Origin of the sequence: Acinetobacter sp. DSM 11652, assembly GCF_900109815.1 — a bacterium.
Taxonomy (GTDB): Bacteria; Pseudomonadota; Gammaproteobacteria; order Pseudomonadales; family Moraxellaceae; genus Acinetobacter.
This window is the reverse complement of record NZ_FOBK01000016.1, coordinates 1-56,777: the sequence shown is the minus strand read 5'-3', so window position 1 is coordinate 56,777 and position 56,777 is coordinate 1. Positions and strand designations below refer to the sequence as shown.

The window sequence follows — 56,777 nt, the reverse complement described above, 5'->3', positions numbered from 1 at the left end:
CAATCTTGGCTCATCAATTACTGACAAAAAATTTGCTCAAATAAACTTCGAGAAATTTCTACCATCAATCAATGATAATATATATCGATCAATCAACCAGTAAAAATCCACACAAGTTGTTCTTCATAATCTCTTAATGATCTTCTTAATGCTTCGTCAGCATCAAGCTAGGTCGGCTATATTACCCTTTCTTTTCAGAAAGTCAACTAGAAATGTTAATTTATTTTCTAACTTATTCTCAAAACTTAGATCCAACCTATTCAGCTAAATCCTTGTTTTTCAACAAGTTTTAATCAACATCACCGCCGATGGATGTGCATTCTACAGCATTTCATATCCAATGCAACCTCTTTTTTAAATATTTTAGTATTTTTTTAAATTATGAGTATTGAGTGGGTATTTAATAATCAAATTCACATCATTCAGTATGATATTGATAAAAAATCGAACACTTTAACTTTATTAAAATTAGATTAGAATAGTCTCTATTATTTAACTGACTAGAACTATGTTACTAAATGGCTATATTTAAAATCAAAAAAGCCGTATTGATCTCCCTACTGCTTTTGATGTGCAGCTTTAGCCATGCCAATTCCAACCAGAACATTTATCAAATGACTCTATCTATTTTGAGCTATGCCAAAATTTCATCTCCACAACCAGATTTATGTCTAATTGATAACACTGTGGCATTAGCAGAGTTTAATCAAATAATTCTAAAGCAAAATTCAAAGATCAAAGCACAAAATATTCATGATTACGAATTAAACAAGACCAATTGTGATGTTATATTTTTTTCTAAATCTTCTCCAACAGTCGAACAAAAGCTCATCGGAGAATCACTAAAGAAATCAATTCTCTCATTTTCAACAAATAATGAAGATTGCGAGGTTGGAAGTGTTTTCTGTCTCTATAGCAATAAAGCAGGTATTACAAAATTTAAAGTCAATTTAGACAGTCTTGCAAAAACCAAAATCCACGTTGATCCTCGTGTATTACTTCTTGCACAGAACATGGAGTAATTCAGATGATTGATAAATTTTTTGGATTAACTTCACTCCAATCACTATTTAGAAGATCACAGTTTTTAATTTTTGCGATTACTTTTTTGATCTGCACTTTAATTTTTGCAACGATTTCAATTTTTACGGTGAAATCATACGCCAATCAAAACTTAACCTTAGTGAGTCGCACAATTGCGGAACGCATTCAACCTGCTCTTGTTTTCCAAGATAAATACACTTTAGACAATATTTTACACGAGTACACACAACAACACTCAATTCGCCTTATCCAAGTATTGGATAGCAATAAAGTTAAAATCACTGAAAGCAGCAAACTGATAGATCGCCATTCAGAACTTCAAACTTGGTTTGATGGATTATTTTTTTCTAAGCCGATTCAAATTGAAGTTACCCACAATGGACAATTGGTCGGTGAGCTTCATCTATTCGGCAGTTCTCAAGATATCATTTTATTCATTATCAAGATTTGCTTAGCCTTGATTTTAGGTATGCTTTTTATGATTTTCGCCTTATGGTGGTCGGTTAATGCAACCTATCGTCATATTATGAATTCTATATCACCAATTATTCATACAGCACAATTAGTGAGTCAACAAAAAGCATATAATCTCCGCTTTCCAAAAAATGATATTCAAGAATTTCATCATCTAAACTCAGTATTTAATCAACTATTAGAAGAAATTCAATCTTGGCACAATCAGTTACAGTCTGAAAATACTCAGCTTAATTATCAAGTACAACATGATGAATTAACACAATTACCAAACCGACATTACTTTTATAAAGTTTTGTGTAGCCTTTTCGATCAGCCTGATAAACGTGAAAATACTGTTTTGATTTTTATAGATAACAATAAATTTAAGTCTATTAACGATCAATATGGTCATTTAGTAGGGGATGAAGTGTTGAAAGAGATGGCTAAACGATTAAAACAAAACACTCGTCAAAATGATTTTGTCGCAAGATTAAGCGGTGATGAATTTGCAATTATCCTAAGTCCTGTCAGTCAGGTGGATCACTTAATTTCGATCGCCGAAAATCTTATAAAATGTTCTGATGAGCCCTTAAAATATAACGGACAATCAATTCATTTTAGTTTTAGTCTTGGTATTGCTTTGGCTAAAGAAGCTCATAACCCAGAGGACTTAATTTCTCAAGCAGACCAAGCGATGTACAAAGCGAAGAATCTAAAACATCATTGGCACATATTTCAACAATAGAGTTTTTACTGAGGATTAATACCTATGCTCAATCGTAGTTTCAAACTTTTTATCATGAGCATTCTTTGTATAGGATTAAGTGCATGCTTGGGTATGGGATCTTTAAGCTATAAACAAGTAAAAATGTTAAAACAACAAGGTTTCGTACTCACAGAGGAAGGTTGGAGTTTGGGACTACCCGAACGACTTCTTTTCGATTTCGATCAGGCTGAAATCTCTAAAAAAAATCGTGAACAGATTCAACATCTCGCAGCACAACTACAAAAGTACAATTTAAAGAAAGTCCGTATCGTCGGTCATACCGATCTTATTGGCAATCCAGATTATAATTTTAAACTTTCTGAAAGCCGTGCCCGAAGCGTAAGCACTATTTTTATTGAGGAGGGTTTTAACCCAGCTCATATCCAAACCATTGGTCGCGGTTCAACCCAACCTATTAATACTGCAAATACTGACGCTGCCCATGCAGAAAATAGACGCGTTGCTGTTATTATCGTGCCTTAAACACTCAACAAAAAAAGATCCTGATAGGATCTTTTTTTAACAGCAAAAATCAGACATAAAAAAACCGCTTAACGCGGTATCTTTTATCTGACCATTTATATTGAAATAAATGGTCGGAGCAGTAGGATTCGAACCTACGACCCCCTGGTCCCAAACCAGGTGCACTACCAGGCTGTGCTATACTCCGATTACATCGGTTTGTGTTGGGGTGAATGACGGGATTCGAACCCGCGACAACCGGAATCACAATCCGGGGCTCTACCAACTGAGCTACATCCACCATCACAAAATTTGGTTCTATAAAATCAAGCGACCAATGGCGCGCCTGACAGGATTCGAACCTGTGACCATCCGCTTAGAAGGCGGATGCTCTATCCAACTGAGCTACAGGCGCATTACCCATGATTGCGAGATCATTGGAAAACCTTTGCCTTGAAGAATTGGTCGGAGCAGTAGGATTCGAACCTACGACCCCCTGGTCCCAAACCAGGTGCACTACCAGGCTGTGCTATACTCCGATTCATCTCAGCTTTTGTACCGTTCAACTTATCGTTTGATGTATCGTTCGGTACGGTGTGCATTCTAGGCGTGACGCTGGATAACGTCAACACCTATCTTCAAAAAAAATCAAAAAAACACTTCAAATGTATATTTATCAAGCATTTTGACTAATATTAACGCTTTAATGACGCACTAAAGTTTAACATTCGATCTAATGGTAATTTAGCGCGCTCTGCTAAAGCGGGATCAACATGCACTTCCTGATCACCATGTCGTAAAACATGCAAAATGCCATCCAATTCATTCATTGCCATCCATGGACAGTGTGCACAAGAACGACAAGTCGCTCCCTCACCTGCCGTAGGAGCCTCAATCAAAGTTTTATTCGGCACCATTTGCTGCATCTTATAAAAAATACCGCGATCGGTCGCAACAATCATTGTTTCATGCGGTAGTTCTTTTGCAGCCTTAATCAATTGCGAAGTACTTCCTACTGCATCAGCAACATCAATAACTGATTCTGGTGATTCAGGATGGACTAAAACTGCAGCATCAGGATAGATGGCTTTCATCTGAGCGATGCCACGTGCTCTAAATTCTTCATGTACGATACAAGAACCATCCCAGAGCAACATATCCGCTCCAGTTTTCTTTTGAATGTAACGTCCTAAATGCTGATCAGGTGCCCAAATAATTTTTTCACCTAAACTATCTAAATGCTCAACAATTTCGACAGCACAACTTGATGTCACCACCCAATCTGCACGTGCTTTTACCGCAGCTGAGGTATTTGCATAAACCACAACAGTATGATCAGGATGAGCATCACAGAATTTGCTAAACTCATCTACAGGACAACCTAGATCGAGTGAACAAGTTGCCTCTAAAGTAGGCATTAAAATGGTTTTGTTAGGTGATAAAATTTTAGAAGTTTCACCCATAAACTTCACACCAGCCACAACGAGTGTTGTCGCATCATGATCACGTCCAAAACGTGCCATTTCAAGTGAATCTGAAACACAACCACCAGTAAGCTCCGCAAGCTCCTGTACGACTGGATCACAATAATAATGAGCAACCAATACCGCATTACGCTTTTCCAATTCAGCTTGGATCTCAGCAAATTTTTGCTGCTTTAACTCTGGTGTTAAATCTTGATTGTTAGATTCACCAATCAGGTCTAAATGAGCTTGAACAATTGCTTTCGCATCATTTGCAATTAAATTGGTTGCATCATTCATTATTTGCATCTCTATCCATAGCGCTTATCAATATAAGCAATTACACACCGATTGGATTTGACCAATCATTAAAATTTGATAAATAAAAAGCCTCAACAGGGAGGCTTTTTATTTAAGAACGATAATCTGCATTGATCTTGACATAATCATATGACAAATCACAGGTGTAAACCGTATCTTTGGCAGAACCACGACCCAAATCAACGCGAATTGTAATTTCTGATTGATTCATTACTTTAGCACCAGCCTCTTCTGTGTAATCTGCCGCTGCACCACCATCTTTACAGATCTGGACATCATCTAACCATACTTGGATTTTGTCGACATTTAAATCTGGGACACCAGCATAACCAATTGCAGCCAAGATACGTCCCCAGTTAGGGTCAGAAGCAAAGAACGCTGTTTTTACCAAAGGTGAATGTGCAATGCTGTAAGCGATGTCACAACACTCTTGAGTATTTGCACCACCTTCAACTGAAACAGTTATAAATTTGGTAGCACCTTCACCATCTCGAACGATCAACTGAGCCAAGCGCTTCATGACACGTGTAAGTACATCTAAAACAACAGAGTAACGAGCATCTTCTTCAGATGTAATTTCAGCACCACCTGCTTGACCAGTTGCTGCAAAAATACAAGAGTCATTAGTAGATGTATCACCATCAATCGTGATGCGATTAAATGATTGTTCAACCGTGGTTTTTAATAGTTTTTGAACCAATTCACGAGCAATAGGCGCGTCTGTCGCTACGAAGGACAACATTGTTGCCATATTAGGACGGATCATTCCTGCACCTTTTGAAATCCCCGTCATTGTATAAACAACCCCGTCAATTTCAAATTGTTCAGAAGCGCCCTTAGGCAAAGTATCCGTCGTCATAATACCTGAAGCTGCCTGAGGCCATACATCATCTTCAAGACTCTCAAATGCTGGTTTTAACCCAGCAATCAAACGCTCCATGGGTAATTGTTCACCAATTACGCCTGTTGAGAATGGCAAAACCTCGTTCTCATTTACACCAGCAATTTTGGCAAATTCAGCACAAGTGTCCTTTGCATTTTTCATACCTTTAGGACCAGTACCTGCATTCGCATTGCCTGTATTAATTACAAGGTAACGTGGATTTGTTTGAGACAAATGCAGTTTTGAAATATGTACTGGCGCTGCGCAAAAAGCATTTTGGGTAAATACACCTGCAACTTGAGTGCCTTGTGCGAACTCAAATACAACCAAGTCACGTCGATTTGGGTAACGTACATACGCTTCTGCTGAGCCAATTCTTACACCCTTTACCACATGCATTTGTGGCATTGATACGTCACCCACCGCCATTTTTGATTGTCCGAATTAAAAAAAATGATGGCTAAGCTTATTAGAAATTAGAAAAAAAATCGAGTGAATAAGGCATGAGGGTTGATTGAAATGAATGATTTGAAATAAATCTCGATCCCTAAAAACAATAAAGCCAGTCAAAGACTGGCTTTAGTACGAAATTCTAAAATTAATTAGATACAGTTTGTTCTAATAAAGCTTGTTTTGCTTTTTCTTGACTTGAACTTGAAAGAGCTGGATTTGATGCAACAATACGATTTGCTGTAGCTGGTGTTGCAGGTGCTATTGCAGCTGTTTGAAGAATAATTGGTCGACCAGCCGTATTACCAAGTGTATAACGAATACCAGTGCGTGGACTTATCACCGTTGTGGAGTCATTTTTAACTTCAGTTTGTGCTTGAGTAACACCCGCAGCTGCTTGAACTTTCGCTAGAGGTACAGTTTTTGTATCAGTATTGGCAAATGCAAAAGCTGGTAAAGCAAAAACTGCAAATAAAGCCGGTTTTAGTATTTTTTTCATTGTCGCTTCCATATATTCAATCATGCAAAATTAAATAGCATTAACTGAGAAAATTGGCAATGCTTATTCACATGAACTGACCAAGCACTATAATAAAATAAAAAAAGCAGAACCTAAGTTCTGCTTCATGAAATTTAGATTTTACCGTGACACTGCTTGTATTTTAAACCAGAACCACATGGACAAGGTGCATTACGGCTTTGAGGTGGCGTAATCTCAACTTCATTCTGATCCAATTCTTGAGTATTAACTGTTTGCTCACCTGTTAAACCATCAACTTCAGCATGAGAAAGTGAAAGTTGCATCGCTTCAGCTTGAGCTTGCTGCTGTGCTTCCATTTCTGCCAGCTCTTCAGGCGTTGGTAATCGCACCAATGAAAGATCTGTCACAACATCAGACTTAATGACAGCTAACATATTTACAAACAGATTAAATGCTTCTTTCTTATATTCCTGCTCAGGATTCTTTTGCGCATAACCGCGTAAATGAATACCTTGACGTAAATAATCCATCGCTGCTAAATGATCTTTCCAGTGGCGATCTAAAGAACTTAACATAAAGTTTCGTTCTAACACTGCTGCAGATTCAGCCCCCATTTGTTCACGACGCGCACGATAGCGTTGTAAAACCTCATCAGTAATACGACGTGCTAATGCTTCTTCATCTAATCGACGATCTTGATCCAACCATTGCTGCACAGGAAGATCAATATTAAAGTCTGAGCGTAATGCAGATTCAAGACCTGGGACATCCCACTGATCATGAATTGATTCAGGTGGGATATACGTTTCAATCACCCCTTTCATCACTTCTTCATGCATTGACTCGATGTATTCTTGCAATGTACTTTCTGCCAGAATTTCATCACGCTGTGAGTATATAATTTTACGTTGTTCATTATTTACATCATCATACTTCAACAGGTTCTTACGAATATCGAAGTTACGTGCTTCAACCTTACGTTGGGCGTTTTCAATCGAACGAGACACCATTTTATGTTCAATGGCTTCATTTTCTTGCAGACCCATTGCACGCATCATTGCGACGACACGATCACCTGCAAAGATACGCATCAAATCATCTTCTAACGATAAGAAGAAACGCGAAACACCTGGATCACCTTGACGACCTGAACGACCACGTAATTGGTTATCAATACGACGAGATTCATGACGTTCAGAACCAATAATGTGTAAACCACCAGAATTCAGCACCAGTTGGTTATTTTGTTCCCATTCTGCTTTTAAACGTGCTTCATCTTCAGGAGTTGGATTTTCAATTTTCGCCAGTTTCGCTTTCCAGTTACCACCGAGCAAGATATCCGTACCACGCCCTGCCATGTTGGTCGCAATAGTCACGGCACGTGGAGAGCCAGCTTGTGCAATAATATCCGCTTCACGCTCATGCTGTTTGGCATTCAGCACTTCGTGTGCGATACCCGCTTCTTTCAGTTTATCCGATAAGATTTCAGAAGCTTCAATTGTTGCCGTACCAATCAAAATCGGTGCAACACCAGCTTCATGAATTTTCTTAATTTCTTCAATAATCGCATTGTATTTACCATTACGATTCAAATAAATTAAGTCATTCAGATCTTTACGAATCATTGGACGATGGGTTGGAATCAACACCACATCTAAGCCATAAATTTCTTTCATTTCAGCAGCTTCAGTATCTGCTGTACCTGTCATACCTGAAAGTTTACGGTATAAACGGAAATAGTTTTGGAATGTGGTCGTTGCAAGCGTTTGGTTTTCAGGTTGAATCTCTAAACCTTCTTTTGCTTCTACCGCTTGATGCAAACCTTCAGACCAACGACGACCAGGCATCGTACGACCTGTATTTTCATCGACAATAATCACTTCACCGTCATGGACGATATAATGCACGTTACGATGATACAAGTAATGTGCACGAATAGAAGCTGTGACATGATGAACAAGATTTAAGTTGGCTGCAGAATATAGACTTTCACCCTCTGCCAATAAACCCATCGCAATAAGTTCACTTTCAATGGCTTCAAAACCAGCTTCTGTAATTTCGACTGAACGTTGTTTTTCATCGATCCAGAAGTGTCCACCATCTGCAACTTTTTCTTCTTTTTGAGCATGTAACTTTGGCGGAATCGCATTCATTGCCGCGTAAAGTTGTGAGGAATCTTCGCTTTGACCCGAAATAATAAGTGGAGTACGTGCTTCGTCAATTAAGATTGAGTCAACCTCATCGATAATCGCATAGGCAAGACCACGTTGTTTTTTCTCGGCTAATGAGAACACCATATTGTCACGAAGATAGTCGAAACCAAATTCGTTGTTTGTACCGTAGGTAATGTCTGCTCGATAAGCTTCTGCTTTTTCGACAGGATTCTGCATGGAGTAAATCACCCCAACAGATAATCCCAAAAATTCATAAAGTGGACGGTTTAACTCAGCATCACGTTGCGCCAGATAATCATTGACAGTAATAACGTGAACACCTTGTTCACTAATTGCATTTAAATATACAGCCAAAGTACCCATTAGGGTTTTACCTTCACCTGTACGCATTTCTGCAATTTTACCTTCATGTAGGGTAATACCACCAATCAACTGTACGTCATAATGACGCATACCCATAATACGCTTACCAGCTTCACGACATACCGCGAAAGCTTCTGGTAACAAGCGATCAAGACTTTCGCCGTTTTTATAACGTTGTTTGAATTCTTCTGTTTTTGCAGATAAGTCTGCATCACTTAACACAGATATCGTCGGCTCGAGCGCATTGATCTTCTCGACAATTTTACGCATACGCTTCAATTCGCGCTCGTTTTTAGTACCGAAGATTCCTCCGATCAGACTTGCCAACATATAGACTCTCTAAAACTTACTTATCAAAATGATTTTTCTCAAACGTTATTATGGTGCTAGAAATTTGAAGTACAAGGGTTTTAAACAAATGCAATCAAAAAATTTCTGGATTATTTTCCATGACGCATGAGCAACGGCGAGTTAATGTAGCAAATTTGATCAGAAATATATATCGTTCAAATTCAAATTTATGAACGTTTATTCGCCTCCAGAGAGTGAAACAAATCTGTTTTTTTCATAACCAAATAAAAAAACACTATTTTTAATTATAAATAGTTTCCGCCATATTAATTTCAGCACATTAAGGTTTTGATAAGAATAGAGGTATATATGGCATTACGTTTAGGTGACACCACTCCAGACTTTGAACAGCAATCAAGTGAAGGAGTAATTAATTTTTATGATTTTCTAGGAGATCATTGGGGAGTTTTATTTTCACACCCTGCCGACTACACTCCCGTATGTACGACGGAATTAGGTTTTACAGCAAAACTAAAAGACGAGTTTGAAAAACGTAATGTTAAAGCGATTGCTCTCTCTGTAGATGATGTTGAATCACATCATGGTTGGATTAAAGATATCAATGAAACTCAATCTACCACGGTAAATTTCCCAATCATTGCTGATCAGGATCGTAAAGTTTCGACTTTATATGATTTCATCCATCCCAATGCCAGCGAGACCCTAACCGTCCGATCTCTTGTGATCATTGATCCAAATAAAAAAGTACGCTTGATTATTACGTATCCAGCGTCAACTGGTCGCAATTTCCATGAAATTTTACGTGTTATAGATTCATTACAGTTAACAGATAACTATAAAGTGGCAACCCCTGCAAACTGGCAGCATGGTGAAGATGTTGTGATTGTTCCCTCCATTAAAGACGAAAATGAGATTCAACAACGCTTCCCTAAAGGATACAAAGCCGTGACACCTTATTTACGTCTAACACCTCAACCTGATCTTGATTAACTTTGACGAGCCATTAAGTTTCAGCGTTCAGCCTATCCTCAGATAGGCTTTTTTTGATTATGGCTTATATTCTTTAACATATTGATTTAAAAAAGGATTCAAATTATAGTTTGAATCCTTTTTTCTAAAACAAAGCAAGAAACTATTGACGCTTATCCAGTGGTACCCAATCAATCACCCATGCTGATTTCATATTTAAACTTGCATCACTGTTAATTTTCTTACGTAACGCATCTGCCGAATCACGATCTTTAGATGGACCAACCATAATTCGAATACCTTTCGACGTTGGACTCTTCGTTACCTTATATCCTTTGGCACGAAGCTTAGCCGCAAGCGCATCTGCATTCGCCTCATTCGCAGCCAATGCCACTTGAACCATCCATTGACGATCTCCATTTTCCAGCAGATCACGAGCTTTTTCTGCCTCAGCTTTTTTCTTCGCTTCTTCAGCAGCTTTGCGTTTTTTCTCTTCTGCAGCTTTTTTATCAGCTTCAGCTTTCTTCTTCGCCTCTTCTGCTTTACGTTTTTCCTCAGCAGCTTTTTGCTCTGCTGCTTTCTTTTCAGCTGCACGTTTTTCTGCTTCGGCTTTACGCTTTTGTTCTTCTGAGGATTTCGCCTGTTGTTCTTTTTGCTCAGCTAAACGCTTCTGTTCAGCTATGCGTTTTTCTTCAGCCAAACGCTTTTGCTTTTCAGCTTCATCCTCAACCAATTCAGGAGGAATATTGTCTGAACTTTGCTGAGCAGCGTTTCGACGAGCATTCATTGCAGCATATTCTTCAGCAGCGCGACGTGCGGCTTCAGCTTCGGCCTCTTGTTGCATTCTTAAATATTCAGCAGCACGAGCCTCTTGCTCTGCCACAGCTTTCTCACGAGCACGTCGTTGCTCTTCAAGTAAACGCTTTTCAGTTTCCACATCAACTGTGAGAGGTTGAAGTTGTACTGCTTCAAGTTCATTCTTTTTTTGTTGAACAGCTTCAACCGGTTGTTCAACATTATTTTGGTGGATCTCTTCTTTGCCTTTTAGAAGTAATGCTGCCAATAAAACACCACCACCCAATAAAACAACACCACCCATCCAGCGTTGTTTGTTATTCATTGACATTCTCTAAATACTCCCAGACCGCCTCTAAGGTATGAAACGAACCACACACCAAAATCAGCTGATTATTTTTTGTTTCTTCAAGTGCTGATTTAAATGCGACCTGTACATTTGAATACTGTTGTACTGTCTCACCTTGAAGCGCTGACTCTAATTGTTGTAATGGTGCTGCACGAGGCACATCCATCGGCGCAATTTTCCACATAAATACCGTGTTTTTCAATAAATTAACGACTGAATCTATATCTTTATCCGCTAACATCGAAAACACAGCGATAACTTCTGTGTACTGTTTATTGTATTCTAAATAATTTCGCAATTGCTTTAACAAAAATTCTACACCATGCGGATTATGTCCCGCATCGAAAATCACTGTTTTTCCTGCGATTTCCCTTATTTCAAATCGACCTGGTAAATGTGCTTGAATAATGCCCTGCTCTAGTGCAGTTTGAGAAATTTTCAATCCACTGACCAATAATGCAGCCACGGCAGTAGAAACATTATCTAGGGCCAACTGACCACATGGTAATTTTAAGGTCAGTGCTGAACTTGAAAATGTCCAAGTTTTACCATCACCATTTGCTTGATAAAAATAATCCTGATTTAGACATGACAGCGTCGCATTACATGCAATGACTTTATCCTGAATTGATGTTGGAAGTATTTGTTGCCCACCAAAAATGACTGGAATATCTGGACGAATAATACCCGCTTTCTCAAAAGCAATTTTTTCAATGGTGTCACCCAGCCAATCTGTGTGATCCAATCCAATATTGGTAATGACCGCAACATTTGGATTAACGACATTCACAACATCCAAACGTCCCCCAAGTCCAACTTCCAATACCCAAACATCACATTTCTGTTGTTTGAAGATGACAAAAGCTGCAAGGGTTGTTGCTTCAAAAAAAGATAAACTTAAATCACATTCACGTCGTGCTTGATCAACTTGAACAAATGCTTCGATCAGAAGCTCATCTGAAACTTCCTGACCTGCGAGTTTTACACGCTCATTGAAACGATAGATATGCGGAGATTGATACAAACCGACTTGATATCCTTGAGCATTCAGAATAGAAGCTAAGGTTGTGGTTGTTGAACCCTTACCATTCGTACCAGCGACAGTAATGACTTTCGCTTGTGGGTGTGTAACGCCCAATTTTTCAGCCACAGGAATGACGCGTTCAAGCCCTAAATCAATTCCTGTAACGTGAACATGGCTCCAATAATCGAGCCATGTTTGTAAATTATCTGTACTGAGTGGAGCAGTGAGGTTCAAGGCAAATTCATCAATTTCGCTACGATACGATAAACTGTATCACGTAATGCGTGACGATGAACAATTTGATCGACTACACCATGATCAAGCAAGAATTCAGCACGTTGAAACGGTTCTTCTAACTTTTCGCGTACAGTCTGTTCAATGACACGTTTACCAGCGAAACCAATCATTGCTTTAGGCTCAGCGATATGCACATCACCCAACATGGCTAAAGATGCGGTCACACCACCATATACTGGATGAGTTAATACAACAATGTACGGAATACGAGCATCTTTCATTTTTTGAATCGCAGCTGATGTACGTGCCATTTGCATTAAAGATAACATTCCTTCTTGCATACGAGCACCACCAGAGGCAGCAAAACAAATCATTGGCTGTTTGGTTTCAATCGCACGCTCTGCTGCTTGTACAAATCGATCACCAACTACAGTACCCATCGAACCGCCCATGAAATCAAATTCAAATGCACAAGCGATTAAAGATAAACCTTTGATTTGTCCTTCCATCACCACGAGTGCTTCAGTTTCGCCAGTTTTCTCTTGTGCTTCTTTCATACGCACAGGATAAGCTTTGCTATCCACAAACTTGAGTGGGTCTTTTGCAACAAACTCTTGACCTAATTCTTTTGCGGTTTGATCAAAGAACCAATTTAAGCGGTCACGTGCTTTCATTTTTAAATGCTCATCACATTGAGGACAAACATAAGCATTGAAAGACATCGCCGTACGAGTCACCAGAGCATGACATTCTGGACATTCAATCGTAGGCTCAGTAAACGTCGCTTTTAACGATTGCTGTTGATCAGGGATTTGAATACCTGGTACTGAACGATCTGTCCAAGGTGTTGCAGGTGCTAAAGTTTTCCCTGATTTAACTTCTTGATTCATACTAACTCATCGAGCGCTGCTCGAAGCTCCTTGACTTTATTGACCGCCTGTTCAACTGCTTGATCAGGAGTTGTCTGTGCAAATGGTTTAACAAAAGCACTACCAACAATGACCGCATCCGCTGCGCTTCCGATTGCTTTTGCAGAGGCTGCATCACTAATACCAAAACCTACACCAACAGGTACATCCGTCATCGACTTAATTTTTTCGATGCGTTGAGCAGCTTCATTCACATCTAAAGTCGCTGCACCTGTTACACCCTTCAAAGACACGTAATAAATAAAACCACTCGCTTGATTAGCGACATGTTGAATACGTTGATCTGTAGATGTTGGCGCCAACAAGAAGATCTGATCCATATCAAACTTTTTCAAGACAACATCGAGCGCTTGTGCTTCTTCAGGTGGTAAGTCCACCAACAGAATACCGTCCACACCACAGTCATGAGCAGTTGATACAAATTTTTCATATCCAATGACTTCTACAGGATTCAAATAACCCATCAACACCACTGGTGTATCTGTGTCCTTTTCACGGAATTGCTTGACCATTTCCAATGCATCCAATGTATTTGTACCGGCTGCCAATGCACGCTCAGCCGCAAGTGCAATCACTGGACCATCGGCCATTGGATCTGAAAATGGTAAGCCAAGTTCAATTACATCCACACCTGCTTCCACCATTTGATGTAACAAAGGAACCGTTACGTGTGGATGAGGGTCACCTGCCATGACATAAGAAACTAGAGCCTTACGCTGTTGAGATTTAAGCTGTGCAAATCGTGTGGCTAAACGTGACATAGGGATGTACTTTCCTTGAATTGTATAGAATTGAGGAGTTGGTTTTGTAAAATACAAGACGGCCCATTGTAACGCTATTTTTTACTCATTGAACAGAGTGTGATGAAAAGCACCAAACACTCTTTTCAGTTAAGTATTCCAAGTGCATATTTATCAATGTTTTGATTTTTTTAACAATGATCAAAAAGCTCGATTTTTTCTGTTTTTTCTAAATCATGAATATTTATATGAACTTATGTTTATTGATTAAAAATGTTTAAAAACAAATAGCTTAGCACTTACATTTTAACTTTTCTGAATTAGCCAAAGCTGTTCTATACTATACATGCTTACTCTTTTATTTCTTATGTTATGACCACAATCTCCCCAGGCAAAGCTTCTCCGCGAGCGCTTGCCCTTCTACCGCTTATTGTGTTTTTAGCCATTTTTTTGGGCAGCGGTATTTATCACACTCTGATTGGCACTGAGTTTGCCTTCTACCAAATTAAAGCACCCATTGCTGCTATCCCTGCCCTCATTCTTGCGGTATTACTTTATCGTGGCAAATTAAACACAGGTATAGATGAGTTTCTCCGTGGGGCAAGCCATCCTAATCTTATTTTAATGTTTATGGTCTTTATGCTGGCAGGTGCTTTTGCCAGTATTAGTAGCGCCATTGGTAGTGTGGATGCAACAGTACAATTAGGTTTATCTCTCATTCCTTCGGATTTTGTCCTGCCAATGCTCTTTGTTATTTCAGCATTTATTGCTACCGCGATGGGAACCTCGATGGGTACTATCGCTGCTTGTGCGCCGATCGCATTTGGCTTCACTCAAGTCACCGATATAAATCCTGTTGTTGCGATTGGTGCTGTGGTTGGAGGAGCCATGTTTGGTGATAACTTGTCTATGATTTCAGATACCACTATCGCTGCAACTCGTAGCCAACGTGTAGAACTAAAGGATAAATTTAAAGTCAATGTATGGATTGCAGTACCAGCAGCGCTTTTCACGATTTTGATTTATTTTGTGATGAGTCGTGATACGCAACAAATTTCTTTCAATGACTATAATTTTTGGCTGATTTTGCCTTATTTAGCCGTATTTGCTTTGGCTTTTAGCCGATTACATGTGTTGGCTGTACTTATGCTGGGCATTGTTATGTCTGGACTCGTCGGTCTGATTCAAGCCCCTGACTTTAACCTACTTAAATTAAATAATGCGATTTACGATGGCTTTTTGGGCATGTTTGAAGTCGCATTGCTTTCAATGTTACTCGGTGGTATTTCTGCCCTTATGCGAAAAGAAGGTGGCTTAGAGTGGCTAATACAACGCATTTATCAACTTACGCGTTTATTCAAAGTGGGGACGCAAAGAGCTGGTGAAATCGGAATTTGCCTTCTGGTGATCTTGTCTAATTTCTTTGTGGCGAATAATACGGTTGCCATTATTCTATCTGGCGATATGGCACGTGAAATTGCTAAAGAATATGGTGTTGACCCAAAACGCTCGGCTGCTTTGTTGGATATTTTTTCTTGTGTTGTTCAAGGCTTAATTCCGTTTGGCGCACAATTATTATTGGCGTGTTCAATTGCAAAATTATCGCCAATGGAAATGATCCAAAACGTTTATTACTGCTGGATCTTAGCGGTGATTGCTATACTCTCCATTGCTTTTAGATATCCCAAAATACAGATGAATCAATTTTAGACTGGCATAAAAATGAAGTCTTTAAAGGTAAGCTACATGCTTACCTTTTTTATTTCCATAATCTAACTTAGATTATGGTGTTGAGTTGGTCGTTGTTTAAGTTGTTTTTTAAACTGCAACAGCGTTATTCCATTATACATTTTAAATGCTCTAGCAAGCGCAGACTGATCTGAGTAACCGAGTTGCACTGCGATATCAGTTAACTCTAGCCCCTGATTTAATAGGCGCTCACATTGTGACATCCGCTCTTGCTCAAGTATGCGTTTAAATGATGTTCCGCGATCTTTTAATTGTCGTTGCAAAGTCCTCACCGACAAACATAATTCTGTCGCAATATCTTCAATCTTTGGCGCTTCGTGACGAATACGCAAATACTCAGCAATAATTAAGTGGAGTTGCCGATCAAGACTCGATTGCACGGGTTTTGATGCAATCGCCTCTTCCGCTTGTTGAACCAACAATTGCATAAGTGAAGGATCTGCTTGTTGGGGTTTTAGCTGCAACCCCTGCGTGCGAATTTGAAACTGATATTCAACATGGCTGAACTCTACCTGACAACCATAGAACTTTTGATATTCATACAATGGTGCGATAGCTTCATGCGCCATGATCACTTTATACAGTGGAAAGGTATCATGCACTAATATTTGCTTTGCCAATGAAACCATCATGGCATTCGTCAGCTCATTGATAAAATTATAGTCATCACAAATAAACGGCCAGCTTAAAATCAGTATTTCACCGTTCTGGTGAATCTGCATGGGTGTAATCTCTTCACCATCAATCACCAAGCGGCTAAATCTTAAAATATAGTTCAGTGCTTCCGCCACCGTCTCACTTCGTGTCGCCATATATCCAAGCACACCAAAATGCTCAGGTTTCACATATTGAGCCATTTCAAAAATATAATTGGCGCGATTCAAATAAACCTGCGTGAGAGAGTTAAGTTTTAAGAAAAAAGAATAAGATGATTGCATGGCAATCGGTGCTACCAAAATCTTATTCAGCGTATCAACATCCTGATTTAATGCAGTCTTTATCTCTTTATCGAGCTGTTTCACTTGAATAAATGTTTGCCATAAATGGAAATATCCATTGGGTATTTGAATATCTTTCACGATGCACTATTCCTTTAGGCAAAATTGACTTTATTCATTTTCATTTGTCGTAAAATGTATAAAAAATGGCAAGTACTGTCAAAACAATCAGACCAATGCCATACATACTTAAACGATCTAAAGCGGATGAATGAAAATAAGATGAACGCATTGGTAAAATATCAAGTTGATCCTGTCGTACGCACGAATCTCAATTTCAAGCTCTCAGAAATTCCTCGTTTTTGGTTTGGTGGAGATCCATTCAAAACCCGTATGTTTGATGCATTGAGTCTAACTTTCCCAGACGGAGAGCGCTACTTCATTGAATCAGTTCGATTATTTAGAGATAAAATCAAAGACCCTGAATTACAAAAACGCGTCGCAGATTTTATTCGACAAGAAGCACAGCATGGAATTGCGCATGACAAGATGAATCAGGTCATGAAAGATCAAGGTATGCCTGTCGATCAATTTATTAAGGTTCTTAACAAAATTTTTAAATTCGAACTGACACGTCGTTCACCTCAATATAATATTGCCATGACTGCTGCAGCCGAACACTTAACTGCATTAATGGCTGATACTTTTTATAGTCAAAAAGCAACCCTTGAAGATGCTCACCCCTATGTGCGCGCGCTTTTAGCATGGCATGCTATCGAAGAGATGGAGCATCGTGATGTGGCTTTTGATGTCATGAAACAAGTCGGTGATGTTCCAGAACTTACTCGACAATTTGCTTTGGCATTTACAACTTTCATGATGCTTGGATTTACAACTTATCGTGCCAATATCATGTTGAAGTATGACGGATTTAGTCGTTTAGACCGTTTCAAAATGACCGTCAAAGGACTTCCATGGTTTATCGGTCGAAATGGCATGTTAACGAGAATGAAAGGTCCATACCTAGATTGGTTTAAAAAAGACTTCCATCCAAGCCAACATCCTGTGATTGCCCAATATGATGTATGGGTAAAAACATTAGCCGAGACCAATGATCCAATTCAAGCTGGTGAAGCATTCTGGCAAGCAGCTCGATAGTATTTCTATTACTGGCTAAATCATTTTTATTCGGATGATTTAGCCGACATTACTTACAGTTTTAATCTCCTTCTCTCTTCTTTTGTCCTGTAGAGATAATGACCTTAATGTGATTTTTTTACATACTTGTTCTTTCTGCATAAGTGATAAAAATAAAATGAATGCAATTACCACATACCATCCAGTGATTCGTAAGCACCTTGATTTCCGACTCAACGAAGTACCACGATTTTGGTTTAACAACGATCCTTTTAAAACACGTGTATTTGATGCTTTGAGTTTGACATTTCCAGATGGAGAACGATATTTCATACAGTGTGTCCGACTATTTCAACCGCATATTAAAGATCCTGTCTTAGCCAAACGTGTGAAAGACTTTATTCAACAAGAAGCGCAACACGGTATTGCCCATGACAAAATGAATAAAATTTTAATTGAGCAAGGTATGCCAATTGAAAAATATATTCATCAAGTCAATCAACGTTTCAAACATGCGTTAAAAAGGTATCCTGATCGTTTTAATATTGCGATTACCGCTTCATGCGAACACTTAACCGCTTTAATGGCAACGACCTTTTTCAGTCATAAAAGTACGATGGCCCATGCACATCCTTTTGTCCGTGGTTTATTTGCTTGGCATAGTATTGAAGAAATGGAACATCGCGATGTAGCGTATGATGTCATGACCGAGGTAGCGCAGACTTCAAACCTTACACGTTATACCGCCTTGGTTTTAGTTACGCTTATGATGTTTGGATTTACCATGCAAAGAACACATGGACTTCTCAAACAAGATGGCTTTACTCGAATTGAAAGGTTAAAAATGTTTGCTCAAGGCTTGAAATGGTTGCTTGGAAAAGATGGCATTTTAACGGCAAAAAAACGAGAATATTTAGACTGGTTTAAACCTGATTTCCACCCAAACCAACACCCTATTATTCATCAATACCAAGTTTGGGTTGATACGCTCGCTGAAACTCAAGATCCAATTCAAGCAGGTGAAGCTTTTTGGCAAGCTGCGATATAAAAAAGAATTTAAAAAAGTCCGATCAATCGGACTTTTTTGTTGTTATGACGCCATTACCATTTAGCGTAATGTTGCTCTAATAGTCCATACTCTTGATTAAGCTCAATATGCTGACCATCATCTGAAATAATAAAACCCGTAATTTTAGATTGCCACTGACTGAACTGGCTGCCTACCATTCTAAGATTAAGATTTTCATAACGGCGCCAGCCTGTTTCAATGGTCAATTGTAATTTGTCATCCATAGATCGTATGGTCCACATCTGATCATTTTGCATTTCAAAAAGAACATCCGTCAACGCATAAAGGCGCCCATTAATCCACAAACAGTTTTCATTGCCAAAGCTTTCATTCACGCCAGAGGCAAGATTCAAACCCACACGGTTTCCTTGCGCATCCCAAAAATTAGAAGATAGCCAAAACCAAGCCGTTTCAGGTCTTAAAAAACCGCAAGTATCATCAAGCGAAGCAAAAGTTCGTGAGTTAAATTCAATTTTTTCTTTTTGTTTATTAATGAAATACCCTTCAACGGCCAATGTAGTTAGTTTCTGAGTATAGGTCCAACCATTAATACCAGTAGGACTGCACATCGACAAAGGATCTGTTCCAGCACAAAAGATTCGTGCAGACAGTTTTTCTTCACCATGTTTGATCACTTTGATATAACGAACACCATTGGCATGTTGGATATCGAGTTGGATTTTTCCATGTTGAAAATGGCTATGATTAAATAGTGGCTGTTCATCTAGAACCGTACTGTGTGCCAATACATTAATCGCATTCCACTCGACGACTTGTCCGGTGTTATGGTCATAGATATAGATGAAACCATGTCCCGCCCAAGCGATATCGACGATAGCCATCCCAATGCTGTATTGCTCATGTTGGATACTACAAAACTTAAATTTCTTATATTTAAGTTTTTTTCTCCACCCTTTGAGCACTTTGCCATATGGCGTTTTATAAATATATTTTGAAACAGAAATTGCGCTTGGCAATTCTGTAAAACGCCCATAGCGCGGTTGACCATTTACTTGAATTAAATCCATTGGGACTCAGCCTAATTTCATTCCATGACAATTATAGACTTTAGTCTAAAGTATTTCATTTACTGTGTGACAGCATAGATTAAAGAACCGATACAGACCGCCTCTTTTTTCTTATATATTCAATACTTTGACTACCAGTTCCCTTCACCCAGTGTTTGGCCGATATAATGATATTGTGCCTTGGATCTTGAAAATTTAATTGGACAAGCCAACTGTTTTTCTACCTCATTTGCATCTTTCCTTAGAGGTACATCTACTGTCCAAGCACGTTGTTGAGCCAAATCTGACGTCAGAGCTTCGTCTAGATTTAACACAGGTTCTACACATACGTCTAATTCAGAAAATGTTTTACGCCATACATCAAAACTTTTTTCCTTGATTTTATCAGCGATGGCAGTCTTGACTGCTTTTCGATCTTCAACATCAAATGAAGTTCCTTTTTCCAATAAGATAGGCAGTTCTAATACAGTTGCCAGACCTGTCATAAATTGAGGTTCTAGACTCCCAATTGAGAGATAGCGCCCGTCTTGCGTTTGATAATAGTCATAAAATGTTCCCCCGTTCAGATGTTCATTTTCAGGGTACTGATTCTGCCCACCTGCAAGTACAGCTGCCGCGGCCATATTGTTTAAGGTCACCGCACAATCCGTCATGGAGATATCAATATATTGACCTAAACCGCTTCGTTGCCTTTCAATCACGGCTGTTAAAATGCCGATCACTGCGTGTAAAGAACCGCCTGCGACATCAGCTATTTGAATCCCCATTGGTGGTGGTCCACTTTCCTGCCGACCTGAATGCCCAGCAATCCCTGAGAGCGATACATAATTAATGTCATGTCCCGCTTTATCTTTATAAGGACCTGTTTGCCCATATCCTGTTATTGAACAATAAATCAAACGTGGGTTTATTTCAGATAAAGTTTGATAGTCGAGTCCTAAACGTCGCATCACTTCAGGACGGAACTGCTCAATGACGATATCGTATTCTGAAATTTTTGATTTAATGAGTTCAATACTCTGACTATCTTTTAAATCTAGAGCAATCGACTGCTTGTTGCGATTCAAATAACTGTGCGCCGTGGCTTGACCATTTGCATAAGGTGGCAACATTCTGACCAGGTCTGGTCGATTTGGTGACTCTATATGGACCACCTCTGCCCCTAGATCTGCTAAGTACAAGGTCGCAAAGGGTCCGGGTAATAATGTGGAAAAATCTAAAACTTTCAATCCCTTTAATGCAGCTGTCATTGTTATTTTCACCAAGAATATGTTGATTTTTCACCCATAATAGAAATATAAAACAAGATTAACAATGTCATGTTCAGCCATTTACCTTGATCATTTCGGCAATTTATGATGTAAAAGAGCAATTACTCTAGTGATAATTGCCAATTAAATTATTTTTTGTGTCATTTAGGTCAAGTAGCAGTGAACATCAAAGAGACTGAAGGATTTAACATGAGTCGCGATACGATAAGTATCCATTTTGTGAATGCAGCCCTGACTGGGGTAAAACGTCTAGGGATGGATGTTGACACTTTACTTTCACATGTCGGCATTGAAGCTGAACTACTCCGCCAACCTAAAGCACGTATTTCTCCTGAGCAGTACACACGCTTTGTTAAAATGCTGTGGATGGTCACCCAAGATGAACACGTTGGTTTTGATATCCAGCCACGTCGCTTAGGGACCTTTGCGATCATGTGTCAATTGATCATACATGCCAAAACTTTAGGTGATGCGCTTGAGTTATCATCGCAGTTCTACAAGTTATTTGGTGATGAGTGGTCTGTGACTTTAGAGCGCGATAAGCATGAAGCACGCTTAGTTCCACTCATTCCAAAAACAATGGATCCTGACCATTTCATTACTGAAAGTATGCTCATGATCTGGCATGGTTTGGCATCGTGGCTCATTGAGCGTCGTATCCCGTTAGAGCGTGTACATTTTTCATATCCACGCCCACAACATGCAGATGAATATGATGCGTTATTTTTTGCGCCAGTAATCCAATTTGATTCAGCTCGTACTGAAATCACATTTGCTGCAGACTACTTAGATCTTCCAATTCGCCAAGATGAAAACACCTTGGAAGAGTTTCTAAAAGGTGCTCCAGCGAAACTGTTGGTGAAATTCAAAAATACCAATTCACTCACATCACGTATTCGTGAAGTATTGAAGAGCCAAATTGGTGAAGAAATGCCAACATTAAATGATGTTGCAGCCATGCTTTATTTATCACCACAGACGCTTCGCCGTCGCTTAGCTGCTGAAGGTAAGAGCTATCAAGGTGTGAAAGATGCTTTGCGTCGAGACGCCGCAATTCACTTACTTTTAAACCCATCTTTAACTTTAGAAGATGTGGCACAACAAGTCGGCTTTAGTGAAACCAGTACCTTCCACCGAGCATTTAAGAAGTGGACAGGGGTAACACCAGGACTGTATCGTCAATTACATGGTTATCATTAATTTATTCAAACATAAAAAAAGTCTGACATTGTTCAGGCTTTCTTTACATATGGATTTAAGTGCTTATTTATTTTGCAAAAATATTCAAGTTGAAATTAAACTATTCGGAATATTTAAAGGAATAATAAGATGACACTTACTACAATCCTGAAATCAATTTTGATTGGAATAGCAATTTATTTTTACAGTGTAAAATCGCACAGCTCTCGACCTCAAGCTGATATACAGTACACTTATAATATTGTCGGAGAAAATGCATATCAAAAAAATTTACTTAAAATAGCTGGTCAAAAAAAGCTGTATCTAAATTTCATGAATGTACTGCTCATGTTCTGTCAGAACCATTTAACCAATACGATCCAAATGCAATCAAAGTTGAAATCAACGGATTAACAGTTGGCTATTTAAGTAAATTAGAAGCAGAAAAGCTGAAAGGACAGATTATCAATAAAAAAGTACCCGCTGTAATTAACGGTGGTTGGTATGTTAATAAAGATGATGAAGGCTCTTATGGTGTAAAGCTTGCCATATCATACGCCAAAGATTTGATATAGAAAAATTATAATCTAAGCATTCGCTTTATGAATTTTTAACATTCATTAAAAAACTTCTCATTTCGCAATCTAAAACACTTAATTTTTCAGTGACCAAAAATATCAAACGACTCATCCGTTCTCGTCATTGCACAATCACATAGATCATCTACACTCAAAACACCATAACAATTTCAACCTATAAAAAAGGAACTATTATGAGCGAGGCTTATATCATTGATGCCATTCGCACACCACGCGGAAAAGGAAAAAAAGATGGTTCTTTACATGAAGTAAAACCAATCACATTACTCACAACGCTGTTAAATGAACTTCAAACTCGCCATCAACTCGATACTTCTAAAGTCGATGACATCGTACTGGGTTGTGTAACTCCAATTGGTGATCAAGGCGGTGATATCGCTAAAACTGCTGCAATTGCTGCAGGCTGGAATGATGATGTAGCAGGCGTTCAAATCAACCGTTTTTGTGCTTCAGGACTAGAAGCTGTCAATCTTGCTGCACAGAAAGTTCGTTCAGGCTGGGAAGATGTTGTCGTTGCAGGTGGTGTAGAGTCAATGTCGCGTATTCCAATGGGCTCCGATGGTGGACCATGGGCACTCGATCCAGAAACAAACCTGAAATCTACGTTTGTTCCACAAGGGATTGGTGCTGATTTAATCGCAACTTTAGATGGCTACTCTCGTGCTGATGTAGATGCTTTTGCTGCAGATTCACAAAAAAAAGCAGCAGCGGCTCAAGCGAATGGTTACTTCAATAAATCAGTTGTACCAGTAAAAGATAAAGCTGGCGTTGTCGTTTTAGATAAAGACGAGTTCATCAAACCAACAACTACCGTTGAAGGCTTAGCCAAATTAAATCCAAGCTTTGAAATGATGGGCGGTATGGGATTTGATGCAGTCGCATTACAAAAATATCCAGAAGCTCAGAAGATTAATCACGTTCACCATGCAGGAAACTCTTCAGGCATTGTAGACGGCGCTGCTGTTGTTCTACTTGCATCTGAAAAAGCGGTTCAAGAACAAGGCTTAAAACCACGTGCCAAAGTATTAGCAACTGCGCTTGTCGGAACTGATCCAACAATCATGTTAACTGGTCCAGCACCTGCGGCACGCAAAGCTTTGGAAAAAGCTGGCTTAACCATTGATGATATCGATTTATTTGAAGTGAACGAGGCGTTTGCGGCTGTAGTAATGCGCTTTATTAATGAACTCAATGTCGATCCTGCAAAAGTCAATGTAAATGGTGGTGCAATTGCAATGGGTCATCCACTCGGTGCGACAGGTGCCATGATTTTAGGTACGTTGCTCGATGAACTTGAACGTCAGGGTAAAAAACGTGGCTTGGCTACACTATGTGTAGGTGGTGGTATGGGTATCGCAACGATCATTGAATTGGTATAAGGAGAATAATAATGAGTGCAATTCAATTTGAAAAAAATGCTGATGGCATTGTTATTCTCACCTTAGACTCACCTAATCAGTCTGCCAATACCATGAATGCAGATTTCCGAGTTGCTTTGGAAGAGACGGTAACAAAACTGAAAGCCGAATCTGGCATTACAGGTATCATTTTTAAATCTGCAAAGAAGACCTTTTTTGCAGGCGGTGATTTGGATGAGTTGATTCAAGCTCAACCAGAACATGCCACTGAATTCTTTGGCATGATCCAAAAAATGAAAGCAGAATTCCGCTATATTGAAACCTTGGGTGTACCTGTTGTCGCTGCATTAAATGGAACAGCTCTCGGTGGCGGTTGGGAAATCGCATTAGGCTGTCATGCTCGTATTGCATTAAATGATCCTAAAGCGAAATTTGGTTTACCTGAAGTTACCTTAGGATTGTTACCAGGTGGCGGTGGTATCGTGCGTATGGTGCGACTGCTCGGCTTACAGAATGCTTTTCCTTTCCTGATGGAAGGCAAACAATTTGGTGTAGAAAAAGCAAAATCTCTAGGCTTAATTCAAGATACGGCTGATTCTGAACAAGAGCTCATGGATAAAGCAATTGCTTGGGTTAAAGCAAATCCAAAATCTCAACAACCATTTGATGTTAAAGGATACAAAATTCCAGGTGGTACGCCATCATCACCTCAAGTGGCTCAAGTCCTTGCGATTGCACCAGCGATGCTGCGTGATAAAACAAAAGGTTGCTATCCAGCCCCTGAAGCCATTATGTCTGCTGCCGTTGAAGGTGCTCAGGTAGATGTTGATACTGCATTAACTATTGAGTCTCGCTATTTTACGTATCTGGCAACTGGTCAAGTTGCGAAAAACATGATTGGTACTTTCTGGCATGGACTGAATGCAATCAAATCAGGTGAAAGCCGCCCTAAAGAGCCTGCAAAATGGCAAGCGACCAAAGTAGGTGTTTTAGGCGCTGGAATGATGGGGGCTGGCATTGCCTACTCGACAGCGGTTAAGGGGATTCAAGTCGTCCTTAAAGATGTATCGATTGAAAATGCGGAAAAAGGTAAGGCATATAGTCAAAAACTGTTAGATAAACGTGTTTCACAAGGTCGAATGACTGCTGAAAAGCGCGAACAAATTTTATCTCTCATTACCCCTACAGCGAATGCATCTGATCTACAAGGCTGTGATTTAATCATTGAAGCTGTATTCGAAAATCAAGAACTCAAAGCCAAAGTAACTCAAGAAGCTGAGCAATATTTGGTTGACGGCGGTGTGATGGCTTCTAATACATCCACCTTACCGATCACAGGTCTTGCAACAGCAAGTAAAGATGCGAAAAACTTTATTGGACTGCATTTCTTTAGCCCTGTTGATAAAATGCAGTTGGTTGAAATTATTAAAGGTAAAGAGACTTCAGCTGAGACACTAGCTAAAGCCTATGATTATGTTCAACAAATTGGAAAAACACCTATCGTTGTGAATGATAGTCGTGGTTTCTTCACCAGCCGCGTATTTGGTACTTTTGTCAACGAAGGTTTGCGTTTACTGGCTGAGGGAGTACATCCAGCCAAAATTGAAATGGCTGCTTTAAAAGCAGGTATGCCAGTCGGTCCATTAGCAATCCAAGATGAAGTCGCATTAACCTTGTCTGAGCATGTGACCAACGAAACGCGTAAAGCGCTTCAGGCTGAAGGCAAAGATTTACCACACTCCCCTGCTGAAGATGTTTTAAAGCAAATGATCCATGAGTTTGGGCGTAAAGGCAAAGCTGCTGGTGCTGGTTTTTATGAATATCCTGAAAGTGGTAAAAAATACCTTTGGGATGGTTTAAACCATTGGACGAAAGAGACTGATATTTCTGAGCAAGAAATGATTGATCGCTTCTTGTTTGTGCAATCTTTAGATACCTTACGTTGTCTTGAAGAGGGTGTTTTAGAGTCTGTCATTGATGGAAATATCGGTTCTATTTTTGGCATAGGATTCGCCCCTTGGACTGGCGGCGCTTTACAGTTCCTCAATCAATATGGACTCGCACAAGCGCTTGAGCGCGCGAATCAGCTTGAAGCGAAGTATGGTGAGCGTTTTAAAGCACCTCAACTCCTCAAGGACAAAGTTCAGTCTGGTCAGTCGATTTGATTGATATAAACTAAAAACCTCTCTTCGGAGAGGTTTTTCAATCTAAAGTAACTGGAAATCCCTTAAAAGTCTTAATCTCTTTGAGCGTAAACATGCTCTGCATTTCCTTGATACCAGGGAGTCTTCTAATTGTTTTCATAGCAAAATCTGCATAAGTATCGAGATCTCGAGACACAACTTGAAGCAAAAAATCTGCATCTCCGCCAATACTATAACAAGCGACTACGTTATCTAACTCTTGAACCTTTTCTTCAAATTTTTTGGCTTCAACTTCACTATGTCTATCAATTGACACTCGTATAAAGACCATTACACCCAAATTAATTTTTCTTCTATCAAGGTTAACACCATATCCTTTGATAATTTTTTCGTCTTCTAATCGTTTAACACGACGCCAACATGGTGATGGAGAAATACCGACTTGTTCCGCCAGTATTTGATTGGTCACTCGTGAATCTTGTTGAAGTAGTCTTAAAATTTTTTTGTCAAATCTATCAAAGTTCATAATGAAAATTTTAACCTTTTTTATTTTATTTATAGAAAGGATATACCTCAATCAATAGAAAAGGCAAACGAAAACGATCACTTTGTGCTTTGTATTTGATTGAAAATGTTCTTACCTTCACAAAAAAACAAGATATCCATGTTTGTAGAACAAAACTTTTGCACTTATCTTTTAGCTCTGACTATTGCTGCCGCTGTACCCGGGCCAGGTATGATCACAATTCTAATTAATACAATTAAAAATACCAAAATGCATGGCTGGTTTACTCTATTTGGATTAATCACAGGTGATTTCTTATATTTAACCTTATCTCTTATCTTTATTAAATTTCTTCACCAATTTATAGATCCTAAAATTATTCAGATCATTATCATGATTGGTGCATTTTATTTACTATACATAGCAATACAAATTTGGGCATCCAATATCCGTGAAATGAACCAAAATCATTTCAAATTTTCACCAACAAATAAAAAAATTTACAAAACCTCCTATGGACAAGGCCTACTTGTCACAATGAGCAATCCTAAAACGATGACGTTTTACATTGCACTATTACCCCCATTTCTTTCCGCTAATACCATGTTCAGCTTAGAGCAGATCTTTAGTGTATATGTCGCGACGATGTTCGTCTTAGTTTTGATTGGAGGACTGTATATTTCTTTGGCTATCATCATTATGAAATATTTATGTTCTCAAAGAAAAATGGATATCATTATGAAATTATTAGCATCAATTATGGCATTTATATCACTAAGCCTGATCTATTCGAACATTTCAGCTTTTACATAGTGATCATTAAAATATGCTTATAAATACAACAATATTTTGTTGTGAACATTTCTATATTTCTATTCTGTGTTATAAAGTAACATATTCTCAGATTCATTTTACCCAACTTGGTATAGCATTATGACTGATCATTCTTCACCAGAAAAATCTCCTTGGGGTTGGAAAGCGCTAATTATCGCGATCATTTTAAGTATTATATTTATGGTGATTTTCTATGTAGCCATTGAAAATGAACCTGACTATATGCCAAGTAAACAACGAACAGAAACCAGTGAACATCATGCATTCAAAGCATCACCTGTGATGTCTGAAGAAGCAGCAGCAAAAATCGAAGCCAACAAAGCTGCTCAAGCTAGTGCAACTGGACACAATATGACTGAAGAAGAACACGCAGCAATGGGCGAACACAGTCATACACATGATGGTGAATCAAGTTCACATAGTCATTGATTTTGTGATGAAAAAACGGAGCATTGGCTCCGTTTTTTTATTCAAGCTGCATCGTCATATAAACATGAGGAATACCACAATCTAAGTATTCCTTACCTTGGGGCTCAAACCCTAAACGTTGATAAAATGGTAATGCATGAACTTGAGCAGAAAGATTCAAGGTTGGTCGCTTTTCCCTTTGAGCAAACTCAATTATAAATTTCATGAGCTCAAACCCAACACCTTTTCCTCGATAAGCCTTTATGACTGCTACCCTTCCAATACTATGGTTTTGAAGTAGTCGAGCCGTGGCGATTGCCTCACCTTCATGGAAAACAACGAAATGAATCGATGTCTCATCTTCCATATCCCATTCGTCTTCAGGTGAAATTTGTTGTTCCAGAATAAATACTTGCTCTCGTATCTGCATCGCGTAGCACTTTAATTGCGACCATGAACCTACTTGAACATCGAAGACATTACTCATGTGTTAATTCCCAAAGGTGTGTTAGCACTTTTCACCAATATTTTGTTGCTCCCACTCTCCTTTTAGAAGCAACTCTAATGAGTGCTTTTGAATACCATACATATTTTTTAATGCAATTATTTGATCTAACACTTGCTGATCTGGTGCGTTCAAATCTTTGCGCTTGGTGGCTAAAATCATTTTATTTTTGCTGGTATGTTCCAAAGCCACAAATTCAAAAACTTTAGTCTCGTAACCATAGGCTTTTAACAATAGCGCTCGAATTGTATCTGTCAGCATTTCAGCTTGTTGCCCCTCATGAATACCAAACTGCAACATTGGTTTTAATACAGAGGGACTTTGCATTTGAGGTCTCAACTCTTTGTGGCAGCACGGCGCGCACATAATCATTTGCGCATTCAATCGAATACCGGTATGAATCGCAAAATCAGTTGCTACATCACAGGCATGCAACGCAATCATGACATCGAGTTTTTCAGGCGAGTAAGTTCGTACATCTCCTTGGAAAAAATCTAAATGCTTAAAATCTGATTTACGGGCAACATCTTGACAGAATTGAACCATTTTCTCGTTCAGTTCCACACCTGTAACATAAGGATTATAATCATTTTTTTGTAAGTAGTCATACAGTGCAAAGGTGAGATAACCTTTACCTGAGCCAAAATCGACAACGTTGAGCTGCTGATCAACTTGAATTTGGTTTAATGCGCCTGAGCAAATCTCAACAAATTTATTAATCTGTTTCCACTTACGCGCCATGCTTGGAATAATTTGTTCTTTTTGATCCGTAATACCCAACGGTTGAAGAAAATAACTTTCTTGCTCAACAAAACGGTGTTTTTGACGGTCGTGTGATTTTTCAATGATCTTGGAGACTGAAGCCTTTTTACTTTGAGTTAAGATGGCTTTTTTCTTATTTTTCTTGAGCTGTAACTCGCTGTCCAATGTAAAAAGATTGGCTTGTTTGCATTCACTGACTAATTTACTCACCAACGAATCAGCTTCATCAATTGGAAAATTTTTGGTCACATCTTGAGTTTTAAAGCGATACAGAACATTCAGCATCCATTCATCTTGTAGTCGAATCATGCGTAAAGTCATCTTTTCTAAAGCTTCGATCTCACCTTGATATTGGCTCAGAATCATACGATCAAAACGCTGAGAAGCTAATGCTTGATGAAATGCTTCAAGAAATTGTTGCTCTTGCGGGGTGGAAGATGCCGAAACGGTCATAAACAGTGCCAAAAAAAGAAATGCTATTAAATTTTAATGCGTCTTACGCGAAAAGCAAAATTCAATTACGATACAGATGTATAATTAAATGTGTAAGTGAACAATGAAAGCATCTCCTGCTTCGTATGATCCATTAGAAGAAAAAATTAATTTCATCAGTCATGCCATTGGTGCTGTCTTGGCCGTCATCGGTGCCATTTTATTGATTATAAAAGGTGCTGCTTATCCTATGGCACAATGGATCGGGCTTTGGGTCTATGGACTTAGTTTAGTTCTACTCTTTACGGCGTCTAGTCTTTATCATTTTGCGGAAACACCTGAGCGTCGGGGTTGGTTTAAAAAATTGGACCACACGGCTATTTATTATCTCATCGCAGGAACATACACGCCTTTTCTATCTATAGCTTTACCAACGCAAAAAGCTCACTATTTATTAATTGCACTTTGGGTAATTGCGGCGATTGGCACTTTATTTAAATTGGTATTTATTCACCATTTTCAAAAAATATCGCTTTTTGCCTATCTCGCAATGGGATGGTTAGCATTACTTGTGATCGATGATATGCGCACATATTTATCTGATCAAAGTTTAACCTTCCTTATTGTTGGTGGTCTTGCTTACACCATAGGCGCATTGTTTTATGCCTTAAAAAAGGTAAGATACACTCACGCTATCTGGCATATTTTTGTATTGATAGGTGCAGGATCACATTTCCTGTCTATTTATCTTTACGTGCTATAACCACTTTAACTACATCGTCTAGCAACCCTAACACCGTAGAGCAAGCTGGTATTTCGTATTTTTTTAAGAAATTACGCCTTTTTTAAAAAGATTACGCTATTAAATCTAAGTTTTTTATTTTTAGTAAGTGTAAGGTCTCTCATGGCGTCTAATACAGCATCACAACAAGCTCAGCCCGCAAACTCTAAAACTCGGGTATTAACTGCAAGCCTCGTTGGTACAACCATCGAGTTCTTCGATTTTTATATTTACGCAACAGCTGCGGTCATAATTTTCCCCTACTTGTTCTTTCCAACAAGCACAGATCCTATGACAGCAACGATTCAATCATTAGCAACTTTTGCAATCGCATTCATCGCACGTCCTATCGGCGCCGCACTATTCGGTCATTTGGGAGATCGAATCGGTCGTAAAGCAACCTTAGTGGCAGCCTTGCTAACCATGGGACTTTCTACCGTTGCGATTGGTTTACTTCCAACCTATGCGCAAATTGGCATTGTGGCACCCTTACTTTTAGCTTTGTGCCGATTAGGTCAGGGCTTAGGTTTAGGTGGCGAATGGTCAGGTGCTGTTCTACTCGCAACTGAAAATGCGCCAGAAGGCAAACGTGCTTGGTACGGTATGTTCCCTCAACTTGGTGCACCTATCGGCTTCATCCTTGCCACAGGCTCTTTCCTTACGCTTGGGGCATTCATGAGTGAAGAAGCATTCATGTCATGGGGATGGCGTATTCCATTTATTTCAAGTGCCTTATTGGTGATTGTAGGCTTGTGGATTCGCTTAAAGTTGCATGAAACGCCAGCATTCCAAAACGTGCTTGATAAACAAAAAGAAGTGAATGTTCCTTTTGTACAAGTTTTTAAAAAGCATTCAAAAATGCTTGTACTCGGAACGATTGCAGCCATTTGTACTTTCGTAGTTTTTTACTTAACCACTGTATTTGCTTTGCAATGGGGTACAAAACAATTAGGTTACTCTCGTGAAGAGTTCCTACAACTTCAGTTGGTTGCAACGCTTTGTTTTGCAGCATTTATTCCCCTTTCTGCAATTTTTGCGGAAAAGTTCGGTCGTAAAACCACTTCGATCGCGGTGTGTTTAATTTCTGCTATTTTTGGTATTTTCTTTGCGGACATGTTGGAGTCAGGAAGCACACTGATTGTGTTCTTATTCTTATGTATTGGTCTTGCGATTATGGGCTTAACCTATGGTCCAATCGGTACAGTACTTTCAGAAATCTTCCCGACATCGGTGCGTTATACTGGTTCGGCGTTAACATTTAACCTTGCTGGTATTTTTGGTGCATCTTTCGCACCTTTGATTGCAACGAAATTGGCAACTGAATATGGTTTGTCTGCAGTAGGCTATTATTTGACGGCTGCATCAATCCTTTCGCTGATTGCTTTCCTCATGATTCGCGAAACGAAACATGATGATGTGAATAATCAAATTTGATGCTTTCAGCTAATAAAAAAACCGGCTTAAGCCGGTTTTTTTATTAGCTGAGCTCAATGATATCAATCATCGGTGGTACTCTGAATCTGAATGGGACACCTACCATGCCAGTACCTACGGACACATAAACATTGGCATGTTCATGCTTATATAAACCACGTTTATGACCCAAGATAGACACTTTTTTCATGATGTAATCTGTCAACCACGGAAGCTCCACTTGTCCCCCATGAGTATGCCCTGACAACATCAACGGATGAGTTGGCAATTTTGGCACCATATCCACCGTATCCGGATTATGTGACAGAATTAACCACGGCTTATCTTGTGGTAAATCAGGCATATCCCGCATGTCAGCCTTACCTGCCCACAAATCCCCCACACCAATCAATCTAAACTCATCAAACTCAACAATCTTACCTTCAATATCCATCACCTGATTTGAAGCTAGCGCATCTTTTAATAATGCCTGAATCGGTGGACCTGGATATTGCTCATCATGATTACCATTCACAGAATAGACAGGCGCTTGAATTTCTCTTAATACTCGGAGCTCTTCTGCCAGCTTATTTTCTGGTTCATAGGTCCAATCACCTGCCACAACCACTAAATCTGGTTGAGCTTGATTAATCTTATTCACGATAATTTTCAGTTGTCTTTCATGCCCAGAAAACAATCCAATATGTAAGTCTGCAATTAATGCCACTTTAATCGGATGTTTAAAGGGTTGCGCCGAACTTAACTTGTAACTCAGGTTATTCACTACTACACGATGTGGCTCAATGAAACGTGCATAAATCAATACACTGCTCAACAAGAAAATAAACACACCTTCATGCAATGAAAATATACCTTGCCAAGTAGCAAAAATACTAAAAAACCACAACGGAACAAGTAAATAAGAAAGATAAAATGCCAAGAGATGAACAAAGGCTTTAAATGGATGTATGGTTTCAGTTCGAGATTGGCTCATCCATGCTTGCGTGACTCCCCAAATAGCGAAGAGCGAGAAAATAATATAGAACGCAGCAAGGATGTTATTTGTTGTCCACATATTCAATCTCTTTCATTAAATCAGACGAATAATCTGAGTGGTTCATTTATCTTTTAAATGGTGCTCTTTATACTTTAGCACATTGAGTTCAAAGAATAGATTATGCAAGCAAATCACATGGAAAAGAATCAATCTCAACAATTGAATCGCCAAAAGAAAACATCTTTTAAAATGCGCTTCATCATGAGTTCATGTTTGATTCTTGCTTTACCCGCATGCTCAACTTTACCCACTCAACAAGCTGTTGCACCTCAATATGCGTATGACATCGACACTCATGACACTTCATTGGCGCAAATTGTCGAACCTTTGAAAATTAAGAATCCTGAATTAACAGGTTTTCATGTTTTATATGATCCAATCGAAGCGATAGCTGCACGTTTTCAATTAATTGAGAAAGCCGAAAAAACACTCGACCTTCAATATTACATTTGGGATAACGACCGTGTAGGTGCATTGGCTCTTTATAAAATCATTCAAGCTGCTGATCGTGGTGTAAAAGTCAGATTGTTAATGGATGACAATAACGCTAAGACGATGGAAAGTATTTATCTCGCGCTGGATCAACATCAAAACATTGACGTAAAGTTATTCAATCCTTATAAATTCCGACGCCTTAGACCCGTTGATATGATTTTGGATCTGAAACGTATCAATCGACGGATGCACAACAAAACGTTTACAGCTGACAATCAAATTACCCTGATTGGCGGCCGAAATATGAGTAATCAATACTACAATGTCAGTGACCGATATCAATTTTCAGATGTTGATGTCATGCTTGTCGGTCATGCAGTAAGTGATATTACACACTCATTTGATGAGTACTGGAATCATGAATATGCCTATCCAGTTAAAAATATTGTCAATCATCAACAATATACATTGCGCTATGAAGGTTTAAAACAGCAACTGCAAGAGCACTTTGATGATGGTGCTGTACGTAGTTATGTTGAAATTACTCGTGAATCTCATGATTTTGATCGTTGGCTCAATCAAGAAATTAAGCTGGATTGGGTGAAAGCAGAAGTCATCAAAGATTCTCCTGAAAAAATCAAAGCGAAAGCTAAGAAAGAAGAACATCTCAACTTTCAACTGGTTGAACGCTTAGAGAAACCAGAAAAAAGTGTCGATATCATTTCCGCTTACTTCGTTCCTGAACGCAAGGGTGAGCAACGCTTAAGTGCGATCGCACAAGATGGCGTTAAAGTTCGCGTACTGACCAACTCTTTTAAAGCCAATGATGTTGCGCTTGTACATGCATTTTATGCGAAATATCGTCAGGATTTACTGCAAAACGGCGTAGAGTTATATGAGTTCCTCCCTGCTTTGCCAGAAGAATTCCAAAATAAAAATAATATTGAAATTTCTAAGCAGTCCAAAGTGAGCCTTAAAGGGCTGAGTCGCTCAAGCCTGCATGCAAAAATGATGGCTTTGGATGATAAGCAAGTATTTATCGGATCATTTAATTTTGATCCACGTTCAGCCAATTTAAATACTGAAATTGGCGTCATTTTAAACAGCCAGCCCCTAGCGCAAGCTGTCCATAAAACCATGGATCAGAACCTAAAAAAATATGCCTATAAATTAGTTCTAGATTCACAAAATAATATTAATTGGAAACAAGCGACACCTGAAGGTATTAAAATCTATACCAAAGAACCAAAAATGAAATGGTGGCAAAAAGCAAGCTTGAAAGTTATCTCGTGGTTGCCAATAGAAGGATTCATGTAAAAAGCAGGGATCATCATGATCCCTGCTTTGCTTCTACTGATTAAGCTTTGAGTACTTTTTGATGTAATACTTCCAATCCTTCCTGCATTCTGAGTTGCACTTCTCTCGTTAAGCTTTCAACTGTATGTCCAGTAACATCAATCGTGGGCAAAGCTGTTAAATGTGCAACGACTTGAGGCATTTCCAATACTGCTTTGAGATGCGCTGTAAATCCAATATTTCCGATAAAGGGAGCAACCTGATCTAACTCCCCCTCTTGATTGACATAACAGATTAAACAAACTTGCACTGGTTTTTGAGCCTCGATAGCTGCAGCTAAAAGTCTTCCATGCACTTTTTTGACTTTAGTTCCATCAGTCGTGGTTGCTTCTGGAAAAAATAAGACAGGAATATTTTGCTTCAAAAATTCTGTGATTTGCTCTTTAATACGGACCGAATCTCCTGAACCTCGGTTAATGAACAGTGTTCCACCACCCTTGGCAAGTTTCCCAAAAATCGGCCAATTTTCAATTTCTGCTTTTGCTAAGAAAAATACACGCGCACTCGAACCTAATACAGGAATATCTAACCAAGAGATATGATTGCTCACCCATAATGCGGGTTCACGAGGAATGTTGCCATGTACTTGTAAATCGATATTAAAAACTTTGCATAAGCGACGGCAAAAATGTTGTACATAGCGAGTATTGTTTGGATTATTCGGATTTTTATACATTTGATGCCTAAAAATTAAATAAAACCCTTCAGTGACAGCAGCAGTACCTGAGATGATTTTTTGGCTATATAGCGCTGTTTTTGAAAATAAATTGAGTTTTTTAGGCTTTAATGTTGTCATAAATTATTTCACTAAATAATAACAGGCGTTATCCACTATAGCTCCATTCTATACTGAGCTCACCAGAGATGCATTGATTATAAAAACCGTATACATAGATTTGAAAATTCAATTTCAATTCAAATACCCAATAAAATATAATTTTTAAATCGAATTTATAGATTTAAAAATTATGCAAACTACAACTCAATCACCATCAAATCAAGTCATTCCCATCTGGTCGGCACTCTTCTCATTGGCATCAATTGTCGGTGGCGTCTTTTTATTTATGCTGGCGTTTATACTTATGTTCAAAACTGCTTTAGGTTAATTTAAATCTATTTCCCTCAATTGTTCAATTTCCTCTACACTAGAGTTTTGATGTGGAGTATTAGCTGAGTGGAAGTTACTGGACAAAATCAAGCAAATGAACGTGCGGTCTTGGTGAGTGTTAATGTCCAAATATTAGAAGATCTTGATCAAGAAGAATTTCGTTTATTGGCCAAATCTGCTGGTGCAGAGATTCTTGAACATATACAAGCTCAACGTATTAAACCTGACCCTAAATTTTTTATTGGTTCGGGTAAAGCTGAAGAAATCGCCGAATTTGTTGCAGCGGTAGAAGCTGATATTGTCATTTTCGATCATTCCCTCACACCATCTCAAGAACGTAATCTCGAGCGTGTTATTCAATGTCGTGTCATCGATCGTACTCGCCTTATCTTAGATATTTTTGCACAACGCGCACGCACACATGAAGGTAAACTACAAGTTGAATTGGCTCAGTTAGACCATCTCGCTTCACGTTTAGTGGGTGGTCGCATGGGCTTAGATGGCCAAAAAGGTGGTATTGGTTTACGTGGTCCAGGTGAAACACAATTAGAAACAGATCGTCGTTTACTTCGTCTCCGCATAACCCAGCTCAAAGACAAACTTGAAAAAGTCCGCCAAACACGAATTCAAGGTCGTGCAGCGCGTCAAAAAGCGTCTATTCCAACAGTGTCTCTAGTCGGTTATACCAACGCAGGAAAATCCACCCTATTTAATATTCTTGCTGAAAGTGATGTGTATGCAGCAGATCAATTGTTCGCAACTCTTGACCCAACTTTAAGAAGATTAAATTGGGATGGCATTGGAACATTGGTCTTGGCTGACACAGTGGGATTCGTTCGCAATCTTGCACACTCGTTAGTAGAGTCATTCAAAGCAACCCTTGAAGAAACACTTGAGGCGACTTTGCTTTTACATGTTATCGATTCAAATAGTCCAGAAAAGCTTGAGCAAATTGATGCTGTTGAAAAAGTCCTAAAAGAAATTGGGGCTCAAGTGCCAATACTACGCGTATACAACAAAATTGATCAAACGGGAGAAGAACCTAAAATCATTTATGCTTCTCCCAATTTGCCTGATCGAGTCTATGTTTCAGCACACTCAAGTCAAGGTTTAGATTTACTGCGACAAGCCGTTCAAGAGTGTTTAATGGGGCAAATACAACAATTTGAACTCACACTCAGACCTGAATATGGCAAATTACGCAATCAACTGTATGAATTAAATGTGATTCAGTCTGAACATTATGATGATCTAGGTCATTTGATTTTAAATATTCAAATTGCGCCACATAAATTAGAGCAACTTATAAAACAAGCACATTTACCAATTGATCAAATTCTTGGTGATAAGGCGCAACAATTTAAAAGACCTTTAGAAGAGTTTGAAATCAAATCATAAATCAGTTAAAACGTGATAAATAATGTTAAAAGTATAATCATGATGCAGTGGATGAAAACGATAGATTGGCCAGCATGGATTGGCACCATAGTGCTTATTATTGGCTTCCGAGAAGGTTCAGTTTGGCTTATGACTCAATTGAATCATCCCGAACTGGGCAATCTTGTCGGGTTGCTTTCCTTACTACTTGTACTGTTTGCTTGGCGTAGATTTGGCACTCTTCCAACCAGAGTTGTCGATGTAAATAATAAAATCATGAAAGAAAGTGCTTTCGCATTTTTACCAATTAGTGCTGGGGCATTGGTTATGTTGGTTCATATGGGTAAAGAAATTCCTCTTTTTTTACTCGTACTCACGTTAAGTACACTTATTCCACTTTGGGTTTACGCCAAAATGGCAAAACGCTGGTTATAGGAGAGAAATATGCTCGCAATTTTAATCGGCTTTGCTATTACGTTATTCGCCTATTTAATTTCAAAACCCTGTAACCGTGTCGTACCACAGATTCCTGTAATTGTATTCGGGATGTTCTTTGTGATCGTCATCTTACTGATTATTGGTATTCCTTATGATCACTACATGAAAGATGTCAATCCGATTTTTGATCATTTATTAGGATACGTCACAGTGGCTCTCGCGATCCCACTTGCAGCGATGCGTTATGACGATTTACCACTAAAAGGCATTTTAGGAATATTAGTGTTTGCTAGTGTCAGTGCTGTCGCATTGCCTATGGGCTTAGCGTATCTACTGCATATGGCAGATTCGACCATTATGGCTTTCGCTACACGTGCAGTGACAACACCAATCGCAATTAATATTGCGACCTTACTCCATGCACCAATTAGCTTAGCCATTTTAATCGTTATTTTATCTGGCGTGATTGGCGCAGCTTTTTCACCACTCATACTACGTCATATTAATGATGAGCGTGCCTCAGGCTTAGCACTCGGTTTAGCAGCCCATGCGATTGGGACAGCTCAAGCTTGGCAACGAGGCAGTGTAGCTGGTCGTTATGCTGCATTTGGTATGGCGGTAAATGCAACGTTTACAGCCGTTTGGCTCCCTACTTTTATTCACTTTTTAAAAGCGACCTCTTGATATACCCACAACTGAAAATAAAAAAGCCACTGATGAGTGGCTTTTTTATTAGACGAAAACGACCAAAAGTAGATTCTATGCAAACATAGGATTATCTACAGCAAACATTTGCTGATCTTCAAGACGATACGCCATTAATTGATTGCCCCAGACACAACCACCGTCAACATTCTGAATATGCGCAGATATTGTTTTGCCCTGTAAGGCAGCCCAATGTCCAAAAATGACTTGATGAGTTTGAGCAGCTTTTGACTCATATTCAAACCATGGCTGATAGCCAGCTGGCATCGGCTCATCTAAAGCATCTTTAAAACTAAATTCAAGTCGACCCTCTGGATCAGTCAAACGCATACGGGTTAGATAATTCACGATACATCGTAAGCGCTCATATCCTGTTAAATCATCTGACCATAATGTAGGTTCTTTACCATACATTTCTTTCAAAAATGCATCCAGAACATCAAAATCATCATGCGCAATAACCGTTTCAACCTCTTGAGCAAACTGTTTCACTTGCTCTACTGTCCAAATATGTGGAATACCCGCATGTGTAATGACAATATTTTCATTTGGACATAAACATAAGGGTTGTTTGCGTAACCAGTCGATTAAATCATCACTGTCAATCGCATCAATCACATCACGAGTATTGTCTTTCTCTTTAATCTCTTTAATGCCCCTTGCGCCCGCTAACAAGGTCAGATCATGATTACCCAAGACTGTCGCAGCAACGCCTCGATCGACCAGTTTCTTGATAAAACGTAAAGCGCCAATCGAGTTTTCACCACGTGCGACTAAATCACCCGCAAACCATAAAAAATCCTGATCAGGATCAAATTTGATTTCCTTGAGTAACATTTTCAAAGCTTCAAAACAGCCCTGAACATCACCAATCACGTAATTATATCGAATGTTTTCACCAGCCATTTATGCATCTACCATTTGATCTGCAAGTGCAACAAATTGAGCAAGTGTTAATGTTTCTGGACGCGCCATTGGATCAACACCAGCTTTTTCAAATCCTTCCTCTTGCAACATGCCTTTTAAACTGTTGCGAAGTGTCTTACGGCGTTGTGTAAATACATGGGAGACTAAACGTGCCAAGGCTTTTTCATTCTTCGCCACTATTGGTTTTACATCATACGGCTCTAAGCGAAATACCGCAGAAGTTACTTTGGGTGGTGGGTTGAACGAACCAGGTGGCACTTCAAACAAGAATGTCGGTTTACAGTAGTACTGAATCATGACTGATAAACGACCATATTCTTTGGTATTTGGTGATGCCGTAATACGATCGACCACTTCTTTTTGCAACATGAAGTGCATGTCTTTGACCTTGTCACCAAACTCTAAGAGATGAAATAACAAAGGCGTAGAAATGTTATAAGGTAAGTTACCAACAACACGCAACGGACGACCATCAAACAATTCAGTGAAGTCGTAGCGTAAAGCATCAGTTTCCACAATAGTTAAACGTTCAGGATGCGGTACACGACCCGGTAATCCAGCTGCTAAATCACGGTCTAATTCAATGACAGTCAAAGCATCACATTCACCAATTAAAGGCGATGTTAAAGCAGCAAGACCTGGACCAATTTCAACAATATTGTCACCAGTACGCGGGTTCACCGAACGCACAATTTTGGCAATGACACGTTGGTCATGTAAGAAGTTTTGACCAAAACGCTTACGCGTGTGATGCCCTTCATCTTTCGGGTTTAAGGCATTAATCTGATACATAAAGATTTCCAACGTGTAATTAAGACAAGATCACTGACGCGCTAAATCGAGCGCTAAGTCCACAGCCACATGTAAGCTCGAGCTTTTCGCAAGTCCAGTACCTGCGAGGGAGAGTGCTGTGCCATGATCGACAGAGGTGCGAATAAACGGCAAGCCCAAAGTAATATTAATGGCTTCACCAAATCCTTGTGATTTTAACACAGGTAATCCCTGATCGTGATACATGGCTAAAACTGCATCGGCATCTTTTAAATTTTCTGGTGTAAATAAGGTATCTGCAGGCAGACATAAACTCATGTCTATCCCTTGCGCACGATAGCGTTCAAGTACAGGATTAATCACTTCGATCTCCTCCACTCCTAAATAACCATCTTCACCTGCATGAGGATTTAAACCGCACACCAAAATTTTGGGAGATTCGATTTTAAATTTTGATTTTAAATCATGAATCAGGATTTCGATGACCTGATGCAAGCGCTCAGCTGTAATCGCATCCGCAACCGCACGAAGGGGTAAGTGCGTGGTTGCAAGTGCAACACGTAAGGTTTTGGTTGCCAGCATCATGACCACGCGTAACACACCAGCAAACTCTTGGTAAAACTCAGTGTGACCACTGAAATGAATACCTGCCTCATTAATCACTGACTTTTGTACAGGTGCTGTCGCCACGCCAACGCTTTTACCTGACATCGCATAATCTGCAGAACGGCGGAGTTGCTCTAAGACATAACTCGCATTTTGAGCATTTAACTCACCCAGTACTACTCTTTCATTTAAAGGAATATGTTCCACATAAAGCTGACCCACTTTTGACGATGTTTGTTGCCCTTGATACTCAATCATTTCAACTTCAAGATGAAGTATTTCTGCACGTTGCTTGAGCATTTGTATATCAGCAAGCACGACGAGTGGACGCTCATCCAGGCGTTCCGCAAGGCTTAAACAGATATCAGGACCAATTCCAGCAGGCTCACCGCTGGTGACATACAAAGGAAGCATAACGATCATCATTCAAGGATTTTTATTATTTTAATACAGATCGAATGTGCGATGTTCAACAATCCCAAAATGGTAAAATCTTAGCCCTCTGATTTTTTTAATCGTTCTTTTGAGTCTTTTTAGCGCCAATCCATACGAAATCTTGCATCTAATAGACCAATTACATGAGCCACCTCGGATACACATACAATCACGATGACGAGGAACAAACCCAACAAAAGAATCCGTCCAATCGTTGAACGCACTGAATAAAACGCTGAATCTTTAATGCACAAGAAACCAAAGCCACCGATTGAATAAATAACCCAAGGGAAAATCATAAAATGTGCATACATTGAATATATAAGAATGACACTTAAAACATCTATTCCATAAATAGCGCCAAACACCATGCTAACACTAAATATATTCCGAGAAAAATGAATAAAAATCCGGTCAAAAATTTCGTCACCTTGCTCACTTTGATTTGATCATGGCGTGAAGATAAATCTGAATGACGAACAGGAGGAGAGAAACGATCATTATTATTTTGTGAACTCATCAAAACTCCGAGCTATTATTATGATTATTTCCTCATTACAAACGAAATTGATTAAATAAACCGCTATACTTTTCAATCTAAATTAAATAGAATATGCCCCTCGAAATCTTAATATTTTGATTGTGGTTCTAGTGTTTTTCCGCTAGAATTCGCTCTCCTTTTTGTTTGGACAGATTCCACCGTCCAAACCAACTATAATAGGTAGTGGTTAATGAAAACTCTCAGCGCTAAGCCAGCTGAAGTTCAACACGACTGGTACGTTGTTGATGCTTCTGGCAAAACTTTAGGTCGTCTTGCGACTGAAATCGCACGTCGTTTACGCGGTAAGCACAAAACTTCTTATACTCCTCACGTTGACACTGGTGATTACATCGTAATTATCAATGCTGAGCAAGTTCAAGTAACTGGTAATAAGTCACTTGATAAGAAATACTATCGCCACACTGGTTTCCCTGGTGGTATCCGTGAAACTAACTTTGAAAAATTAGTTGCTCACAAGCCAGAAGAAATCTTCCAACGCGCTGTAAAAGGCATGTTGCCAAAAGGTCCTCTTGGTTATGCTATGATCAAGAAAATGAAAGTGTATGCTGGTGCTGAGCATCCTCACACAGCTCAACAGCCACAAGTTTTGGACATCTAAGGGATACAGCACATGGCTACTAACTATGGTACAGGTCGCCGTAAGACCGCAACTGCACGTGTTTTCCTATCTGCTGGTACTGGTAAACTCGTTATTAACAACCGTTCTTTAGAACAATACTTCGGTCGTGAAACTGCTCGTATGGTTGTACGTCAACCACTTGAGCTTTTAGATGCTACTGAGAAATATGACCTTTACATCACTGTTGCTGGTGGTGGTATCGGTGGTCAAGCTGGCGCAATCCGTCACGGTATTACTCGTGCATTGATCGCTGCTGACGAAACTTTAAAACCTGCTCTTCGTCAAGCTGGTTTCGTTACTCGTGATGCTCGTGAAGTTGAACGTAAGAAACTTGGTTTACGTAAAGCTCGTAAACGTCCACAATTCTCTAAACGTTAATTCGTTTTCCGAATTCGGACAAAAAAACCTTGGCTTATGCCAAGGTTTTTTTTCATCTTTATATTTTCCCTTACTCAAGAAAATCAGTCGTACACGATACTTTAAAATGAATATTAAACTCTGATATCAATAAAAAGACACTAGTTTTTATTGCTTTATTTTGACTGACTTAAACAAATATATGCTTAATCATCTATCCCAATTTGAGGATTGTTAACTTTTTACAACTTTATTAAAAAATACTTTCATGCAGTTTTTTAAATTAAAGGGATAAAAATGTTAAATAGGGAAATATGTTTATCATTCGCCGTAGCCGCTACAATATTAGGTACATCCAATATTGCACAAGCAAATAACTCACAATCGATAGATGCTTTAGCCGTGTGTTGGCAATCCAATACGGGTAAGCATGTTTGTGATGGACCCATACAAAGATTAATGTCTTCATATGAAAACATAAATAAAGCATTAGAGTTAGTTGGATGCTCAGATGGATATCCTGTACAAAATAACAGTCTGGTACATCGATCTTTAGGTCAAAAATTCTCAATGGTTTACAAGTGTGGCTATAAACTTAGACCTGGCGACACAAGTGCATTAACTAACAATCGCGACGTCCGTCAATGGTGGAGTGGAATCATACATTAGTGCACAAGGCCGATTTAAAGATCGGCTTTTTATATCGCTTTGGATAAAAAGCTAAAGATTAAATTTCAACAATACAAGGATAGAAATTTAAAAAACCACGTTACAGACATAAATACGATTCAATATAAAATCCAAGTGTTTTAATAGGCATCGCTCATTAAACGATGATTTTAGCGTGCATTTTTAGTATCCTTATCTATTCATTAATACTTTGATTGGAATATGTCAGTCGAAACCACCCCCTTACAAGGCATCACCGTTTATAGTCATGCAGATGACTTTCGATCGCATTGGATTCGCTTCTTACTGGCAGAAAAACAAATTAAACATAATTTATTTATTGTCGACGAAGACAACGAGGATCTTGCGAGTTTAAATCCATACAATCGACTCCCGATGATGATTGAAAATGAGTTAAAACTTTTCAATACATCCATCATTTCTGAATATTTAGATGATCGCTATCGTCAGAATAAGTTATATGCAGATGCTCCTGCTCCACGTGCAGAACAACGCCAATATATATGGCGTTTTGAAAATGACTGGTTAAAACTTGCAGATGATATGTTGCGCCACCCAGACACACTTGATGTTGACGCACAAAAGGCAGCTCAAAAAAAGTTAAAAGATACGCTTATCTCGCTGACACCTTTGTTTCAGCACTATCCTTATTTCATGTCTGAACAATTTACAATTTTAGATTGCATGTTGGCACCGATTTTTATACGGTTAAGAACGATGGGGATTGAGCTTCCAAAGCAACAATGCCGCCCGTTTTATTTATATTGCCAGCGTGTTTTCAGTCGTCCAGCCTTCCTTAAGTCCATGACGGTTCAGGAAAAAAATCGTTATAGTCCTGAATTAAAATCCGCTTAAAAAAGCAAAAGAGTGAGTCACATGTCTGATCAAGAAATCAAATTAAGTCCAACTCGCCCGTATTTAGCACGTGCGATTTATGAATGGATTTGCGATAACAATCTCACCCCATATCTACTGGTAGATGCCACACAACCTTATACCGATGTACCTACACAGTTCGTTCAAGACGGTCAGATAGTTTTAAATATCGTGCCACATGCTGTGCATCAACTACACATGAGCAATGAAGCGATTACCTTTTCTGCACGTTTTGGTGGTGTTTCCAAAGATATTTATGTGCCAATCAATGCTGTACTCGGGTTATATGCAAAAGAAAATGGTCAAGGATTATTCTTTGATCCTGATGAATATGCCAATGCACAAACGGATGAAAATCCGATAGAATCTAAACAGCAACAAAATCAAGAAAATGAAGCACCAAAGAAAAAACCGAGTTTAAGAATTTTGGATTAAAAACTTACAGGAGAGTTGAATGGCTTTTGATTTAGTACAATATTTTGTTGAGCAGACCAAAATTCAAAAGCCTCAGCTGTTGAAACAGTATCCAGCTGAACAACGGCATGAATATCTCAATGAATTAAATATCTTAGCTTTAGGTAAACTCATCGGCCTATGGCGTAAAGACGAAAAAAAAATATACCAAGAAATTCATGCCGCTGACCAACTTTATATTCAAGAAGTCGCACGGCATTTGACGACATCTCAACATAATCAGTCTACGCTGTCTCATCAAGAACTTGAAACCGCGACATCAGAGATTTTGACCTTACAGCTTAATGAACTTAAACAACTTGATGTAACAGGTCATTATCAACTACAAGGCATGAATGAATTACTTCAGGGTCAAGTTGAACATCTCTCTGGTAAAGCAAAAGATTGGGTTTGGCTAACAAATAACCTAAATGAGTTGATTGGTTCTCAACCTGTCATTCAAGAAGAGATATCATTAGACCAAACGATGAAGGAGTTTCATGACATGGTCAATCAAGTTCAACATGATCACCACGATGTTGCTGAGCCAGAAGTAGTAGCTACACCAACTTGGGCAAAAGTTTTAGAACCTGTAGTTGCGATTGCAATTCTTTGGGTGCTTTACTGTGCAGTACAAACAGTATTTGCATAAATCTGGTCATAAAAAAAGCCATCGTTAGATGGCTTTTTTTATTGCTTATTCAGCATCAACCTCAATATTCATCAAGATTTGACGTTTTTTCACTTGCTGACCAACTTGTCCTACGATTTCACCCACAACACCGTCGACATCTGACTTAATTTGCTGTTGGATTTTCATCGCTTCAAGAATCAATAATGTTTGCCCTTTAGTTACACGCTCTCCAGGTTGAGCAATGACATTTATAATTGCACCATCCATTGGGGCACGAATTTTACCATCCCCTGCCACATCGGCAGTCTCAGGTGGTAAATAGGTAATATTTTCCACCATGACGTTGCCATTCGCGCGATCTAAATAAACAAAATTACCATCAAGAACATAGTCGATTCGACGTCGAATTCCATTAATGCTATAAATCAATTGCTGTGTATTTTGCGCTACAACCTCAATCGACTGGCTTTCACCACAGGTTTCAACACTCACTGAACGACCATCACGATGCACAATGAGATCTAACTTTTGATCATCATATCGAAGTTTCAGTGGTAATGCTGAAGAAACTCCTGTGTTCCAATCTGTTTGCGCAGATGCATTTGTCAACAACGCTGCAACCAATGCTAAGCTTTCTAAATTTAGACTCTGCTTATTCAAACTCACATCACTTTGGAAATGCTGTTGAATAAAACCAGTGTTCACATCACCTTCCACCACAAGTGGATGACGTAATAAGTTAACTAAAAACTCCTTATTACTGTTTACACCTAACAGTACAGAATCATTTACGGCACGAGCAAGTAAACGGATCGCATCAGTACGAGTTTTACCATGTACGATGATTTTAGCCACCATTGGATCGTAGAATGGGCTAACTTCATCAGTTGGCATCATGCCGTGGTCGATACGTACGCCTTCTAAATCTGCAGGTTGCCAACGCAAGATTTTACCTGTTTGTGGTAAGAAGTCTTGGCGTGGATCTTCTGCATATAAACGCACTTCAATCGCATGACCATTCATGGTCAATTCTTCTTGTTTAAGCGGTAAAGTTTCACCGTTTGCGACACGAAGTTGCCATTCAACAAGATCAAGACCTGTGATCATTTCTGTTACAGGATGCTCAACTTGTAGACGCGTATTCATCTCTAAGAAATAGAATTCACCTGATTGATCAAGTAAGAATTCAACTGTACCCGCACCGACATAATCACACGCTTTGGCTGCTGCAACTGCGGCATTCCCCATCGCTTGACGAGTTTCTTCTGTCAAAACTGGGCAAGGTGCTTCTTCAACCACTTTTTGGTGACGACGTTGAATCGAGCAATCACGTTCAAATAAATACACGTAGTTACCATGCGTATCACCAAAGACTTGGATTTCTACATGGCGAGGTGCAATCACTGCTTTCTCGATAATCAGCTCGCCTGAACCAAACGCATTTTCAGCTTCAGAACGTGCTGTTTTTAGCGCTTCAATCAAATCAGCTTCTTGATGAACAAGACGCATACCACGTCCACCACCACCTGCTGATGCTTTTACCATTAATGGGAAACCTACTTTTTTTGCTTGATCTGCTAAAAAGTCGATGTCTTGTTGGTCGCCTTCATAACCCGGTACACAGGGTACGCCTGCTTCAATCATCGCGATTTTAGACAAACGCTTACTACCCATGAGCTCAATCGCACCTGCAGGTGGACCGATAAAGATAATGCCATTTTCTGCACATGCTGCAGCAAAATCAGTATTTTCTGATAAGAAACCATAACCCGGATGCACCGCATCTGCGCCAGTTTTCTTACATGCTTCGATAATATTTGGAATCGATAAATAAGATTCTGATACTTTTGAAGGACCGATATAAACCGCTTCATCTGCGACTTGTACGTGACGCGCATTTTTGTCGGCATCTGAGTACACAGCAACGGTTTCGTAACCTAAGGCTTTTGCTGTACGCATTACACGAGCAGCAATTTCACCACGGTTTGCAACTAATACTTTTGTAAACGCCATAGTTCCACCAATATTCTTTAGGCTCCCCTTTAATTTCGGGGAGCATATCCTTTTTAATTCACATTCATACAGGCGTTGGAATGTGGTTTATTCTGCCCAGCTTGGCTGACGTTTTTGGATAAACGCCATAGTACCTTCCATGCCTTCTGCACTTGCCACTGCTTCCGCGAATTGGCGTGCTGCATCATCTAATAACGGCCCCAATTCTTCTTTGGTGGTACGATGTAATAATGCTTTGGTTGCACGAGATGCCAATGGCGCACAGCGTTTGATTTGGGTAATCGTTTCTTCAAGTGCTGATGCAAGTTCAACTTCATCTGCAACCACTTGATGCACGATTCCCACCTCTAAAGCAGTTTGACCTTTAAAACGCATACCTAAAAGTGCTAAACGACGTGCTTGAGTTAAGCCAACACGGGTTACCACAAACGGTGCGATTTGTGCAGGTAAAATCCCTAAGCCAGTTTCAGGTAAGCCAAATTGTGCTTCTGCATGAGCAATCGCGACATCAGACACACATGCCAAACCAAAACCACCACCAAGTACCGCACCTTCAAGTACAGCAACTACAGTTTGTGGGGCTTGATCCACTTGCTCAATCATTGCACCAAAGGTACGGTTAAAATCGGTATAAGGTGTGTTATTACCCACTTCCATCGCTTTGGCACGGATACCTGCCATATCTTTGATGTTTCCACCTGCACAGAAATGACCACCTTTACCACGCAAAATTACAGCACGTACAGATACATCATCTTTAATTGCGGTAAATACAGCCTGAATGGATTCCACCATTTTTAGGCTCATGGCATTACGGCTTTCTGGATGATTTAACCATAAGGTTAAAATGCCACCCTCTTGCTCTAGGATGATGCTGCCATCAACTTCTAAATTGGCAATTGAACTTGATAATGTCATATCAGATCTCCTGCTTATTTTTTCTTACCAGGAAGGATGTCCATCATCTTACAGATAATGCCAAGCATGATTTCGTCCGCACCACCACCGATCGATACTAAACGACCATCACGGTAGAACTGAGCAGCTGGGTTATCAGCCATAAAGCCATTACCACCCCAGAACTGTAAGCAGCTATCTGCAACTTCACGCGTTAAACGACCCGCTTTCAGTTTTGCCATAGATGCCATTTGAGTCACGTTTTCGCCTTCGATATGCAATTGGCAAGCACGATATGTTAATGCTTTCAGTGCTTCGATCTCAGTCATTAATTCAGCAAAGCGGAAATGGATATATTGATTGTCAATTAACGGTTGACCGAAAGTTGTACGCTCTTTCGTGTATTGAATTGTTTTTTCGATACATTGCAACATACCGCCCATAGCATTTGCAGCACCCCACATACGCTCTTCTTGGAACTGAAGCATTTGCATCATAAAGCCCATGCCTTCTTGACCCACTAAGTTACGTTGTGGCACACGTACGTTGTCAAAGAACACTTGTGCAGTGGTACTAGAACGCATACCTAATTTATCTAATGGCTCAGAGAAAGTAATCCCCGGTGTATTGGCAGGAACCACAATCATTGACTTATTAAAGTGTGGTTTACCGTCAGAAGTATTCGCTAACAAACAGAAGAAGTCTGCTTGAAGCGAGTTCGTAATCCACATTTTATGACCATTAATAATATAGTCATCACCATCTTTTACTGCTGTCGTTTTAAGTGCTGCAACGTCAGATCCTGCTTGAACTTCAGAGACTGCAATCGCTGCAACTTTTTCACCTGCAACCGCTGGTGTTAAAAACTCATCACGTAATTCTTTAGAACCAAAACGAGCAATCGCAGGTGTTGCCATATCAGTTTGTACACCCATCGCAAGTGCAACACCACCAACATTGATACGACCTAGCTCTTCTGCAACCACCAAGTTATAAGAATAATCGAGTGCTAAACCACCGTTTTCTTCAGGTTTACAAATACCTAATAAACCCAAATCACCCATTTTTTTGAATACTTCATGGATTGGGAATCGACCCGCTTTTTCCCATTCTGCTGTATATGGGTTGATTTCATTTTCTACAAATTGACGTGTTGTACGGCGTAGCGCTTCATGTTCTTCAGTAAATTTCATTTTTGTCTTCCTTAAAATTTCAATATTTGTTTTTAATCTTTAATCCCTCCTAACCTTCCTTTGAAAAAGGGAGGAGCTTTCTCACTTCATTTAAGAAAGCTATTTCCTCTCCTCTTAGGAGAGGGTTAGGGTGAGGTAATAAAAGTTAGAATCTTGGTACACCAAAACGTGTTGGATTCAATTCACGTGCTTGTGATTCATTAATGGTTTGCAATAAGAAAATCAGCAATTTACGTGTATCACGTGGATCTATAATGCCATCATCATGCAACATCGCTGTGTTGAATAATGCAGTCGATTGCGACTCTAATTTCATTGCTGTCGATTGCTCTAAGAAGTCCAACATTTGCTCATTTGGCTCCATGCCAGATTCACGTTGTTTCGCTTCCGCAACAATACGAAGTACCTTACCTGCTTGCGCACCACCCATCACCGCAACACGAGAGTTCGGCCATGAGAAAATAAATTGTGGGCCAAGTGGACGACCACACATCGCATAGTTACCTGCACCGTATGAACCATGTGCAATGATCGAAATCTTCGGCACTGTACAATTCGCAACAGCTTGGATCAGTTTAGAACCATGTTTAATGATGCCGTTTTGTTCTGCATCTGTACCCACCATAAAACCTGTGGTGTTATGCAGGAATAAAATTGGGCGTTTGGTTTGTTCACATAATTGAATAAACTGCGCTGCTTTTGCTGCACCTTGTGGCGTAATTGGGCCATTATTAGTAATGATGCCTAAGTGCATACCACCGACTTTTGACCAACCACACACTGTATGTGAGTCATATTCGTTTTTGAACTCGAAGAAATCAGAATCATCAACAATACGGGCAATGATTTCTTTCATATCCAAAGGTTGTTTTGGATCTGAAGGAATGATGCCAAGCAATTCTTCTGCCGAGTAACGTGGCTCTTTATATTCTGGTGTTTCAAGCTTAACTTGCTCTTTCCAGTTTAAATGCTTAAAGATTTCACGTGCGATACGGATACCATCAGCATCATTTTCTGCTAAGTATTCTGCTGTACCTGCCACTTGTGCATGCATTTCTGCACCACCCAATTCTTCAGCAGTTGCCACTTCCCCTGTTGCTGCCAATAACAATGGCGGTCCTGCAAGCAACATTTCAGTTTGCTTACGTACAGTAATCACATAATCAGAAAGACCCGGTTGGTATGCACCACCTGCTGTTGCGTTACCATGGACTACAGAAACTTGTGGAATTCCTTTTGCAGATAAACGTGCTTGGTTGGCAAATGTTGTACCACCGGCAGTAAATACTTCTGCTGCGTAGTTTAAGTTTGCACCACCACTTTCTGCCAAAGTAATGATTGGTAATTTTTGCTCTAACGCAATTTGGTGTAAACGAAGGCTTTTGTGTACACCCATTGGGGCAATCGTACCGCCTTTGATCGCACTGTTATTGGCAGCCACCATACAACGTGTACCATTTACAAAACCAATCCCTGCAATGATCCCGCCACCTGCTTCTGAACCATCTTTATCATCATGCATCTTGTAACCCACAAGACCACACAACTCTACAAATGGAGAATCTGCATCGAGCAACATACGTACACGCTCATGCGGTAAAATCTTTCCTTTTTTATCAAACTTAGGCTTAGCTTTATAAGAACGATCTAGCGCACTTTTTTGAATCGCTCGAATCTCTTCAATTTGCTCGAGCAATTTCGCTTTATTCTGTTCAAATACTTCGCTTCCTACTGCAACTTCGGACTGAATCACTGCCATTCCGTTTCCTCCTTGTTCCTTATAATCTCGATTAATTCTTTTCGTCTTTTTTCTTTAGTACATCTGGAATAAATGCACGGTGGAAGCCGTTATAAGACTCACTATTTTCTGCAGATGATAATGGGAATACGCGTGTACCTTGTGAAGCAGCACCATCGATACGTACTGTCATCCCTGAAACAAAGTTGGCCGCTTCAGAAAGTAAATACACAATCGCTGAAGACACTTCCGATTCTGTTCCCATACGTTGTAAAGGCACATTGCCTGAAAGGTTTGGGATAATAAATTCCGCCACAGGGCCTGAATAGGTATCCATGCCTGATGAGATAATCCAACCCGGCGCTACGCAGTTTACACGTACACCTGATTTACCCCATTCCACTGCAGCCGTTTTGGTCAAGTTATCCACACCCGAACGTGCTGCACCTGAATGCCCCATGCCAGGCATACCGCCCCACATATCTGCTGCCATATTGACAATGGCACCACCATTTTTTGCCATCCACTGGTTATAGGCTTCACGCATTAAAAAGAACGTTGCGTGCAAGTTGTTACGGATCACCGCATCAAAACCATTGGCAGAAATACTTTCTAAAGTCGATGGGAACTGACCACCTGCGTTATTGACTAAACCATCAATGCGACCAAATTTTTCGATCACTTCCGCAATCATATTTTTGACTTGTTCTTCTTCGCGGTTATCACACACGATGCCATGTGCGTGACCACCATCTTCTGTAATTTCAGCAATCACTTTTTCAAGTTTTTCAATCTTACGACCTGTGATGACCACTTGCGCACCAAGTGATGCAAGCTCATGTGCCGTACAACGACCAATCCCCGAACCACCACCTGTCACAATCACGACTTTGCCAGCGAACGCATCATTTCTAAAAATTGATTGATAACCCATTGCGCATAATTCCATTTTTAATTGATGTAAATTTTCTGGATTGGGCATCATGGCGATGCCCAAAGCTGTGCTTACAATAAATTTGCAGGCACTTTCACTGGCATATCTAACAATTGTTGTGCAAAGGCTTTACCTTGTGGGTCAATACGTAAACTCGCAACACCACCACCACCAAGCGCATCAATCAATAAGAAGTTCATGGCATTTAAACCCGGTAATTCATAGCGACGAACTTCGCCACCCTCACCGCCTTCAAATACATGCTTCATATATTCAGCAACATTGGCTTCCGTTAAAGATGCACGAATCCAAGGTAAGAATTCTGGTTTACGTGCAAGTACACCGATGTTGCTGTAGTTACCTTTATCACCACTACGTGCATGTGCAACTTCAACCAATGGCACTTCGATTTCATTACCTGTTAAAGTTGCCACTTCACCTGTAGGAATCGTTGGAATCTCTGCAAGCGGCTCACCCTGTGGTACATCAACTTTATGACGCTCACCATTGATATCCACTTCAACATTTAGTTGAGATTTCTCTACCAAGAACGAGAATAATTTAATCACTGGAGATGGTTTTGGACGACCACCCACAATCCCTGTTAATGCAGGTGCCATACCTGTTGAAGCTTGCGCAATCTCAGATGCAAAGAACATACATGCTTCTTTAAACATATGTTTAACGGCAATTTTCACCACAACTTCACGAGGTTTTTGCACACGACGATTTGCGCCATACGTTGTTTCTGTACCTAAAATCTCAATTGATTTTTCAGTAAATGGTGGAATCGAACGAAGCGCCATTACACGCTCAACTTTATTTAAAATTGCATTAGAAACGGCATAAGCTTTTTCTTCTGCATCTTGGCCTGCAAGTAAGAAACTCACCAACACACGGTTACCATCAGGATAGGTTGTGCTTACTTTGTAATGTTGTGTCGGTGCTGTACCTTTTGCACCTGTCACCAATACACGGTGCTCGCCTACTTGCTCAAGTTTGACTTGGCTAAAGTCAGCAGTTACATCAGGCAATAAATAAGCTTGTGGATGACCAATTTCATACACAATTTGCTCGCCCACAGTACCTGTAGAAACTAAACCACCTGTACCATTTGGTTTAGTGACGATAAATGATGAATCTGCTTTCACTTCAACAATTGGGAAGCCCATGTTGTCAAAGCCTTCAACCAAACGCCAATCTGTGAAGTTACCGCCAGTACATTGTGCACCGCACTCAATCACGTGACCTGCAAGTGCAGCTTGTGCTAATTTATCGTAATCGTTTAAATCCCATTTGTATTCATGCAATAAAGGCCCAATCACAACAGCCGAATCCACGACACGACCTGTGATCACAATGTCTGCACCTAAATCCAGAGCATCACGAATACCTACGGCACCCAAATAAGCATTACTACTTGCGACATGTGGAGGAAGATCCTCACCATTAAACATTTCTTTTATATTTTGTTTTTGAAGTTCAACGTGCTGATCCATTAAATCATCACCAAGTACCACCGCAACTTTCAAATCTAAACCAGCATTTTTGATCACTTCTTGAAGTGCATCACGGCATGCCAATGGATTTACACCGCCAGCATTACTTACAACTTTGATTTTCTTGTCCGCAATTTTTTTGATGAGCGGTGTCATAACACGACTAACAAAGTCCAATGCATATCCATGAGAAGGATCTTTCATTTTGGCTTTTGCCATGATAGACATGGTGATTTCTGAAAGATAATCAAATACTAAATAGTTAATATCCGACATGTGTACCAATTGAAATGCAGCTGTGTTGGTATCTCCCCAGAAACCTGAAGCACAGCCAATTTTTACAATTTTTTGTTCGTCCTGAATATTTGTCATAACAATCTCATTATTCTGTTTAGAATTTGAGATTAATCTACCAAGCAAGCGCTTGGTTTGTAAAGTGCAAAATGTTATTATTATTTGCAAATCTGCTTATTGCGCTAAAATTTGCATGGAAGCAACGCGTTTAGAAAACAAAATAGGATAAAATAACAAGATGATCGCGACCTCTATTGACCAAATTCAACCAATAGCCTGCTTTGACGATACACCACGTGGTCGTTTACTTTTGGGGGCAGCTTATTTATTCCATAAACAAGGTTATGCCAAAACCACTGTTCGTGAACTCGCTCAGTTTATTGGTATCCAATCTGGAAGTTTATTTCATCATTTCAAAACCAAAGACGATATTTTGGCGCATGTGATGGAACAAACCATCATTTACAATCACGCTTGCCTTGAAAGTGCCATATCCACTTCAGACCATCCAGAGCAACAACTCAAGGCTCTGATTAAAGCTGAACTCGATGCGATCTCTGGGGATACAGGTTCCGCTATGGCTGTATTGGTCTATGAATGGTTTTCACTTTCTGAGGAAAATCAGAAGAAACTATTAAAATTAAGAAATGATTATGAAGGGATATGGCTGAGTGTCATCAAGGTATTACATGACAAAGGCAAAATTAAGCACGATCCTTTTATCTGGCGAAGACTGATTGGTGGTTCAATCGCTTGGACCGTAACTTGGTACAATCCAGAAGGGAAAATGTCACTTGATGAGTTAACCAATATCGTCTGGGATATGGCAATGAATGCTTAACTTTATATCTGATCAATTAAAAAAGGTGGCTTATCCACCTTTTTATTTCTTTTAGAAGCCCAGCTGTCGGCTTGCCAAATCTTTCATAATTTCCTCAGCTCCACCGCCTATCATATTCACTTTAACTTCGCGATATATACGTTCAGATTTCATGCCACGCATAAAGCCCATGCCACCTAGTGTTTGAACGGCTGCATCAGCACAGAATTGCATAGTTTGCGTTGCTACGTTTTTGAGCATACAAATTTGTGCAATCATTTCATTCCCTTGAAGTTCAGGACGCCCCATTTTATATGCCGTATCTTCAAGTAAAGCGCGAGTCGTTTGTAAACGTGTTGCCATATCTACCAATTTATGACGAACAACTTGATGATCTACCAAGCGTTTACCAAAAGTACGTCGCTGTTGAGCCCAATCTAGAGCTTCTTCATAACAAACTTTTGCATAACCATAACTACTCGCAGCCAAGAAAAAACGCTCCATATTGAAGTTATTCATGATAACAAAGAAACCCATATTCTCAGGACCAATCAAATTTCTTGCAGGCACTTTAACTTGATCGAAGTGTAGATGAGCGGTATCAGAAGCCCACCATCCCATTTTATCTAACTTCGTTTTTGTAATACCTGGTGTATGGGCATCAATCAGTAGCATTGAGATACCATTGGGTCCTTTTCCTTCAGGATCAGTTCGAACGGCAACGGTATAGTAATCAGCGCGAATACCAGAAGTAATAAAGGTTTTTTCGCCACTGACTACATAGTAATCACCTTCTTTTACTGCTTTTGTTTTAAGTGCTGCAACATCAGACCCCCCTCCCGGTTCTGTTATTGCTAATGCCGAAATCTTCTCACCTAATAAGATTTGTGGCAAAACCTCTGCTTTCACCTCTTCACTTGCAAAGCTATTGATTGGCGGTGCACCGATCATATGTGAAAGTAATGAAGCGATTAAACCTCCTGATGCAGCCTTTGCCAACTCCACACACCCCAATAAAGTATAGAATGCATCTGTATCAGGGATACCACCGTATTTTTCATCAAAACCTGATGCCATCAATCCAACTTCTGCAGCTTTTTTGTAGAGTTCTCGTGGAAAAGATTCGGCTTCATCCCACTCATTTACATAGGGAATAATTTCTTTTTCTACAAATTTTTTTACTGCATCTGCAAATGCAAAGTGTTCATCTGTGTAATAGATCGGATTGTATTGCATCAACTATGTCCCTGAAATTATTTAAATCCTCATAGGCATACTGACATTTATTGTTGTTTTTTTAATTGCAAGAATCATCAATCTTTTGGCATAAATTAACTGAATGGAGCTTCTTATTTAATTATAAGGGTTTAATTATTTTCAAATTCAATTTTTATATATAAAAAAACACCCCCTTGTATTGAAGGGGGTGTTTAGAATAATGAGCTGGCGATGACTTACTCTCACATGGGTAACCCCACACTACCATCAGCGCTAAGAGGTTTCACTTCTGAGTTCGGGAAGGGATCAGGTGGTTCACTCTTGCTATTGTCGCCAGCACAACTGTTGTGACTTTGCTTGGGTCTTATTCGCATGTATTGTTTGCGTGCCTTTGCTTGGTCAAAGAAGTTATTAACAGCTATTTGAGTTGCTTTA

General features: G+C 39.5%; 53 protein-coding genes, 4 tRNA genes and 1 rRNA gene. 26 read left to right on the top strand and 32 right to left on the bottom strand.

What is annotated here, in order from left to right; translation table 11 throughout:
* Positions 1-518: 518 nt before the first annotated feature.
* From BMW42_RS13510 to BMW42_RS13500, 3 genes are read left to right on the top strand one after another with little or no spacing between them, the layout of a single operon-like run.
* The gene (locus tag BMW42_RS13510) at positions 519-1,022 is read left to right on the top strand and encodes a YfiR family protein (protein WP_092768549.1); all 504 of its coding nucleotides are present in this window, start codon (positions 519-521) and stop codon (positions 1,020-1,022) included.
* Positions 1,023-1,027: 5 nt separating this feature from the next.
* Complete coding sequence (locus tag BMW42_RS13505) at positions 1,028-2,245, top strand: diguanylate cyclase domain-containing protein (protein ID WP_092768546.1); 1,218 nt, start codon at positions 1,028-1,030, stop codon at positions 2,243-2,245.
* 24 nt (positions 2,246-2,269) lie between these two features.
* Positions 2,270-2,749 (top strand): OmpA family protein, encoded by a 480-nt coding sequence (locus BMW42_RS13500; RefSeq protein ID WP_035267906.1) that lies wholly within the window; start codon positions 2,270-2,272, stop codon positions 2,747-2,749.
* Between the two features lie 110 nt (positions 2,750-2,859).
* Here BMW42_RS13500 and BMW42_RS13495 read toward each other — a convergent pair.
* The 8 genes from BMW42_RS13495 to secA all read right to left on the bottom strand — a co-directional run bounded on the left by BMW42_RS13495 (position 2,860) and on the right by secA (position 9,193).
* Positions 2,860-2,936, bottom strand: a tRNA-Pro gene (locus BMW42_RS13495).
* A gap of 17 nt (positions 2,937-2,953) precedes the next feature.
* Positions 2,954-3,029: transfer RNA gene (locus BMW42_RS13490), tRNA-His, on the bottom strand.
* Positions 3,030-3,066: 37 nt separating this feature from the next.
* Positions 3,067-3,143, bottom strand: a tRNA-Arg gene (locus BMW42_RS13485).
* Between the two features lie 47 nt (positions 3,144-3,190).
* Positions 3,191-3,267, bottom strand: a tRNA-Pro gene (locus BMW42_RS13480).
* A 156-nt stretch (positions 3,268-3,423) separates the two neighbouring features.
* A complete protein-coding gene (gene nadA / locus BMW42_RS13475; protein WP_092768543.1) occupies positions 3,424-4,491 on the bottom strand; it encodes a quinolinate synthase NadA in 1,068 nt (355 codons plus the stop codon).
* Between the two features lie 112 nt (positions 4,492-4,603).
* Positions 4,604-5,824, bottom strand: a complete 1,221-nt coding sequence (gene argJ / locus BMW42_RS13470; RefSeq protein WP_092768540.1) for a bifunctional glutamate N-acetyltransferase/amino-acid acetyltransferase ArgJ — start codon at positions 5,822-5,824, stop codon at positions 4,604-4,606.
* Positions 5,825-5,993: 169 nt separating this feature from the next.
* Positions 5,994-6,344 (bottom strand): hypothetical protein, encoded by a 351-nt coding sequence (locus BMW42_RS13465; RefSeq protein WP_092768561.1) that lies wholly within the window; start codon positions 6,342-6,344, stop codon positions 5,994-5,996.
* 134 nt (positions 6,345-6,478) lie between these two features.
* Positions 6,479-9,193, bottom strand: a complete 2,715-nt coding sequence (gene secA, locus BMW42_RS13460) for a preprotein translocase subunit SecA (protein WP_092768537.1) — start codon at positions 9,191-9,193, stop codon at positions 6,479-6,481.
* Positions 9,194-9,523: 330 nt separating this feature from the next.
* Here secA and BMW42_RS13455 point away from each other — a divergent pair, with 330 nt between their 5' ends.
* Entirely contained in the window at positions 9,524-10,165 is a 642-nt protein-coding gene (locus BMW42_RS13455) for a peroxiredoxin (RefSeq protein ID WP_092768535.1), read from the top strand.
* Positions 10,166-10,307: 142 nt separating this feature from the next.
* Here the strand turns inward: BMW42_RS13455 and BMW42_RS13450 are convergent, their stop codons facing one another.
* The 4 genes from BMW42_RS13450 to trpA are packed head-to-tail and all read right to left on the bottom strand — an operon-like array spanning position 10,308 to position 14,239.
* Positions 10,308-11,270: an SPOR domain-containing protein gene (locus BMW42_RS13450; RefSeq protein ID WP_171260737.1), complete on the bottom strand. Its 963-nt coding sequence runs from the start codon at positions 11,268-11,270 to the stop codon at positions 10,308-10,310.
* Positions 11,257-12,546 carry a bifunctional tetrahydrofolate synthase/dihydrofolate synthase gene (folC, locus tag BMW42_RS13445; protein ID WP_092768531.1) on the bottom strand — a complete coding sequence of 430 codons (1,290 nt, stop codon included), beginning with the start codon at positions 12,544-12,546 and terminating at the stop codon, positions 11,257-11,259. The genes BMW42_RS13450 and folC overlap by 14 nt, the downstream gene beginning before the upstream one ends.
* Complete coding sequence (gene accD, locus BMW42_RS13440; RefSeq protein ID WP_035267924.1) at positions 12,543-13,439, bottom strand: acetyl-CoA carboxylase, carboxyltransferase subunit beta; 897 nt, start codon at positions 13,437-13,439, stop codon at positions 12,543-12,545. The genes folC and accD overlap by 4 nt, the downstream gene beginning before the upstream one ends.
* A complete protein-coding gene (gene trpA, locus BMW42_RS13435) occupies positions 13,436-14,239 on the bottom strand; it encodes a tryptophan synthase subunit alpha (RefSeq protein ID WP_035267926.1) in 804 nt (267 codons plus the stop codon). Before trpA ends, accD begins: the two co-directional genes overlap by 4 nt.
* Before the next feature lie 351 nt (positions 14,240-14,590).
* Here trpA and BMW42_RS13430 point away from each other — a divergent pair, with 351 nt between their 5' ends.
* Complete coding sequence (locus BMW42_RS13430; protein ID WP_035267927.1) at positions 14,591-15,928, top strand: Na+/H+ antiporter NhaC family protein; 1,338 nt, start codon at positions 14,591-14,593, stop codon at positions 15,926-15,928.
* Positions 15,929-15,990: 62 nt separating this feature from the next.
* On the opposite strand, the gene BMW42_RS13425 is transcribed toward BMW42_RS13430, so the two are convergent.
* Positions 15,991-17,046, bottom strand: a complete 1,056-nt coding sequence (locus tag BMW42_RS13425) for an AraC family transcriptional regulator (protein WP_035267928.1) — start codon at positions 17,044-17,046, stop codon at positions 15,991-15,993.
* A 141-nt stretch (positions 17,047-17,187) separates the two neighbouring features.
* Here BMW42_RS13425 and BMW42_RS13420 point away from each other — a divergent pair, with 141 nt between their 5' ends.
* Both BMW42_RS13420 and BMW42_RS13415 read left to right on the top strand, forming a co-directional pair.
* Positions 17,188-18,063, top strand: coding sequence for a metal-dependent hydrolase (locus BMW42_RS13420; protein ID WP_035267930.1), 876 nt, complete (start codon positions 17,188-17,190; stop codon positions 18,061-18,063).
* A 157-nt stretch (positions 18,064-18,220) separates the two neighbouring features.
* Entirely contained in the window at positions 18,221-19,090 is an 870-nt protein-coding gene (locus tag BMW42_RS13415; protein ID WP_092768529.1) for a metal-dependent hydrolase, read from the top strand.
* 53 nt (positions 19,091-19,143) lie between these two features.
* Here BMW42_RS13415 and BMW42_RS13410 read toward each other — a convergent pair whose 3' ends face one another.
* Together BMW42_RS13410 and BMW42_RS13405 are read right to left on the bottom strand one after the other, a co-directional pair.
* Positions 19,144-20,139 carry a DUF2804 domain-containing protein gene (locus BMW42_RS13410; RefSeq protein WP_092768527.1) on the bottom strand — a complete coding sequence of 332 codons (996 nt, stop codon included), beginning with the start codon at positions 20,137-20,139 and terminating at the stop codon, positions 19,144-19,146.
* Between the two features lie 131 nt (positions 20,140-20,270).
* The gene (locus BMW42_RS13405; RefSeq protein ID WP_092768525.1) at positions 20,271-21,389 is read right to left on the bottom strand and encodes a CaiB/BaiF CoA transferase family protein; all 1,119 of its coding nucleotides are present in this window, start codon (positions 21,387-21,389) and stop codon (positions 20,271-20,273) included.
* A 210-nt stretch (positions 21,390-21,599) separates the two neighbouring features.
* On the opposite strand from BMW42_RS13405, the gene BMW42_RS13400 reads away from it, so the two are divergent.
* From BMW42_RS13400 to BMW42_RS13385, 4 genes are all read left to right on the top strand, one after another.
* Positions 21,600-22,610, top strand: coding sequence for an AraC family transcriptional regulator (locus BMW42_RS13400; protein ID WP_092768523.1), 1,011 nt, complete (start codon positions 21,600-21,602; stop codon positions 22,608-22,610).
* Positions 22,611-22,739: 129 nt separating this feature from the next.
* Entirely contained in the window at positions 22,740-23,003 is a 264-nt protein-coding gene (locus tag BMW42_RS14885) for a hypothetical protein (protein ID WP_228143134.1), read from the top strand.
* A gap of 358 nt (positions 23,004-23,361) precedes the next feature.
* Entirely contained in the window at positions 23,362-24,567 is a 1,206-nt protein-coding gene (locus BMW42_RS13390) for an acetyl-CoA C-acetyltransferase (protein ID WP_035267939.1), read from the top strand.
* 11 nt (positions 24,568-24,578) lie between these two features.
* Positions 24,579-26,711, top strand: coding sequence for a 3-hydroxyacyl-CoA dehydrogenase NAD-binding domain-containing protein (locus BMW42_RS13385; RefSeq protein WP_092768521.1), 2,133 nt, complete (start codon positions 24,579-24,581; stop codon positions 26,709-26,711).
* 37 nt (positions 26,712-26,748) lie between these two features.
* On the opposite strand, the gene BMW42_RS13380 is transcribed toward BMW42_RS13385, so the two are convergent.
* Positions 26,749-27,216: an Lrp/AsnC family transcriptional regulator gene (locus tag BMW42_RS13380; RefSeq protein ID WP_092768519.1), complete on the bottom strand. Its 468-nt coding sequence runs from the start codon at positions 27,214-27,216 to the stop codon at positions 26,749-26,751.
* 138 nt (positions 27,217-27,354) lie between these two features.
* On the opposite strand from BMW42_RS13380, the gene BMW42_RS13375 reads away from it, so the two are divergent.
* A complete protein-coding gene (locus tag BMW42_RS13375) occupies positions 27,355-28,008 on the top strand; it encodes a LysE family translocator (protein ID WP_171260736.1) in 654 nt (217 codons plus the stop codon).
* Between the two features lie 120 nt (positions 28,009-28,128).
* Complete coding sequence (locus BMW42_RS13370; RefSeq protein WP_092768515.1) at positions 28,129-28,458, top strand: hypothetical protein; 330 nt, start codon at positions 28,129-28,131, stop codon at positions 28,456-28,458.
* Positions 28,459-28,495: 37 nt separating this feature from the next.
* Here BMW42_RS13370 and BMW42_RS13365 read toward each other — a convergent pair whose 3' ends face one another.
* Together BMW42_RS13365 and BMW42_RS13360 are read right to left on the bottom strand one after the other, a co-directional pair.
* Positions 28,496-28,924: a GNAT family N-acetyltransferase gene (locus BMW42_RS13365; RefSeq protein ID WP_092768513.1), complete on the bottom strand. Its 429-nt coding sequence runs from the start codon at positions 28,922-28,924 to the stop codon at positions 28,496-28,498.
* 21 nt (positions 28,925-28,945) lie between these two features.
* Positions 28,946-30,157 carry a class I SAM-dependent methyltransferase gene (locus BMW42_RS13360; protein WP_092768511.1) on the bottom strand — a complete coding sequence of 404 codons (1,212 nt, stop codon included), beginning with the start codon at positions 30,155-30,157 and terminating at the stop codon, positions 28,946-28,948.
* A 103-nt stretch (positions 30,158-30,260) separates the two neighbouring features.
* Here BMW42_RS13360 and trhA point away from each other — a divergent pair, with 103 nt between their 5' ends.
* Complete coding sequence (gene trhA / locus BMW42_RS13355) at positions 30,261-30,899, top strand: PAQR family membrane homeostasis protein TrhA (protein WP_092768508.1); 639 nt, start codon at positions 30,261-30,263, stop codon at positions 30,897-30,899.
* 141 nt (positions 30,900-31,040) lie between these two features.
* Complete coding sequence (locus BMW42_RS13350) at positions 31,041-32,351, top strand: MFS transporter (RefSeq protein WP_092768506.1); 1,311 nt, start codon at positions 31,041-31,043, stop codon at positions 32,349-32,351.
* Positions 32,352-32,394: 43 nt separating this feature from the next.
* Here the strand turns inward: BMW42_RS13350 and BMW42_RS13345 are convergent, their stop codons facing one another.
* Complete coding sequence (locus BMW42_RS13345) at positions 32,395-33,405, bottom strand: metallophosphoesterase (RefSeq protein WP_035270000.1); 1,011 nt, start codon at positions 33,403-33,405, stop codon at positions 32,395-32,397.
* A 171-nt stretch (positions 33,406-33,576) separates the two neighbouring features.
* Here BMW42_RS13345 and BMW42_RS13340 point away from each other — a divergent pair, with 171 nt between their 5' ends.
* Entirely contained in the window at positions 33,577-35,139 is a 1,563-nt protein-coding gene (locus BMW42_RS13340) for a phospholipase D family protein (RefSeq protein ID WP_228143135.1), read from the top strand.
* Between the two features lie 40 nt (positions 35,140-35,179).
* Here BMW42_RS13340 and BMW42_RS13335 read toward each other — a convergent pair whose 3' ends face one another.
* Complete coding sequence (locus BMW42_RS13335) at positions 35,180-35,974, bottom strand: lysophospholipid acyltransferase family protein (protein ID WP_092768504.1); 795 nt, start codon at positions 35,972-35,974, stop codon at positions 35,180-35,182.
* Between the two features lie 378 nt (positions 35,975-36,352).
* Here BMW42_RS13335 and hflX point away from each other — a divergent pair, with 378 nt between their 5' ends.
* The 3 genes from hflX to BMW42_RS13320 are packed head-to-tail and all read left to right on the top strand — an operon-like array spanning position 36,353 to position 38,785.
* Positions 36,353-37,684, top strand: coding sequence for a ribosome rescue GTPase HflX (hflX, locus tag BMW42_RS13330; RefSeq protein WP_092768502.1), 1,332 nt, complete (start codon positions 36,353-36,355; stop codon positions 37,682-37,684).
* A gap of 42 nt (positions 37,685-37,726) precedes the next feature.
* Positions 37,727-38,098: a hypothetical protein gene (locus BMW42_RS13325; protein WP_092768555.1), complete on the top strand. Its 372-nt coding sequence runs from the start codon at positions 37,727-37,729 to the stop codon at positions 38,096-38,098.
* Positions 38,099-38,107: 9 nt separating this feature from the next.
* Positions 38,108-38,785 carry an LrgB family protein gene (locus tag BMW42_RS13320; RefSeq protein ID WP_035270007.1) on the top strand — a complete coding sequence of 226 codons (678 nt, stop codon included), beginning with the start codon at positions 38,108-38,110 and terminating at the stop codon, positions 38,783-38,785.
* A 75-nt stretch (positions 38,786-38,860) separates the two neighbouring features.
* On the opposite strand, the gene BMW42_RS13315 is transcribed toward BMW42_RS13320, so the two are convergent.
* From BMW42_RS13315 to BMW42_RS13300, 4 genes are all read right to left on the bottom strand, one after another.
* Positions 38,861-39,712 carry a symmetrical bis(5'-nucleosyl)-tetraphosphatase gene (locus tag BMW42_RS13315; RefSeq protein WP_092768500.1) on the bottom strand — a complete coding sequence of 284 codons (852 nt, stop codon included), beginning with the start codon at positions 39,710-39,712 and terminating at the stop codon, positions 38,861-38,863.
* Positions 39,713-40,525 (bottom strand): 16S rRNA (adenine(1518)-N(6)/adenine(1519)-N(6))-dimethyltransferase RsmA, encoded by an 813-nt coding sequence (gene rsmA, locus BMW42_RS13310; RefSeq protein WP_035270009.1) that lies wholly within the window; start codon positions 40,523-40,525, stop codon positions 39,713-39,715.
* Positions 40,526-40,555: 30 nt separating this feature from the next.
* A complete protein-coding gene (gene pdxA, locus BMW42_RS13305) occupies positions 40,556-41,524 on the bottom strand; it encodes a 4-hydroxythreonine-4-phosphate dehydrogenase PdxA (RefSeq protein WP_092768498.1) in 969 nt (322 codons plus the stop codon).
* Between the two features lie 119 nt (positions 41,525-41,643).
* The gene (locus tag BMW42_RS13300; RefSeq protein ID WP_143047420.1) at positions 41,644-41,916 is read right to left on the bottom strand and encodes a hypothetical protein; all 273 of its coding nucleotides are present in this window, start codon (positions 41,914-41,916) and stop codon (positions 41,644-41,646) included.
* 360 nt (positions 41,917-42,276) lie between these two features.
* Here BMW42_RS13300 and rplM point away from each other — a divergent pair, with 360 nt between their 5' ends.
* From rplM to BMW42_RS13270, 6 genes are all read left to right on the top strand, one after another.
* Complete coding sequence (gene rplM / locus BMW42_RS13295; RefSeq protein ID WP_035270016.1) at positions 42,277-42,705, top strand: 50S ribosomal protein L13; 429 nt, start codon at positions 42,277-42,279, stop codon at positions 42,703-42,705.
* Positions 42,706-42,717: 12 nt separating this feature from the next.
* The gene (gene rpsI / locus BMW42_RS13290) at positions 42,718-43,104 is read left to right on the top strand and encodes a 30S ribosomal protein S9 (RefSeq protein WP_035270019.1); all 387 of its coding nucleotides are present in this window, start codon (positions 42,718-42,720) and stop codon (positions 43,102-43,104) included.
* Between the two features lie 276 nt (positions 43,105-43,380).
* Positions 43,381-43,752, top strand: a complete 372-nt coding sequence (locus tag BMW42_RS13285; protein WP_092768494.1) for a hypothetical protein — start codon at positions 43,381-43,383, stop codon at positions 43,750-43,752.
* Positions 43,753-43,974: 222 nt separating this feature from the next.
* Positions 43,975-44,628 carry a glutathione S-transferase N-terminal domain-containing protein gene (locus BMW42_RS13280; protein ID WP_092768492.1) on the top strand — a complete coding sequence of 218 codons (654 nt, stop codon included), beginning with the start codon at positions 43,975-43,977 and terminating at the stop codon, positions 44,626-44,628.
* 21 nt (positions 44,629-44,649) lie between these two features.
* Positions 44,650-45,084 carry a ClpXP protease specificity-enhancing factor gene (locus BMW42_RS13275; RefSeq protein WP_035269488.1) on the top strand — a complete coding sequence of 145 codons (435 nt, stop codon included), beginning with the start codon at positions 44,650-44,652 and terminating at the stop codon, positions 45,082-45,084.
* Between the two features lie 19 nt (positions 45,085-45,103).
* A complete protein-coding gene (locus BMW42_RS13270) occupies positions 45,104-45,754 on the top strand; it encodes a hypothetical protein (RefSeq protein WP_092768490.1) in 651 nt (216 codons plus the stop codon).
* Positions 45,755-45,799: 45 nt separating this feature from the next.
* On the opposite strand, the gene BMW42_RS13265 is transcribed toward BMW42_RS13270, so the two are convergent.
* From BMW42_RS13265 to BMW42_RS13240, 6 genes are all read right to left on the bottom strand, one after another.
* Complete coding sequence (locus BMW42_RS13265; protein ID WP_092768488.1) at positions 45,800-47,749, bottom strand: acetyl/propionyl/methylcrotonyl-CoA carboxylase subunit alpha; 1,950 nt, start codon at positions 47,747-47,749, stop codon at positions 45,800-45,802.
* Positions 47,750-47,836: 87 nt separating this feature from the next.
* Positions 47,837-48,667: an enoyl-CoA hydratase/isomerase family protein gene (locus BMW42_RS13260; RefSeq protein WP_092768486.1), complete on the bottom strand. Its 831-nt coding sequence runs from the start codon at positions 48,665-48,667 to the stop codon at positions 47,837-47,839.
* 14 nt (positions 48,668-48,681) lie between these two features.
* On the bottom strand, positions 48,682-49,839 hold the full coding sequence (locus BMW42_RS13255) for an acyl-CoA dehydrogenase family protein (RefSeq protein ID WP_092768484.1): 1,158 nt from the start codon (positions 49,837-49,839) through the stop codon (positions 48,682-48,684).
* Positions 49,840-49,984: 145 nt separating this feature from the next.
* Positions 49,985-51,598 carry an acyl-CoA carboxylase subunit beta gene (locus BMW42_RS13250; RefSeq protein WP_092768482.1) on the bottom strand — a complete coding sequence of 538 codons (1,614 nt, stop codon included), beginning with the start codon at positions 51,596-51,598 and terminating at the stop codon, positions 49,985-49,987.
* 31 nt (positions 51,599-51,629) lie between these two features.
* Entirely contained in the window at positions 51,630-52,511 is an 882-nt protein-coding gene (locus BMW42_RS13245) for an SDR family oxidoreductase (RefSeq protein WP_092768552.1), read from the bottom strand.
* A 71-nt stretch (positions 52,512-52,582) separates the two neighbouring features.
* Complete coding sequence (locus BMW42_RS13240; protein ID WP_092768480.1) at positions 52,583-54,382, bottom strand: acyclic terpene utilization AtuA family protein; 1,800 nt, start codon at positions 54,380-54,382, stop codon at positions 52,583-52,585.
* Between the two features lie 160 nt (positions 54,383-54,542).
* On the opposite strand from BMW42_RS13240, the gene BMW42_RS13235 reads away from it, so the two are divergent.
* Entirely contained in the window at positions 54,543-55,145 is a 603-nt protein-coding gene (locus tag BMW42_RS13235; protein ID WP_035269534.1) for a TetR/AcrR family transcriptional regulator, read from the top strand.
* A 51-nt stretch (positions 55,146-55,196) separates the two neighbouring features.
* On the opposite strand, the gene BMW42_RS13230 is transcribed toward BMW42_RS13235, so the two are convergent.
* Together BMW42_RS13230 and rrf are read right to left on the bottom strand one after the other, a co-directional pair.
* Positions 55,197-56,360, bottom strand: coding sequence for an acyl-CoA dehydrogenase family protein (locus tag BMW42_RS13230; RefSeq protein WP_092768478.1), 1,164 nt, complete (start codon positions 56,358-56,360; stop codon positions 55,197-55,199).
* A gap of 205 nt (positions 56,361-56,565) precedes the next feature.
* Positions 56,566-56,680 (bottom strand): 5S ribosomal RNA (gene rrf, locus BMW42_RS13225).
* Between the last annotated feature and the right edge of the window lie 97 nt (positions 56,681-56,777).

What these genes read in the sequence shown, in the direction of transcription:
- BMW42_RS13415 (WP_092768529.1), top strand. Translation starts at nt 18,221, where the DNA reads ATGAATGCAATTACCACATACCATCCAGTGATTCGTAAGCACCTTGAT.
- accD (WP_035267924.1), bottom strand. Translation starts at nt 13,439, where the DNA reads ATGAATCAAGAAGTTAAATCAGGGAAAACTTTAGCACCTGCAACACCT.
- BMW42_RS13230 (WP_092768478.1), bottom strand. Translation starts at nt 56,360, where the DNA reads ATGCAATACAATCCGATCTATTACACAGATGAACACTTTGCATTTGCA.
- BMW42_RS13235 (WP_035269534.1), top strand. Translation starts at nt 54,543, where the DNA reads ATGATCGCGACCTCTATTGACCAAATTCAACCAATAGCCTGCTTTGAC.
- BMW42_RS13390 (WP_035267939.1), top strand. Translation starts at nt 23,362, where the DNA reads ATGAGCGAGGCTTATATCATTGATGCCATTCGCACACCACGCGGAAAA.
- BMW42_RS13380 (WP_092768519.1), bottom strand. Translation starts at nt 27,216, where the DNA reads ATGAACTTTGATAGATTTGACAAAAAAATTTTAAGACTACTTCAACAA.
- rsmA (WP_035270009.1), bottom strand. Translation starts at nt 40,525, where the DNA reads ATGTATCAGATTAATGCCTTAAACCCGAAAGATGAAGGGCATCACACG.
- BMW42_RS13335 (WP_092768504.1), bottom strand. Translation starts at nt 35,974, where the DNA reads ATGACAACATTAAAGCCTAAAAAACTCAATTTATTTTCAAAAACAGCG.
- BMW42_RS13500 (WP_035267906.1), top strand. Translation starts at nt 2,270, where the DNA reads ATGCTCAATCGTAGTTTCAAACTTTTTATCATGAGCATTCTTTGTATA.
- BMW42_RS13325 (WP_092768555.1), top strand. Translation starts at nt 37,727, where the DNA reads ATGCAGTGGATGAAAACGATAGATTGGCCAGCATGGATTGGCACCATA.
- secA (WP_092768537.1), bottom strand. Translation starts at nt 9,193, where the DNA reads ATGTTGGCAAGTCTGATCGGAGGAATCTTCGGTACTAAAAACGAGCGC.
- BMW42_RS13245 (WP_092768552.1), bottom strand. Translation starts at nt 52,511, where the DNA reads ATGGGTTATCAATCAATTTTTAGAAATGATGCGTTCGCTGGCAAAGTC.
- BMW42_RS13315 (WP_092768500.1), bottom strand. Translation starts at nt 39,712, where the DNA reads ATGGCTGGTGAAAACATTCGATATAATTACGTGATTGGTGATGTTCAG.
- BMW42_RS13400 (WP_092768523.1), top strand. Translation starts at nt 21,600, where the DNA reads ATGAGTCGCGATACGATAAGTATCCATTTTGTGAATGCAGCCCTGACT.
- BMW42_RS13285 (WP_092768494.1), top strand. Translation starts at nt 43,381, where the DNA reads ATGTTAAATAGGGAAATATGTTTATCATTCGCCGTAGCCGCTACAATA.
- BMW42_RS13405 (WP_092768525.1), bottom strand. Translation starts at nt 21,389, where the DNA reads ATGACAGCTGCATTAAAGGGATTGAAAGTTTTAGATTTTTCCACATTA.
- BMW42_RS13300 (WP_143047420.1), bottom strand. Translation starts at nt 41,916, where the DNA reads ATGGTGTTTGGCGCTATTTATGGAATAGATGTTTTAAGTGTCATTCTT.
- BMW42_RS13360 (WP_092768511.1), bottom strand. Translation starts at nt 30,157, where the DNA reads ATGACCGTTTCGGCATCTTCCACCCCGCAAGAGCAACAATTTCTTGAA.
- pdxA (WP_092768498.1), bottom strand. Translation starts at nt 41,524, where the DNA reads ATGCTTCCTTTGTATGTCACCAGCGGTGAGCCTGCTGGAATTGGTCCT.
- BMW42_RS13465 (WP_092768561.1), bottom strand. Translation starts at nt 6,344, where the DNA reads ATGAAAAAAATACTAAAACCGGCTTTATTTGCAGTTTTTGCTTTACCA.
- rpsI (WP_035270019.1), top strand. Translation starts at nt 42,718, where the DNA reads ATGGCTACTAACTATGGTACAGGTCGCCGTAAGACCGCAACTGCACGT.
- BMW42_RS13345 (WP_035270000.1), bottom strand. Translation starts at nt 33,405, where the DNA reads ATGTGGACAACAAATAACATCCTTGCTGCGTTCTATATTATTTTCTCG.
- BMW42_RS13270 (WP_092768490.1), top strand. Translation starts at nt 45,104, where the DNA reads ATGGCTTTTGATTTAGTACAATATTTTGTTGAGCAGACCAAAATTCAA.
- BMW42_RS13255 (WP_092768484.1), bottom strand. Translation starts at nt 49,839, where the DNA reads ATGAAATTTACTGAAGAACATGAAGCGCTACGCCGTACAACACGTCAA.
- BMW42_RS14885 (WP_228143134.1), top strand. Translation starts at nt 22,740, where the DNA reads ATGACACTTACTACAATCCTGAAATCAATTTTGATTGGAATAGCAATT.
- BMW42_RS13250 (WP_092768482.1), bottom strand. Translation starts at nt 51,598, where the DNA reads ATGGCAGTGATTCAGTCCGAAGTTGCAGTAGGAAGCGAAGTATTTGAA.
- trpA (WP_035267926.1), bottom strand. Translation starts at nt 14,239, where the DNA reads ATGTCACGTTTAGCCACACGATTTGCACAGCTTAAATCTCAACAGCGT.
- BMW42_RS13370 (WP_092768515.1), top strand. Translation starts at nt 28,129, where the DNA reads ATGACTGATCATTCTTCACCAGAAAAATCTCCTTGGGGTTGGAAAGCG.
- BMW42_RS13350 (WP_092768506.1), top strand. Translation starts at nt 31,041, where the DNA reads ATGGCGTCTAATACAGCATCACAACAAGCTCAGCCCGCAAACTCTAAA.
- nadA (WP_092768543.1), bottom strand. Translation starts at nt 4,491, where the DNA reads ATGAATGATGCAACCAATTTAATTGCAAATGATGCGAAAGCAATTGTT.
- BMW42_RS13275 (WP_035269488.1), top strand. Translation starts at nt 44,650, where the DNA reads ATGTCTGATCAAGAAATCAAATTAAGTCCAACTCGCCCGTATTTAGCA.
- BMW42_RS13450 (WP_171260737.1), bottom strand. Translation starts at nt 11,270, where the DNA reads ATGTCAATGAATAACAAACAACGCTGGATGGGTGGTGTTGTTTTATTG.
- BMW42_RS13265 (WP_092768488.1), bottom strand. Translation starts at nt 47,749, where the DNA reads ATGGCGTTTACAAAAGTATTAGTTGCAAACCGTGGTGAAATTGCTGCT.
- BMW42_RS13455 (WP_092768535.1), top strand. Translation starts at nt 9,524, where the DNA reads ATGGCATTACGTTTAGGTGACACCACTCCAGACTTTGAACAGCAATCA.
- BMW42_RS13240 (WP_092768480.1), bottom strand. Translation starts at nt 54,382, where the DNA reads ATGACAAATATTCAGGACGAACAAAAAATTGTAAAAATTGGCTGTGCT.
- BMW42_RS13420 (WP_035267930.1), top strand. Translation starts at nt 17,188, where the DNA reads ATGAACGCATTGGTAAAATATCAAGTTGATCCTGTCGTACGCACGAAT.
- BMW42_RS13280 (WP_092768492.1), top strand. Translation starts at nt 43,975, where the DNA reads ATGTCAGTCGAAACCACCCCCTTACAAGGCATCACCGTTTATAGTCAT.
- BMW42_RS13340 (WP_228143135.1), top strand. Translation starts at nt 33,577, where the DNA reads ATGCGCTTCATCATGAGTTCATGTTTGATTCTTGCTTTACCCGCATGC.
- BMW42_RS13320 (WP_035270007.1), top strand. Translation starts at nt 38,108, where the DNA reads ATGCTCGCAATTTTAATCGGCTTTGCTATTACGTTATTCGCCTATTTA.
- BMW42_RS13430 (WP_035267927.1), top strand. Translation starts at nt 14,591, where the DNA reads ATGACCACAATCTCCCCAGGCAAAGCTTCTCCGCGAGCGCTTGCCCTT.
- rplM (WP_035270016.1), top strand. Translation starts at nt 42,277, where the DNA reads ATGAAAACTCTCAGCGCTAAGCCAGCTGAAGTTCAACACGACTGGTAC.
- argJ (WP_092768540.1), bottom strand. Translation starts at nt 5,824, where the DNA reads ATGGCGGTGGGTGACGTATCAATGCCACAAATGCATGTGGTAAAGGGT.
- BMW42_RS13385 (WP_092768521.1), top strand. Translation starts at nt 24,579, where the DNA reads ATGAGTGCAATTCAATTTGAAAAAAATGCTGATGGCATTGTTATTCTC.
- BMW42_RS13365 (WP_092768513.1), bottom strand. Translation starts at nt 28,924, where the DNA reads ATGAGTAATGTCTTCGATGTTCAAGTAGGTTCATGGTCGCAATTAAAG.
- trhA (WP_092768508.1), top strand. Translation starts at nt 30,261, where the DNA reads ATGAAAGCATCTCCTGCTTCGTATGATCCATTAGAAGAAAAAATTAAT.
- BMW42_RS13510 (WP_092768549.1), top strand. Translation starts at nt 519, where the DNA reads ATGGCTATATTTAAAATCAAAAAAGCCGTATTGATCTCCCTACTGCTT.
- BMW42_RS13505 (WP_092768546.1), top strand. Translation starts at nt 1,028, where the DNA reads ATGATTGATAAATTTTTTGGATTAACTTCACTCCAATCACTATTTAGA.
- BMW42_RS13260 (WP_092768486.1), bottom strand. Translation starts at nt 48,667, where the DNA reads ATGACATTATCAAGTTCAATTGCCAATTTAGAAGTTGATGGCAGCATC.
- BMW42_RS13375 (WP_171260736.1), top strand. Translation starts at nt 27,355, where the DNA reads ATGTTTGTAGAACAAAACTTTTGCACTTATCTTTTAGCTCTGACTATT.
- BMW42_RS13410 (WP_092768527.1), bottom strand. Translation starts at nt 20,139, where the DNA reads ATGGATTTAATTCAAGTAAATGGTCAACCGCGCTATGGGCGTTTTACA.